Origin of the sequence: Pseudomonas sp. FG1 (assembly GCF_034313875.1) — a bacterium.
Lineage (GTDB): Bacteria > Pseudomonadota > Gammaproteobacteria > Pseudomonadales > Pseudomonadaceae > Aquipseudomonas > Aquipseudomonas veronii.
Window position 1 is genome coordinate 4,854,675 of sequence record NZ_JAVIWP010000001.1, and the last position, 57,671, is coordinate 4,912,345.

52 protein-coding genes and 2 pseudogenes (2 of these 54 cut by a window edge) are annotated in these 57,671 nt (G+C 59.6%); 32 read left to right on the top strand and 22 right to left on the bottom strand.

Features of this window, described 5'->3' with window-relative positions; all coding sequences use genetic code 11:
- The 4 genes in view from RGV59_RS22135 to RGV59_RS22150 are tightly spaced (at most 50 nt apart) and all read left to right on the top strand, a layout consistent with a single transcriptional unit that may run on beyond the window.
- On the top strand, positions 1–783 hold the end of the coding sequence (locus RGV59_RS22135) for an ABC transporter permease subunit (protein WP_126586742.1). Its footprint begins 984 nt before the window's first position; only the last 783 of its 1,767 coding nucleotides appear in the window; its start codon lies beyond the left edge, outside the window; it ends in the stop codon at positions 781–783.
- A gap of 5 nt (positions 784–788) precedes the next feature.
- Positions 789–1,544 (top strand): ABC transporter ATP-binding protein, encoded by a 756-nt coding sequence (locus RGV59_RS22140; RefSeq protein ID WP_232566609.1) that lies wholly within the window; start codon positions 789–791, stop codon positions 1,542–1,544.
- 50 nt (positions 1,545–1,594) lie between these two features.
- The gene (locus tag RGV59_RS22145) at positions 1,595–2,731 is read left to right on the top strand and encodes an ABC transporter substrate-binding protein (RefSeq protein ID WP_102618768.1); all 1,137 of its coding nucleotides are present in this window, start codon (positions 1,595–1,597) and stop codon (positions 2,729–2,731) included.
- A gap of 31 nt (positions 2,732–2,762) precedes the next feature.
- Positions 2,763–4,043 (top strand): OprD family porin, encoded by a 1,281-nt coding sequence (locus tag RGV59_RS22150; protein WP_046486464.1) that lies wholly within the window; start codon positions 2,763–2,765, stop codon positions 4,041–4,043.
- 160 nt (positions 4,044–4,203) lie between these two features.
- Here the strand turns inward: RGV59_RS22150 and RGV59_RS22155 are convergent, their stop codons facing one another.
- The 6 genes from RGV59_RS22155 to RGV59_RS22180 form a co-directional block, all read right to left on the bottom strand.
- Positions 4,204–5,328 (bottom strand): NAD(P)/FAD-dependent oxidoreductase, encoded by a 1,125-nt coding sequence (locus tag RGV59_RS22155; RefSeq protein WP_046486465.1) that lies wholly within the window; start codon positions 5,326–5,328, stop codon positions 4,204–4,206.
- Positions 5,321–6,943: a methionine--tRNA ligase gene (locus RGV59_RS22160; protein ID WP_126586744.1), complete on the bottom strand. Its 1,623-nt coding sequence runs from the start codon at positions 6,941–6,943 to the stop codon at positions 5,321–5,323. The genes RGV59_RS22155 and RGV59_RS22160 overlap by 8 nt, the downstream gene beginning before the upstream one ends.
- A 4-nt stretch (positions 6,944–6,947) precedes the next feature.
- On the bottom strand, positions 6,948–8,072 hold the full coding sequence (locus RGV59_RS22165; RefSeq protein ID WP_260473895.1) for an NAD(P)/FAD-dependent oxidoreductase: 1,125 nt from the start codon (positions 8,070–8,072) through the stop codon (positions 6,948–6,950).
- Entirely contained in the window at positions 8,069–8,422 is a 354-nt protein-coding gene (locus tag RGV59_RS22170; RefSeq protein ID WP_126586749.1) for a cupin domain-containing protein, read from the bottom strand. Before RGV59_RS22170 ends, RGV59_RS22165 begins: the two co-directional genes overlap by 4 nt.
- 16 nt (positions 8,423–8,438) lie before the next feature.
- Positions 8,439–9,779: a lysine N(6)-hydroxylase/L-ornithine N(5)-oxygenase family protein gene (locus RGV59_RS22175; protein WP_126586751.1), complete on the bottom strand. Its 1,341-nt coding sequence runs from the start codon at positions 9,777–9,779 to the stop codon at positions 8,439–8,441.
- A 97-nt stretch (positions 9,780–9,876) separates the two neighbouring features.
- A complete protein-coding gene (locus RGV59_RS22180; RefSeq protein ID WP_126586753.1) occupies positions 9,877–11,250 on the bottom strand; it encodes an MFS transporter in 1,374 nt (457 codons plus the stop codon).
- Between the two features lie 137 nt (positions 11,251–11,387).
- On the opposite strand from RGV59_RS22180, the gene RGV59_RS22185 reads away from it, so the two are divergent.
- Positions 11,388–12,149 carry an ArsR/SmtB family transcription factor gene (locus RGV59_RS22185; RefSeq protein WP_126586755.1) on the top strand — a complete coding sequence of 254 codons (762 nt, stop codon included), beginning with the start codon at positions 11,388–11,390 and terminating at the stop codon, positions 12,147–12,149.
- Here RGV59_RS22185 and RGV59_RS22190 read toward each other — a convergent pair.
- The 4 genes from RGV59_RS22190 to RGV59_RS22205 all read right to left on the bottom strand — a co-directional run bounded on the left by RGV59_RS22190 (position 12,124) and on the right by RGV59_RS22205 (position 15,332).
- Positions 12,124–12,789, bottom strand: a complete 666-nt coding sequence (locus tag RGV59_RS22190; RefSeq protein WP_017847290.1) for a glutathione S-transferase family protein — start codon at positions 12,787–12,789, stop codon at positions 12,124–12,126. The genes RGV59_RS22185 and RGV59_RS22190 overlap by 26 nt on opposite strands.
- A complete protein-coding gene (locus tag RGV59_RS22195) occupies positions 12,786–14,255 on the bottom strand; it encodes an FAD/NAD(P)-binding protein (RefSeq protein WP_126586757.1) in 1,470 nt (489 codons plus the stop codon). The genes RGV59_RS22190 and RGV59_RS22195 overlap by 4 nt, the downstream gene beginning before the upstream one ends.
- The gene (locus RGV59_RS22200) at positions 14,252–14,674 is read right to left on the bottom strand and encodes a nuclear transport factor 2 family protein (protein WP_126586759.1); all 423 of its coding nucleotides are present in this window, start codon (positions 14,672–14,674) and stop codon (positions 14,252–14,254) included. Before RGV59_RS22200 ends, RGV59_RS22195 begins: the two co-directional genes overlap by 4 nt.
- A 115-nt stretch (positions 14,675–14,789) precedes the next feature.
- On the bottom strand, positions 14,790–15,332 hold the full coding sequence (locus RGV59_RS22205; protein ID WP_126586761.1) for an ester cyclase: 543 nt from the start codon (positions 15,330–15,332) through the stop codon (positions 14,790–14,792).
- Between the two features lie 84 nt (positions 15,333–15,416).
- Between RGV59_RS22205 and RGV59_RS22210 the strand changes: the two genes are divergently transcribed.
- The 13 genes from RGV59_RS22210 to RGV59_RS22270 all read left to right on the top strand — a co-directional run bounded on the left by RGV59_RS22210 (position 15,417) and on the right by RGV59_RS22270 (position 30,816).
- Complete coding sequence (locus tag RGV59_RS22210) at positions 15,417–16,100, top strand: substrate binding domain-containing protein (protein WP_238587166.1); 684 nt, start codon at positions 15,417–15,419, stop codon at positions 16,098–16,100.
- Between the two features lie 204 nt (positions 16,101–16,304).
- Complete coding sequence (mexE, locus tag RGV59_RS22215; RefSeq protein ID WP_046383238.1) at positions 16,305–17,546, top strand: multidrug efflux RND transporter periplasmic adaptor subunit MexE; 1,242 nt, start codon at positions 16,305–16,307, stop codon at positions 17,544–17,546.
- 15 nt (positions 17,547–17,561) lie between these two features.
- Positions 17,562–20,741 (top strand): efflux RND transporter permease subunit, encoded by a 3,180-nt coding sequence (locus tag RGV59_RS22220; protein WP_046383237.1) that lies wholly within the window; start codon positions 17,562–17,564, stop codon positions 20,739–20,741.
- Positions 20,738–22,153: an efflux transporter outer membrane subunit gene (locus RGV59_RS22225; RefSeq protein WP_017847282.1), complete on the top strand. Its 1,416-nt coding sequence runs from the start codon at positions 20,738–20,740 to the stop codon at positions 22,151–22,153. Before RGV59_RS22220 ends, RGV59_RS22225 begins: the two co-directional genes overlap by 4 nt.
- A gap of 431 nt (positions 22,154–22,584) precedes the next feature.
- The gene (locus tag RGV59_RS22230; RefSeq protein ID WP_185833604.1) at positions 22,585–22,725 is read left to right on the top strand and encodes a hypothetical protein; all 141 of its coding nucleotides are present in this window, start codon (positions 22,585–22,587) and stop codon (positions 22,723–22,725) included.
- Between the two features lie 88 nt (positions 22,726–22,813).
- Positions 22,814–23,785, top strand: coding sequence for a cupin-like domain-containing protein (locus RGV59_RS22235; protein WP_102618977.1), 972 nt, complete (start codon positions 22,814–22,816; stop codon positions 23,783–23,785).
- Between the two features lie 188 nt (positions 23,786–23,973).
- Positions 23,974–25,203: a hypothetical protein gene (locus RGV59_RS22240; RefSeq protein ID WP_126586763.1), complete on the top strand. Its 1,230-nt coding sequence runs from the start codon at positions 23,974–23,976 to the stop codon at positions 25,201–25,203.
- A gap of 39 nt (positions 25,204–25,242) precedes the next feature.
- Positions 25,243–26,676 carry a hypothetical protein gene (locus RGV59_RS22245; RefSeq protein WP_126586765.1) on the top strand — a complete coding sequence of 478 codons (1,434 nt, stop codon included), beginning with the start codon at positions 25,243–25,245 and terminating at the stop codon, positions 26,674–26,676.
- Positions 26,669–27,649: a HesA/MoeB/ThiF family protein gene (locus RGV59_RS22250; protein WP_126586767.1), complete on the top strand. Its 981-nt coding sequence runs from the start codon at positions 26,669–26,671 to the stop codon at positions 27,647–27,649. Before RGV59_RS22245 ends, RGV59_RS22250 begins: the two co-directional genes overlap by 8 nt.
- A gap of 2 nt (positions 27,650–27,651) precedes the next feature.
- On the top strand, positions 27,652–27,939 hold the full coding sequence (locus RGV59_RS22255; protein ID WP_322247051.1) for an MFS transporter: 288 nt from the start codon (positions 27,652–27,654) through the stop codon (positions 27,937–27,939).
- A 91-nt stretch (positions 27,940–28,030) separates the two neighbouring features.
- On the top strand, positions 28,031–28,993 hold the full coding sequence (locus tag RGV59_RS22260; RefSeq protein ID WP_017846754.1) for an IS30-like element ISPsme1 family transposase: 963 nt from the start codon (positions 28,031–28,033) through the stop codon (positions 28,991–28,993).
- A gap of 60 nt (positions 28,994–29,053) precedes the next feature.
- On the top strand, positions 29,054–30,409 hold the full coding sequence (locus RGV59_RS22265) for an MFS transporter (RefSeq protein ID WP_322247052.1): 1,356 nt from the start codon (positions 29,054–29,056) through the stop codon (positions 30,407–30,409).
- Positions 30,409–30,816, top strand: coding sequence for an NIPSNAP family protein (locus RGV59_RS22270; protein WP_322247053.1), 408 nt, complete (start codon positions 30,409–30,411; stop codon positions 30,814–30,816). The genes RGV59_RS22265 and RGV59_RS22270 overlap by 1 nt, the downstream gene beginning before the upstream one ends.
- Before the next feature lie 26 nt (positions 30,817–30,842).
- Here the strand turns inward: RGV59_RS22270 and RGV59_RS22275 are convergent.
- Positions 30,843–30,989: pseudogene (locus tag RGV59_RS22275) on the bottom strand (nitrate ABC transporter ATP-binding protein); the annotation flags it as partial.
- Between the two features lie 86 nt (positions 30,990–31,075).
- Positions 31,076–32,119, bottom strand: a complete 1,044-nt coding sequence (locus tag RGV59_RS22280) for an AraC family transcriptional regulator (RefSeq protein WP_126586769.1) — start codon at positions 32,117–32,119, stop codon at positions 31,076–31,078.
- A gap of 167 nt (positions 32,120–32,286) precedes the next feature.
- Between RGV59_RS22280 and efeU the strand changes: the two genes are divergently transcribed.
- The 4 genes from efeU to efeO (RGV59_RS22300) are packed head-to-tail and all read left to right on the top strand — an operon-like array spanning position 32,287 to position 36,498.
- Complete coding sequence (gene efeU / locus RGV59_RS22285) at positions 32,287–33,132, top strand: iron uptake transporter permease EfeU (protein WP_017847276.1); 846 nt, start codon at positions 32,287–32,289, stop codon at positions 33,130–33,132.
- Positions 33,133–33,142: 10 nt separating this feature from the next.
- Positions 33,143–34,345, top strand: coding sequence for an iron uptake system protein EfeO (efeO, locus tag RGV59_RS22290; protein ID WP_017847275.1), 1,203 nt, complete (start codon positions 33,143–33,145; stop codon positions 34,343–34,345).
- Positions 34,346–34,359: 14 nt separating this feature from the next.
- Positions 34,360–35,664, top strand: coding sequence for an iron uptake transporter deferrochelatase/peroxidase subunit (efeB, locus tag RGV59_RS22295; protein WP_046385265.1), 1,305 nt, complete (start codon positions 34,360–34,362; stop codon positions 35,662–35,664).
- A 15-nt stretch (positions 35,665–35,679) separates the two neighbouring features.
- Complete coding sequence (efeO, locus tag RGV59_RS22300) at positions 35,680–36,498, top strand: iron uptake system protein EfeO (protein ID WP_126586770.1); 819 nt, start codon at positions 35,680–35,682, stop codon at positions 36,496–36,498.
- 5 nt (positions 36,499–36,503) lie between these two features.
- Here efeO (RGV59_RS22300) and RGV59_RS22305 read toward each other — a convergent pair whose 3' ends face one another.
- The gene (locus RGV59_RS22305) at positions 36,504–39,914 is read right to left on the bottom strand and encodes a hypothetical protein (protein ID WP_126586772.1); all 3,411 of its coding nucleotides are present in this window, start codon (positions 39,912–39,914) and stop codon (positions 36,504–36,506) included.
- Between the two features lie 147 nt (positions 39,915–40,061).
- Positions 40,062–41,405 carry a CDP-diacylglycerol--serine O-phosphatidyltransferase gene (pssA, locus tag RGV59_RS22310; RefSeq protein ID WP_017847271.1) on the bottom strand — a complete coding sequence of 448 codons (1,344 nt, stop codon included), beginning with the start codon at positions 41,403–41,405 and terminating at the stop codon, positions 40,062–40,064.
- Between the two features lie 124 nt (positions 41,406–41,529).
- On the opposite strand from pssA, the gene RGV59_RS22315 reads away from it, so the two are divergent.
- Complete coding sequence (locus RGV59_RS22315) at positions 41,530–42,081, top strand: TetR/AcrR family transcriptional regulator (RefSeq protein ID WP_017847270.1); 552 nt, start codon at positions 41,530–41,532, stop codon at positions 42,079–42,081.
- A 54-nt stretch (positions 42,082–42,135) separates the two neighbouring features.
- Positions 42,136–42,615: a DUF1348 family protein gene (locus RGV59_RS22320; protein WP_046383231.1), complete on the top strand. Its 480-nt coding sequence runs from the start codon at positions 42,136–42,138 to the stop codon at positions 42,613–42,615.
- A 36-nt stretch (positions 42,616–42,651) separates the two neighbouring features.
- Here the strand turns inward: RGV59_RS22320 and RGV59_RS22325 are convergent, their stop codons facing one another.
- Positions 42,652–43,809: a PQQ-dependent sugar dehydrogenase gene (locus RGV59_RS22325; protein ID WP_057005535.1), complete on the bottom strand. Its 1,158-nt coding sequence runs from the start codon at positions 43,807–43,809 to the stop codon at positions 42,652–42,654.
- Positions 43,810–43,831: 22 nt separating this feature from the next.
- Positions 43,832–44,149 (bottom strand): hypothetical protein, encoded by a 318-nt coding sequence (locus RGV59_RS22330; protein ID WP_126586774.1) that lies wholly within the window; start codon positions 44,147–44,149, stop codon positions 43,832–43,834.
- Positions 44,150–44,361: 212 nt separating this feature from the next.
- On the opposite strand from RGV59_RS22330, the gene ligD reads away from it, so the two are divergent.
- Complete coding sequence (gene ligD, locus RGV59_RS22335; RefSeq protein ID WP_126586776.1) at positions 44,362–45,867, top strand: DNA ligase D; 1,506 nt, start codon at positions 44,362–44,364, stop codon at positions 45,865–45,867.
- Positions 45,868–45,885: 18 nt separating this feature from the next.
- On the opposite strand, the gene lpxO is transcribed toward ligD, so the two are convergent.
- Both lpxO and RGV59_RS22345 read right to left on the bottom strand, forming a co-directional pair.
- Positions 45,886–46,785 (bottom strand): lipid A hydroxylase LpxO, encoded by a 900-nt coding sequence (lpxO, locus tag RGV59_RS22340; protein ID WP_126586778.1) that lies wholly within the window; start codon positions 46,783–46,785, stop codon positions 45,886–45,888.
- Positions 46,786–47,044: 259 nt separating this feature from the next.
- A complete protein-coding gene (locus RGV59_RS22345; protein WP_026140065.1) occupies positions 47,045–48,388 on the bottom strand; it encodes an LPS O-antigen chain length determinant protein WzzB in 1,344 nt (447 codons plus the stop codon).
- Positions 48,389–48,774: 386 nt separating this feature from the next.
- On the opposite strand from RGV59_RS22345, the gene RGV59_RS22350 reads away from it, so the two are divergent.
- On the top strand, positions 48,775–49,161 hold the full coding sequence (locus RGV59_RS22350; RefSeq protein WP_126586780.1) for a TIGR03067 domain-containing protein: 387 nt from the start codon (positions 48,775–48,777) through the stop codon (positions 49,159–49,161).
- Between the two features lie 135 nt (positions 49,162–49,296).
- On the opposite strand, the gene RGV59_RS22355 is transcribed toward RGV59_RS22350, so the two are convergent.
- Entirely contained in the window at positions 49,297–50,109 is an 813-nt protein-coding gene (locus tag RGV59_RS22355; protein WP_126586782.1) for a class I SAM-dependent methyltransferase, read from the bottom strand.
- A gap of 192 nt (positions 50,110–50,301) precedes the next feature.
- Here RGV59_RS22355 and RGV59_RS22360 point away from each other — a divergent pair, with 192 nt between their 5' ends.
- The 4 genes and pseudogenes from RGV59_RS22360 to RGV59_RS22375 all read left to right on the top strand — a co-directional run bounded on the left by RGV59_RS22360 (position 50,302) and on the right by RGV59_RS22375 (position 54,200).
- The gene (locus RGV59_RS22360; RefSeq protein WP_221768647.1) at positions 50,302–50,799 is read left to right on the top strand and encodes an FMN-dependent NADH-azoreductase; all 498 of its coding nucleotides are present in this window, start codon (positions 50,302–50,304) and stop codon (positions 50,797–50,799) included.
- Positions 50,800–50,944: 145 nt separating this feature from the next.
- A pseudogene (locus RGV59_RS22365) lies at positions 50,945–51,261 on the top strand (site-specific integrase); the annotation flags it as partial.
- A 20-nt stretch (positions 51,262–51,281) separates the two neighbouring features.
- Positions 51,282–52,868 carry an ABC-F family ATPase gene (locus tag RGV59_RS22370; RefSeq protein WP_026140064.1) on the top strand — a complete coding sequence of 529 codons (1,587 nt, stop codon included), beginning with the start codon at positions 51,282–51,284 and terminating at the stop codon, positions 52,866–52,868.
- Positions 52,869–53,024: 156 nt separating this feature from the next.
- Positions 53,025–54,200, top strand: a complete 1,176-nt coding sequence (locus RGV59_RS22375) for an MFS transporter (RefSeq protein ID WP_057005542.1) — start codon at positions 53,025–53,027, stop codon at positions 54,198–54,200.
- Here the strand turns inward: RGV59_RS22375 and RGV59_RS22380 are convergent.
- A complete protein-coding gene (locus RGV59_RS22380; RefSeq protein ID WP_026140063.1) occupies positions 54,194–55,231 on the bottom strand; it encodes an alpha/beta hydrolase family protein in 1,038 nt (345 codons plus the stop codon). The two genes, RGV59_RS22375 and RGV59_RS22380, sit on opposite strands and share 7 nt — an antisense overlap.
- Before the next feature lie 229 nt (positions 55,232–55,460).
- Positions 55,461–56,072 (bottom strand): FMN-dependent NADH-azoreductase, encoded by a 612-nt coding sequence (locus RGV59_RS22385; RefSeq protein WP_017847257.1) that lies wholly within the window; start codon positions 56,070–56,072, stop codon positions 55,461–55,463.
- A gap of 124 nt (positions 56,073–56,196) precedes the next feature.
- On the opposite strand from RGV59_RS22385, the gene RGV59_RS22390 reads away from it, so the two are divergent.
- Positions 56,197–57,105, top strand: coding sequence for a LysR substrate-binding domain-containing protein (locus RGV59_RS22390; protein WP_017847256.1), 909 nt, complete (start codon positions 56,197–56,199; stop codon positions 57,103–57,105).
- Positions 57,102–57,458, top strand: coding sequence for an MmcQ/YjbR family DNA-binding protein (locus RGV59_RS22395; protein WP_046383220.1), 357 nt, complete (start codon positions 57,102–57,104; stop codon positions 57,456–57,458). The genes RGV59_RS22390 and RGV59_RS22395 overlap by 4 nt, the downstream gene beginning before the upstream one ends.
- Here the strand turns inward: RGV59_RS22395 and RGV59_RS22400 are convergent.
- Positions 57,447–57,671 carry the 3' portion of a DUF1294 domain-containing protein gene (locus RGV59_RS22400; RefSeq protein ID WP_017847254.1) on the bottom strand. The gene runs 159 nt beyond the window's last position, so 225 of the gene's 384 nt are visible here — the last part of the coding sequence; the start codon falls outside the window, past its right edge; its stop codon occupies positions 57,447–57,449. The genes RGV59_RS22395 and RGV59_RS22400 overlap by 12 nt on opposite strands.

A 57,671-nucleotide genomic window follows, 5' to 3' on the forward strand; every position in this document is an offset into this window, starting at 1 on the left:
CCCCGCCGGACGATGCCCGCCAACGGGCAGCCGTTGATGGTCGCAGAAGGTCTGCTCAAGCAGTTTGGCGGACTGGTGGCCAACAAGGACATGGGCTTGACCGTCAATGGCGCCGAAATCACCGCGCTGATCGGTCCCAACGGCGCCGGCAAGTCGACCCTGTTCAATCTGTTGTCCGGGGTACTGGCGCCCAACGCCGGCCAGATCGTTTTTCTCGGCCAGCGCATCGACGGCCTGTCGCCGCGTGCCATCGCCCGACTGGGCGTCAGCCGCACCTTCCAGCACGTGCGTTTGTTGCCGGACATGAGTGTCCTGGAAAACGTCGCCCTCGGCGCCCATGCCCGGGGCAAAGCCGGGCTGCTGCGCTCGATGCTGCATCTGGAGCGCGAAGAGGAAGCCGCCCTGCTGGCCGAAGCCCGGCGCCAGATCGAACGCGTGGGCCTGGGCGCCGCCCTGCACACCCCCGCCGGCAGCCTGCCGTTGGGCCAGCAGCGCATCGTCGAAATTGCCCGAGCGCTGTGCAGCGATCCCCTGTTGCTGTTGCTCGACGAACCCGCCGCCGGACTGCGCCATGCCGAAAAGCAGGCACTCGCCCACCTGCTCGAACAACTGCGCAGCGAAGGCCTCGGCGTGCTGCTGGTGGAGCACGACATGGAGTTCGTCATGGGCCTGGCCGACCAGATCGTGGTGATGGAATTCGGCCAGCGCCTGGCCGGTGGCACGCCGCTGCAGATACAGCAAAACCCTGCGGTGCTTGCCGCCTACCTTGGAGGTGTCGAATGAGTCGCCTGCTGGATGTACGCAACCTGACGATCAGCCACGGCAAGGTCGAAGCGGTACGCCAACTCAACCTGAGCCTGGAGGAAGGCCAGATCGTCAGCCTGATCGGCCCCAACGGCGCCGGCAAGACCACCTTGATGGCGGCGCTGATCGGCCTGCTGCCAGCACAGGGCCAGGTGAGTTACGCCGGCCAGCCGCTGCTGGCGCACCACGACGTCGCCCAGCGCATCGACAAGGGCATGGCGCTGGTGCCGGAAAGCCGCGAACTGTTCGGCCTGATGAGCGTCGAGGACAACCTGCGCCTGGGCGCCTTCAGCCGTCATCGGCGTGGCTTTCGCGACCACCAGAAGACCCTCGACGAAGTCTTCGGCCTGTTCCCGCGCATGTACGAACGGCGCAGTCAGCCGGCCTGCACCCTGTCGGGCGGCGAACGCCAGATGCTTGCCATCGGCCGCGCACTGATGGCCAAGCCGCGCTTGCTGATGCTCGACGAACCCAGCCTGGGCCTGGCCCCGCGGGTGATCGGCGAAATCTTCACGATCTTCGAGACCCTGCGCCAGAGCGGCGTGTCGATCCTGCTGGTCGAGCAAAACGCCCGCGCCGCGCTGAAGATTTCCGACTACGGCTACGTGCTCGAAGTCGGGGAAATCGTGCTTGAAGGCAGCGCCCAAGCCTTGGCCAACAACCCTCAGGTGGCCGAAATCTACCTGGGCCGCCCACCCACCCGAGCCGCCATGGAGGTCACCAGCGCTACCGGCACGTAGCGCCCTGCCACAGCCTTTGCCACACCATAAAAAAAATATCAGGAGCGTGTATGAGATCGATTTTTCCCTTGCTGTTGCTGGCCTCACTGTCTGCCGCCGCACAGGCGGACATGACCGTCGGCGTGATTCTCTCCACCACCGGCCCCGGTGCCTCGCTGGGTATTCCCGAGCGCAATACCGTGGCCCTGTTGCCCAAGGAAATTGCCGGCCAGGCGGTGAAATACGTGGTACTGGACGACGGCAGCGACAGCACGGCCGCCGCCAAGAACGCGCGCAAACTGGTGAGTGAAAACCGTGTCGACCTGTTGATCGGCTCCACCACCGTGCCCACCTCGGCGGCCGTGGCGCAAATCGCCAAGGAGAGCAAGACCGCGCAGATCGCCCTGGCCCCATTCGCCCCGGCAAGTGGCGAACAGACCTGGATCTTCACCGTCGCCCAGACCAACACCTTGATGGCCGAGGCGCTGATCGAGCACATGCAAAAAGCCGGCGTAAAAACCCTGGCGTATATCGGCTACAACGATGTGTGGGGCGAAGACTGGCACAAAGTGCTGAGCAAGATGGCGCCGGCGGCAGGCATCCAATTGGTGCGAGACGAGCGCTTCAACCGCACCGACTCGTCGGTCAGTGGCCAGGCCCTGAAGGTCATGAGCAGCAAGCCCGATGCGGTATTGATCGGCGCCACCGGCACACCCGCGGCCCTGCCCCACACCGAACTGCGGCGCCTGGGTTACAAGGGCACCATTTACCACACCCATGGTGCGGCCAACAGCGCGTTCCTGCGCATCGGCGACAAAGCCTTGAACGGCGCGATCCTGCCCGTGGGCCCCGTGGTGGTATGGGACAAACTGCCCGCCAGCCACCCGTCCAAAGCCATCGCCAGCCAATACGCGCAGGATTACCAGGCCCAGTACGGCGCCAACAGCCTGTCGCCATTCGGCGCCTACCTGTACGACGCCATGCGCCTGGTGGAGGCCGCCGTGCCGGCCGCGCTCAAAGGCAGCACACCGGGCACGCCAGCGTTTCGCGAGCAACTGCGCGACCAGCTTGAGCAGACCCGCAACGTGGTCGGCACCCACGGCGTGTACAACCTGAGCGCCACCGACCACTTCGGCCACGACCAGCGCGCTCGCGCACTGGTGACGGTGCAGGATCAGCAGTGGGTCCTCTTGCATGCCCCTGAATAACCCCGACAACAATAATAAAAAGGCAACGTCCATGAGTACTCTGAAACGGGTTCACACCACCCTCGCCCTCGGTACGCTGTGCAGCATCAGCCCCACGCTGCTGGCCCAGGGTTTTATCGAAGACAGCAAGGCCACGCTGACCTCGCGCAACTACTACTTCGACCGCGACTACAAAGGCGACTCGGCGCAATCGGCCACCCGTGAATGGGCGCAGGGCTTCATCCTGCGCTTCACTTCCGGTTATACCCCTGGCACCGTGGGGTTTGGCCTGGATGCCCAAGGCCTGCTCGGTTTGAAACTCGACTCCAGCCCCGATCGCACCGGCACCGGCCTGCTGTCGTACAACCCGGTCACTCGCCAGCCGAACGACAGCTATTCAGAACTGGGGCTGACCGGCAAGGTCAAGGTATCGAAAACCGAACTGCAGGGCGGCACGCTCGCGCCGAACCTGCCCATCCTGTTTGCCAGCCCGGCGCGCCTGCTGCCACAGACCTTTCGTGGCGCCCAGCTCAAGTCCCAGGACATCGACAACCTGACGCTCAATGCCGGCTGGCTCGACCGCATGAACCAGCGCGATTCGACCAACTACCAGAAGATCACCCTGGCCTCGCCCAACCGGCGCTTCAACGGTGCGGCCGAATCGGACAGCTTCAGCTTTGCCGGCGGCGACTACAAATGGTCCGACGCTCTCACACTCAAGTACTACCATGCGGAACTTGCGGACATTTATCGCCAGGACTTCGTCGGGTTTATCGACAATCGCCCACTGGGCCCGGGGCGGGTGAAAACCGATGTGCGCTACCACATCAGCGGCGAGGACGGCCCCGCCAAAGCGGGCAAGGTCGACAACCGCACCTTCGGCGTGATGAGCACCTACAGCCTGGGCGCCCACAGCCTCGGGCTCGGTTACATGCAACTGAGCGGTGACACGGCAATGCCCTACATCGCCGGTTCAGAACCGATGGTGGTCAGTGAAGGCGCCTTGAGCAGCGAGTTCCTCAACCCCAAGGAACGCACCTGGCAGGTCCGCTACGACTATGACTTCGCCGCCCTGGCGGTTCCCGGGCTCAAGGGCATGCTGCGGTATCTGGACGCCAGCCATATCGAACTACCGAGTGCATTGGGCGGCAGTGATCGCAGCGAGAGCGAAAAAGACATAGAGCTGTCTTATGTGGTGCAGAGCGGCACCTTCAAGAACGTCGCGTTCCGCTTGCGCCATGCCTGGTACCGCAATGACTTCGCCCCCAGCGCTTCGTTTCGCGATGACAACGAACTGCGGGTGAACATCGATTACACCTTGGCGCTCTGGTAAAGCCTCAATAGGTTAACCCGTTGCGAAACACCCCGGCTTTCCGGGGTGTTTTGCGTTGAGGCTTACTCGGCCGCGTTGATCAGGCCGATGGAGGAGTAGACGTTGCCCGGGGCCAGATTGCATCGCGGCCCGCGCAGCCACACAATTTACTGAATTACCGTTACCCGACCAACCGCTGCAGCGCAAACGGCGCCATCGCCGCCGACATCTCCCCCGTCAACACCCACTGCGCAATCGCCTGTCCGAACAGCGGCGCGAACTTGAAACCATGCCCGCTCAACCCTGCCGCGACCATCAACCCCGGCACGCGCGGGTCCGGGCCGAGCAGCGGATTACCGTCCGGCGTGTCATCGAAGAACGACACGCGGCGCCCGATCGGCTGTGCGCCCAGTAAACGTTGCACGCGTTGCGCGGCGCGGTCACGGTAGGCCAACACCTGAGTGTCGCTGAAGGTGCCGTCGAAGGCATCCGGGTCGATGGGCGCCCCTTCGGCGCCGCCCAGCGCGCCGATCACGTAGCTGCCGGGGCGATCCGGGCGCAGGTAGAAGCCGACGTCGCGGTCGCAGTAGCCCGGCATCGGCTTATCCGCGCCGCAGACCTCGAGAATGCCCACGCATTGCCGTGTGGCGTGAATCGGCAGCGGCGCGCCGCACTCGGCGGCCAGTGCGGCGGCCCACGGCCCGGCGGCGTTGATCACATGGCTGCTGGCGATAAACCCGCAGTCGGTCTGCACGCCGATGACGCGGCCGGCCTGGCGCACAATCCGCCGCGCCGCCCGGCCCTCTTCGATCACCGCGCCCAGGGCGCTCGCACCGGCGGCAAAGCTGCGTGCGGTAAGACGCGGGTCGCAATAACCGGCGTCCGGTTCGTAGACCGCGCCCGCCAGGCCATCGGTGTCCAGGTCCGGCACCCGTTCCCGTATCTGCTCGGGGCAGAGCCATTCAAGCGGCGCGCCCGCTGCCCGCAGACGCGCGACATTGGCCTGGGTGGTCGCTTGCGCGTGCCCGGCAATACCGGTCAGGAACCCCGTGCGCTGGTAGCCGCATGCGCCGGGATAGTGCTGCGGCCACTCGCGATAGGCCCGCACACCTTGCGTCGCCAGGTAGCTGAGGGCGGGGTCGGCATAATACGCCCGGACGATCCCCGGCGATGCGCCCGACGAGCCGCTGGCAATCGCGCCTTTATCGAGCAGCCTGACCGACGCCCCGGCCCGCGCCAGGTGCCAGGCTGCGGCGGTGCCGGTGGTGCCGGCGCCGATCACGATAACGTCGGCGTATTCATGCATCGCTGGTGGCCCCGGCAAGCACCACGCTGGCCGGCAGGCACGGCGCCAATGCGGCCGGCGACAGCGGCGCAAAGCGTGGGCGCGCCGAGGTCTGCGGACGTGGCTGCGAGGCAGCGCGCAGCGCCTGGATCAGCGGCAAACCGTCATGCCCCAGGCGCTGCCACAGGTACTCGGCCAGGCGCGGCATGATCGGCGCGGCCAGGTACGCCAGGCCCTTGAGCCACAGGTAGGCGTGGGCGGGCTGCGTGACGTCCAGGTCGGGGCGTTGCATCCATTGATGCAGCACGTCCCAGGCTTCGCGCACCGACACCGCGTCCAACCGGAAGGCCTGCCCCAACCGCGTAACGGCCAGCTCCAGGGCCGGCCACAGTGCCGGGTCGATGGACTGCGGCCGCGTGTGATCGAGGACGGCCAGCGCCAGGTCGATGCGACCGTCGAGCGCACCGGCCAGGTCCACATTGACCACCTCGACAAACTCCTCCACGGCGAAGTTGGTTTCGCCGTGTTCGGGGCTTTCGCGGCTCAGGAAGTAACGCACCGCGTCGCTGGTCGCCGGGGTCTTTTCGACGATATCGGCGGCCCATACCACATGCAGGCGGCTGGTGGAAAACTTCGCGCCTTGCAGGTTGTAGAAGTAATTGGTCAACACGTAATCGAATGAGCGGTGATCCTGCAACGCATCCATCACCGCGACACTTCCGGCCAACAGCAGCACCGCGTTGTCGATGCCAAAACTGACCAGCGTCGTCACCTCGCTGCTGCGCAGCATGGCATGGCCGTGCTCGGGCGCCTGTTCCTGGGATCGGTCGGCGCAGGTCAGCGCATACTCCCAGCCCGATTCGAACAGCACGCGCGGGTTGCCGAAGCGGTCCGGGCTCCAGGCAACGCCCCATTCGCCCGGCGCGGTCAGCCGCACCCGGCCGTTTTCCCGTTCCAGGAAGCGCGCAATCACCTCGACGATCGACGCCGGCGCACCGGAGGTCGCCATGCGCTGCAGCAACTGCTCGGGGTGGGCGACGGTCAGAAACAGGCTTTCGACCTCAACCCAGTGCAGGGGGCTGTCGCCCATGCGCGGTTGCGGGTCAAGCATGGCTTCCGGGCGAAACAGTGCGCCGCAGGCTTCGCAAAAATAGCCGCCCGCCCCCGCCCGGCAATACGGGCATTGCCCCAGCAGCCAGGCCCCCGCCATGTAGCGCCGGGTGTCCGGGCAATACAGCACGCGTTCGACCACGCTTTGCGTCACCCCGAGCGCCACCAGGCGCTCCACCGTGCGCTGGGCATTGCGCGCATGCTGCTGCGCATAGGGGCCTTGCACCAGGTCGAGGAAGTCATCCACCTCGACATCCAGCGCGCGCAGGTCATGGGCGATTTGCCCGTGATAGTCGCGCACCACGGCTTCGGGCGTGCGCTGCTCTTGCAGGGCCTTCCACAGCACATAGGAGTCGAAGCCGTCGACCGCCGAGACCACGTCGACACGATGGCCCTGGCTACGCAGGTAGCGCCCCAGCATGTCCATGCGCAAGTACGGCCCGGCGATATGCCCCAGGTGCAGCCTGCCGTTCGGAGTGGGCGGGATGGGCATCAGGAAGAAGGTTTGCGCGGCGATAGCGGTCATCTTTTCAATCCATCGAAACAGTAGAAAGGGTGGGTTTGGCGGTAGCGGGCGCATCGGGCCACTGGGCGACGAGCAGGTCCACGGCTTCGCGGGCAATGCCCGGTGCCAGGCGGAAACCGGCGCCGCTGCCGGCGCCGGCAAACACCAGGTTCTGCCCGGCGTCGAAGCTCACCTGCGACTCTCCGCCGGGGCTGTAGCTGTCGCAGAACACCCGGCCGCCGCGACAGCGGGCCACCAGCTCGGGCAGGTAGTGCGCCAGCGTGCGGGTGGCCACCTGCACATCGTGGCGGTTGATTTCCAGTGCATGTTTGCGCGGCGCAACGTCCCATTCATCGCACCGGAAGCTGAACAACCACTGGTTACGCGCCGCCAATGGCATCAGGTAAGCGTCGGATTGCGGCAGGAACAGCGCCGCGGCATTGCTCGGCGGTACGCCGTCGATATGCAGGGCCACCACCTTCTTCACCCGCAGCCCATGGCGCGCGGCAAGCGCGTCGAACGGCGGCTCGCTGACCCACGGCCCCGTGGCAACCAGGGTGCGGCGGGCGCGCAGCGTGGCGCCGTCGGCCAGGGTGATGCGCGTGCCGCTGCCCAGCGCATCGATCTGCTGCACGCCTACGCCTTCGATGCAGCGCACATGGGCACTGGCCAGGCTGTGGCCGATCAGCAACCGCGCCACCAGCGGCGGCTCATAACTTTCGGCGGTGCCGCCACGCAACAGGCTTTCGTTCGTGCCAACGTTGAGTGAGGCGCCCAGGCGTGAGCCCAGGTCCGGCGCGCACAGGTCGGCGGGCTGAACCGGCGCATCGACCAGGGCCTGCTCGATGTCTGCGCTAAAGCTGCGTTCGGCCAGCCAGTACACCGGCGCCTGGGTAGTGCGGATGCCCAGGCGATCACGCAGGGCCCGATACAGCTCGGCGCTCTCCCCGGCCAGGCGCCGTTCGCGCGGCGAGCGGCCGGTGGCCAGCAGCACACCCGCCGAATGGGCGGTGGCCCCGTCGCCGATGCGGTAGCGGTCGATCAGCAGAATCTGCCAGTGGGGATAGCGTTGCGTCGCATGATGCAACGCCCAGGCACCGATAATGCCGCCGCCGACAATCACCAGATCGAAGTGCTGCGCCATGCTCATGCCCACCACACCGAAAACACCTGGACCTGGGTCGTGCCGTTGTTGCGCGCGAAATGCGGCCGCCAGGGCGCGAAATACAGGCTTTCGCCATTTCTGACCGCGTGCCAGGTGCCGTCGTAGCAGACGTCCAGCTCGCCGCCGCTGATAAACCAGATTTCGTTCACGGCGTGCTTGTCTTCGTCCGTCGCGCTGTGTGGCTCGAGGGTGAAACGCGATGACTGGATCGGCGCATTGGCCAGTTTGCCGGCAAAGTGGTGCAGGTACAGGCGCACGCCTTCCGGCGCCACGGGCTCCTCGGTTTCTCGAATCACCGGGGCATTGCCGTTGGGGGCAAGTGTGATGGGTTCCATGACCGGGCTCCTGGGTCTAGTTGGCGAGAGCGGTCAGGCGATCGAAACGCGCATCGCCGACCTCGTCGAATACTTCATTGGCGCCCCATTGGACGAACGCCTCGGGCTCATCCAAGTCGTACAGGGCTTGCCCGCTGACGCTGTTGATGATGTTCGCGCAACGCCAGGGGATCAGGCCCAGGTTCGGGTCGGCGATGCCTTTCTGGCTGCGCGCGGCGTTTTGCACATAGATGGCCGAGCCCTGCGGCCCATCCCAGGCGACGGAATAGTCATCGTTGAAGACGTACTCGCCGTTGCATCGGGTAATCCGTGATTCAAGCGCCGCCAGGCACGCCGGCATCTGGTAGGCATAGCCTGTACACAGCACCGCGGTGTCGGCACTCAGTTCCTCCTGCACCTGGCTGTGCCCGTGCGCCATCGACAGGCTCCAGTGATGCGGGCGCTGCTGAATCGCGGTCAACTCGCGCCCGGGCAGCAGGCGAATGTGACAGGGGTGCTGCAAGACGTGCTTGAGCTCGTACAGGCGGCGATAAATCGACTGCAACAACGCTTGGGAAATGCCGTCGCTCGCCAGTTTCTGCTCGACCAGCAATGGCCGGCGCACGGCCTCGGGCTGGGCGAAAAAGTGGTCGCTGTACTGCGGGGTGTAGAGCTCGTTGGTAAACGGCGACTCATCCAGCGGCGAAAAATTCCAGCGCCGCGAGACCCAGGTCACGCTGGCGGGCAAGGCGGCGGTGTCGGACAGCAGGTGCTGGATGATTTCGGCCCCGGTCTGGCCGCCACCGATCACCACCACGCGCTGGTCTTTGAAGCTGCGCTTGCGGGTCATGTACTGCGAGGAGTGAAACAGCGTATCGCCCAGATGCGCCTGCGCGCACGCCGGGATCGACGGTTGCTGCCCGGTGCCCAACACCAGGTGGCGCGCCGGCTGCGCCCAGGTATCGCCCTGGAGCAGGAACAGGCCGTTATCGAACGTCACCGAACGCACTTCGCTGTTGAAATGCAGATTCGGCAGCTGGCTGCACGCCCAGCGGTAGTACTGGTTGAACTCGCGGCGCAGCACCTGCTCGAAATGCGCGTTGATAAAACTGAGCAGCTGTTTTTTCTGCGCCAGGTAAGCGAGGAATGACAGCGGGTTGGACGGGTCCACCAGGCTGACCAGGTCCTTGAGGTAATGCACCTGCAGTTTGGCCTCGGGCACCATCATCCCCGCATGCCATTGAAATTCGCTGCTGCGCTCGAAGAACGCTGCGCTAATGCTCGGTTTGGGCTGGGCCAGCGCCGCCAGGCTAAGGTTGGCCGGACCGATGCCGATCCCTGCCATATCGACAACTGCAGGTGCAGAACGCAGATTCATGATCATTATCCCTATTGATGATGTTTTTCAGGTGCAGCGACGCTTCGCGAATGTCACGAAAACGTGCCGGGCAATCGCCTTTACAGGTGCAGGTCCATCAACTTTCCACGGGTTGCGCCGCCGGCGCTTTCAACACCAGGGCGGCCATCAGCATGGCGAGCAACGACAAGCCGATGGCGACGCTGACGGCGACGTCGATGGCATCGCCCAGGGGCTGAATCGAGGTGAGCAAGGCGCCGAAGATCGCCACGCCGAAGGCGGAGCCGCTTTGGCGGCTGGCATTGAGCGTGCCCGCCGCCACCCCGGCCTTGGCGCGGTCGACCACACTCATCAGCACGGAGGTGGCGGCCGGGGTAATGATCCCGGCACCGAACCCCACGGCCGGGTAGCACACTGCGATACGCCAGTACGGTGCGTCACTGGCCAGGGCGAACAGGCCGATAAACCCCACGGTGTATAGGCCGAACCCCGCACACAGCACGGCGCGCGCGCCATACGCACGGGTCAGCCGGCCGCAGGTGAAGCTGCCCAGGGTGACCATGGCGGTCAATGGCAGGAAAGCCAGCCCGGTGTCCAGCGGCGACCAGCCACGCTCGCTCTGGAAGTACACGCTGAGCAGGAAAAACAGGCCATAGAACACCAGGGCCGATGCCAGCGACAGCAGCGTCGCCCCCGAGAACACCGGGTTGCGGAAATACTGCAGCGGCAGCATCGGGTCCTTGTGGCGGCTTTCGGTCACGAAGAACACGCACCAGGCGATACAGGCCACGAACACACAGGCATACACCCATTCGGAGTTCCACCCCAGCTTCGCCCCTTCAATCAGCACCGCCACCGAGGTCGCCAGCGCGATAATCGCGGCGACTTGCCCAGTGACGTCCAAGTGCCGGTTTGGCGCCAACGGTGCCGAAGACGGGATGCGCGAGGTCAGCCACACGCCCACCAGGGCGATCGGCACGTTGATCAAGAAGATGCTGCGCCAGCCGAACAGCTCGATCAGTATGCCGCCCACCAACGGTCCGGCCGCCATGGCGATGCCGCCGCACCCGGCCCACACGCCAATGGCGCCGGCGCGCTGGTGGGTCTGCGGGTAAGCGCTGTTGATCAACATCAAGGAACACGGCACCAGCAACGCGGCGCCCAGCCCCTGCAGGACCCGCGCACCGACCAACTCCGGCAGGTCGGTGGCCAGGCCGCACAACGCCGAGGCCAGGGCAAACAGGCCGAGGCCGACGGCGTAGATTTTCTTCGCGCCGAAACGATCGCCCAGCAGGCCGCCCGTCAGCAGCAGGCTGGCGAAGGTCAGGGTATATGCGTTGATCACCCACTGCAGCCCGGTGATACCCGAGCCAAAGGTGCGGGAAATCGACTCCACTGCCACGTTGACAATCGAAGTGTCGAGGATAACGACCACATAGCTCAGACTCGTCGCAATCAGTACTTGTCGTTGGTAGCGGGTGTTGGAGGTCATGACCGCGAGCGTCCTTTAAGGGGGCGGCTCGACTATATGCAGCTTTCTGGGATAAACGCTTCGAGCTGTGTCGAAGTGTTTATGTTTATGTCATCCTGAAATCCGATTTCACCTGGCACAGCACGGAGTTCGACGGAATGACCCAGCCAAAAATCTCATCCATCGCCTACCTGATCGCCGAACCCGTGCGCGCAGTGATCCTGATCACCCTGGCAGATGGCAGTTCGATGTCTGCCAGCGCCTTGGCCGATGCCGCTGGCGTGACGCCGCAGACGGCCAGTTCGCACCTGGCGAAGCTGCTCGACGGCGGCTTGCTCACCGTGGAGACCAAGGGCCGCAACCGTTTCTATCAATTGGCCGGCCCCGATGTGTCCCATGTGCTGGAAAGCCTGGCGGCGGTCGCACCGCAAACCAGTTCGTGGCGTAGCCTGCCCAACCGTTCGGCCCATGAATTGCGTTTTGCCCGTTGCTGCTACGACCACCTGGCCGGCCAGGTCGGCGTAGCGGTGACCCAAGGCATGCTGGAGCAGGGTTTTCTCCTTGAAAGCGACGAGCGCGAATACGTGCTCACCCGGCGTGGTACCGAGTGGCTGCAGTCACTCACCCCGCAGGCCGGCGAGCCATGCTTGTACGACCACCTCCAGGCCCGCCGCTGCCTGGATTGGACCGAACGGCAACACCACATCGCCGGGCCGCTCGGCACCCACCTGCTGGAGACTTTTTGCCGGCAGGGTTGGCTGCGCCGAACCGCCGGCTCGCGTGCGGTGTATGTAACCGGCTCGGGCTGGCGTGCATTCAAGCTGCATCTGGGGATTGAGCATCTGCGCCATCTCGAAGCACCGCTGCATGCCGTGACCCCGGCCAGGAAAACCCTTATGCCGGCACCTGTTGCGAGCTGAACAAGCGCTCGATTTCGGCGATGCGGCGCTCCTGGGCCACCCCGCTCTGCTGCCAGGCGAGCAGCGCATTGATCCGCGCGTACCAGGCCGCCACATGGGGATACTCCAGAAACGGCGCCTGGGTCCGCGGGATATGACTCAGCGGGGCGGCCAGGTCGATGTCCGCCAGGCTCAACGCGTCGCCCACCACAAAGCGCCGGGTGCGCAAGTGCCCGTCGAGCACCGCCGTGTAGCGGTGGATCGCCTGCAACGCTTCGGCCACCAGGGTCGGGTTTTCGGCGCGGCCTTTGAGGCGGTCCATGAACCGCTGCTCGATCAGCACCGTGGGCCCGCGACGAAAATGCTCGGCGGCCCAGAACATCCATTTGAGCGTTTCGTACTTGGCATTGCCCGCGGGCAGCAATGACGAGCCGGCCCGTTCCGCCAGGTAAATCATGATCGCCGAGGCTTCGAACAGCACCACGTCGCCGTCGACCAAGGTCGGGATCGTGCCGTTGGGGTTGAGCGCCAGGTACTCCGGCGTGCGGTTTTCGCCACTGAACAGGTCGAGGAAGACGAATTCGACCTCAAGCCCTAGGTAAGCGGCGGTCGTCAGTACACGCCGGGTATTGCTCGAACCTCTGTCGCCATACACTTTCATGCCACTGCCTCGGTTGCGTGTTTGTCCATGAATGAAGGGTGCTCGGCGAGCAGCATCACCACCTCGCGGGCCTGGCGCACCGATTGGTACACCGAATTGACCATCGGCGCCGCCAGGTACGAGGCCACGCCCAGCAGCCAGATGTCTTCCGGCGCTTCGGCGCCGGGCAGGCTGACCTGCAACTGCGCTGACACATAAGGCGGCGTACACGGCGTTGCCGGCGGCACCTGCAGCTCAAGGCCGTTGCGCGAGGCATGGAAAAACTGTTTATGAAAACCGCTGGCGCACACCACCGCATCCACCGCCTCGATGCGCCCCTGGGCATCGTGGACCCGCCATTGGCCTTGCCACTCAAGCTGTGTCGGCAAGTGCGCGGCCAGTTGCAGGCGCCCTTCGTCGATCAGGCGCAGCAGCGTGGTTGCGGTCTGCAAAGGCACCGCGAACAGGTAACGCCCGACCGCTTCCCAGCAGTTTTGCAGCGCTGCCACGCGCACCGACGGCGGCGCCGCGCGCAACTTCACGTCGGCCAGGTCCATGCACTGCACCAACAGGTTCTGCCAGTCCGTCGCGCCCCGTCGGGCCAAGGCGACCTCGCCGCGCAGGCGCTGGGCGGGCTCCGCGCTGCGATCGACTTGTTCGCGCAGCGAGCGGCCATTGATCGCCTTGGTCGCCCGCGCAACGATGCGCAGCAAGTGCCAGTACAGCTTGGGGTTTTCCAGATCCAGCCGGGCGAATCGCGCTTCATCCAGGGCCACCGCGCCACGCCGGGGGGTGGCGGTACGCACGCCCGGCAAACGCCCGGAAGGCGACGCCATCAGCACCTGGTGCCCCGCGCCGCAGAGCAGCAACACACTGTCGACCGCCGACAGGCGACTGCCCAGCACCAAGACCCGTGACGGTTTATCCAGGCTGTCCAGCCAGGCCTTGGCCGGGTATGGCGTGGAGAAAATGCCCGGCGCACCGGCATGCGGGCTGACCAGCGGCGGCACGAACGGCGCGGCACTGCCGGTGCAGACCAGCACGGCACAGGCGCGCAGCTCGCTGCCTTCATCCAGCACCAGGCGATAGTCGCCGCGCGCGACCGGCTGGATATGCCGCACCGTCGCCCGCACGATCCGATGCGCAATGCCCCGGGCCTCGGCCACATCGCGGTACTCGGCATAGCGTTGCTTGAGATAGCCCGCCACCCAGGTCCTTGGCACAAACGCGTCTTCGCCGACGTCGATGCCCTGCGCCTGGAGGTAGCGCTGAAAGTCGTGCGGTTCATCGTCCAGTATCGACAGGGTCTGCACCGAGGTATTGCATAACAGCACGTCCTCGCAGACGCCGAAGGCAATCGAGTCCGCCAGCCCCTCGGGATCGATGATGTCGATACGCTTGGCGTTGCCGACGCGCACCAGTTGGATAAACGCCGCGACACCGGTCACCGACCCACCAATGATCGCAACCGCCGCACGCGGGTTCACAGCGCTTGCGCCTTCGCCAGCAAGCGCACGCCATACCAGCCCCAATACACGCGGTGGCAGGTGATCAAGCCGTCTTCTATCTCCATCATTTCCATCAGGTCGACCTGCTCCCCCGTCGGCGTCTTGCGCGGGTATTCCCACGTCAGGTTGCGGCCGTTGATGAAGGCTTTATCGCTGCGATACCACTCAGCCAGGTCATTGGGAAAGCGGCGCTTGCTGTCCTCCATGAACCGCTGGATCGTCCCCCGGCCGACCAGCACGCCGCTGCCGTGGTCGGGGTAGATCGCCAGCACCAGCGGCGTTTCGAACACCGCCTGCTCGGCATACAACGCCGCCGTCGCGGCCAGGTCGCCGGCACAGACGCTGGCGTGCCAGGCTTCATAGATAGCCAGCAGGCCGGGATCGATCGACGCAGTCATGAGGTTTCCTCGCGTGGCAGCACCGCTGCTAATAGAAGCCGCAATTGTAAAAAATTGCCACCCCAGCATGCTTCGACCTGGCCCGAAGTGTCAGGCACGCGGTGCCTCTCAAGGATTACAGGGCGCCCAACTGTTTCATCAGGGTCAGGTTGTCTTCGATGTGCCAGTTGGCGGTGATCTTGCCGTTGTCGATCTGATAGATATCGGTGGCGATAAAGTCCACGGGCTGCCCAGCGCCCTTGATCTGGCCGAAGGTGCCGGTGAAGTGCCCGCGAAAATGCAGGTGAACCACCACGCGGTCGCCGGCGATGAGCATGTGTTCGACCTCGCAACGCAGGTCCGGCACCGCTTCACGAAACGCCCGGGAGGCGAGCAACGGGCCTTCGGGGCCTTGTTTACGTCCGGCCGGTGGGGTTTTGTCGATGAAATCTGCGGCCAGCGCCTCACGGGCCAGGCTTTCGTCGCCGGTGTCCCAGAAGGTGTCATAACGGCGGGCGGCGGTTTCCATGAGCGCCAGTTGCGCAGGCGGGAGGCTCTTGTCCACCACCAACACACCCGGCTTGACCAGTTCAGTGCTGGCCGCCAGGACTGCGCCGGAAAAGGTCGAGGTCAAGAGTGTGGCGATGAAGCAAACGCGCGCTATAGGTGAGGGTTTCATTGAAAAATCTCCTTGGGTGATGGGCTCAGAGGGTCTCGTGTTCGCGCAGGCTAAGCGGGCTTTTAAGATGGCGCGCATCGCCTGTTGGCAGACGCCGACGAGTTGCACACCAGCATTCGCCTGGGCGCCGACACCCTTTGCGGGCCGATCCGCCTCAGCGCCCCGCAAGACTTCGGCCGCCAATACATCGAGCCGATCCTTGCGCAGTTCATGCAGGAGCACCCGCAGGTCAGCATCGACCTGAACCTCAGCGATGGCTATGTCGACCCCGTCGGCCAGGGGATCGACTTCGCCGTGCGCTTCGGCGCGCTGGCCGACAGCACCCTGCATGCCCGTCTGATTGGCGAAAACCGCCGAGTGGTGTGTGCATCACCGCTGTACCTGGCGCGCCACGGCACCCCGCAACACCCCGAGGACCTGGCCGCGCACGAGTGCCTGGTGATGCGCTTCGGCGTCAATATTTCGCGGGAGTGGGCGTTCATGCAGCACGGGCAGACCCACCGGATCATGGTGCGTGGCCGCCGCGTGGCGAACGACGGCGCGCTGGTCCGCCAATGGTGCCTGGCCGGCCACGGGATTTGCTTGAAATCGGTGTGGGACGTGCGTGCCGATCTCGACGCCGGCCGCTTGGTCGAGGTGCTCGAGGATTACGACCTGGGCCGCACAGCGCTGAACATCGTCTACCCGCCCACGCGCATTCAGCCCAGACGGGTGAGAATGTTGATAGAACGCATCGTTGCGCAGCTGGCGAGCGACAGTGCCAGTTAGGCGTTGCGGCGTTCCTTGCAGCGCGCGCAACATGCCTTTGTCATCAAGCATATTGATAGCTGCCTAATGAAACCCGCAGACTAGAGGGCTCACTCCGCGCTTATATCATTCCGAATGATAGTTATCTTTGCTTCATTCGATTCGTGACCTAGCAGCTCCCCGCGCATGATCCGCCCATCTCAAATACATTGGCGGATACACCTCATGGAACAGACACTCAAACACTTACGCTTGCCCCTGGCGATTCTGGCCGTGGCGGTGATGAGCGCGTGCGGCAAAACCCCGGAACAAGCGGCCGCCATGCCTCCTGCAAAAATCAGCGTGGCCAAGGTGCTTGAGCAACCGGTCAACGAGTGGGACGAATTCACCGGACGCCTGGAAGCACCGGAAACCGTGCAGATCCGTCCACGGGTGTCCGGCCAGATCGATCAGGTGGCCTTCACCGAAGGCGCCCTCGTGAAGAAAGGCGACCTGCTGTTCCAGATCGACCCACGCCCGTTCCAGGCCGAGGTGCGCCGCCTCGAAGCCCAACTGCAACAGACCAAAGCCGCCGCCACCCGCAGCGATAACGAAGCGCAACGGGGCGAACGCCTGCGCCAGAGCAACGCGATCTCCGCCGAACTGGCCGACTCGCGCACCACCGCCGCCCAGGAAGCCCGCGCCGCTGTCGCCGGCATCCAGGCGCAGTTGGACCTGGCCAAGCTGAACCTGAGCTTCACCCGCGTCATCGCGCCGATCAGCGGCCGTGTCAGCCGTGCCGAGATCACCGCTGGCAACCTGGTCACCGCCGACGTCACCGCGCTGACCAGCGTGGTCTCCACCGACAAGGTCTACGCCTACTTCGACGCCGATGAGCGCGTGTACCTCAAGTACACCGAACTCGCCCGCCAGGGTCGCCGTGGCGCGACCACCCCGGTGTACCTGGGCCTGTCGAATGAAACCGGCAACCCGCACCTGGGCCAGATGAACTTCGTCGACAACCAGGTCAACCCGGCCACCGGCACCATCCGTGGCCGCGCGGTATTCGACAACAGCAAAGGCGAATACACCCCTGGCTTGTACGCCCGCCTGAAACTGGTCGGCAGCGGCACTTACTCCGCCGTGCTGATCAACGATGAAGCGGTCGGCACCGACCTGGGCAAGAAGTTCGTGCTGGTGATGGAAGGCGACAAGCCAGCCTACCGCTCGGTGGAACTGGGGCCGAAGATCGAAGGTTTGCGCATCGTGCGCAGCGGCCTGAACAAGGACGACACCATTATCGTCAAGGGCCTGCAGCGTGTGCGCCCGGGCGCGCCGGTCGCCCCGGAAACCATCCCGATGGCCAGCAAGGAAACCCTCGCCGCCTTGGCCCAACAACGACAAGCGCTTGAAGCCAGCAACCTGGAGCAAGTGGCGCCGGAAAAAACCGCGCCCAAGCTCGCAGCCGTCGCGACTCCACGCGGTTAAGGGATACGACTCAAGATGAATTTTTCCAAGTTCTTCATTTCGCGGCCGATCTTCGCAGCGGTGCTCTCGCTGTTGATCCTGATCGCTGGCGCGATCTCGCTGTTCCAACTGCCGATCAGCGAATACCCGGAAGTGGTGCCGCCGACCGTGGTGGTGCGTGCCAACTTCCCTGGCGCCAACCCCAAAGTCATCGGCGAAACCGTCGCCGCGCCGCTGGAACAGGCGATCACCGGCGTCGAGAACATGCTGTACATGTCCTCGCAGTCGACCGCCGACGGCAAACTGACCCTGACCATCACCTTCGCCCTGGGCACCGACCTGGACAACGCGCAGGTGCAGGTGCAAAACCGTGTGACGCGCACGCAACCCAAGCTGCCCGAGGAAGTGACGCGCATCGGTATCACCGTGGACAAGGCCTCCCCCGACCTGACCATGGTGGTGCATTTGACCTCCCCGGATCAGCGTTACGACATGCTTTACCTGTCCAACTACGCCTTGCTCAACATCAAGGACGAGTTGGCGCGCCTGGGCGGCGTGGGTGATGTGCAGCTGTTCGGCATGGGCGACTATTCCCTGCGCGTCTGGCTGGACCCGAACAAGACCGCTTCGCGCAACCTGACCGCCACCGATGTGGTGACCGCGATTCGCGAGCAGAACCGTCAAGTGGCCGCCGGTGCGCTGGGTGCGCCGCCTGCACCGAATGCCACCAGCTTCCAGTTGTCGGTGAACACCCAGGGCCGCCTGGTCACGGAAGAAGAGTTCGAGAACATCATCATTCGCTCCGGCGATAACGGTGAAATCACGCGCCTCAAAGACATCGCGCGGGTCGAGCTGGGTTCGAGCCAATACGCCCTGCGTTCGTTGCTCAACAACCAGCCGGCCGTGGCGATCCCGATCTTCCAGCGCCCAGGCTCGAACGCGATCCAGATCTCCAACGAAGTGCGCGACAAGATGGCGGAGCTGAAGAAGAGCTTCCCCGAAGGCATGGACTTCAGCATCGTCTACGACCCGACCATCTTCGTGCGCGGCTCCATCGAGGCGGTGGTGCATACCCTGTTCGAAGCGCTGATCCTCGTGGTGCTGGTGGTGATCCTGTTCCTGCAGACCTGGCGCGCCTCGATCATTCCGTTGGTGGCGGTGCCGGTCTCGCTGATCGGTACGTTTGCGGTGATGCACCTGTTCGGCTTCTCGCTCAACGCACTGTCCTTGTTCGGCCTGGTACTCGCCATCGGCATCGTGGTGGATGACGCCATCGTGGTGGTGGAGAACGTCGAGCGCAACATCGAGCTGGGCCTGGAACCGTTCCAGGCGACTGAAAAGGCCATGAGCGAAGTGACCGGGCCGATCATCGCCACGGCACTGGTGCTGTGCGCCGTGTTCATTCCCGCGGCCTTCATCAGCGGCTTGACCGGGCAGTTCTACAAGCAGTTCGCCTTGACCATTGCGATTTCGACGGTGATCTCGGCCTTCAACTCGCTGACCTTGTCCCCTGCCCTGGCTGCCGTGTTGCTGCGCAGCCATGACGCGCCGAAGGATCGTTTCTCCAAGGTGCTCGACAAGCTGTTGGGGGGCTGGTTGTTCCGGCCGTTCAACCGCTTCTTCGAAAAAGCCAGCCATGGCTACGTCGGCACCGTGCGCCGGGTGATCCGCGGCAGCGGCATCGCGCTGTTCCTGTACGCTGGCCTGATGGTGCTGACGTGGTTCGGGTTTGCCCACACCCCGACCGGTTTCGTACCGGCCCAGGACAAGCAATACCTGGTGGCTTTCGCCCAATTGCCGGACGCCGCGAGCCTGGATCGCACCGAAGACGTGATCAAGCGCATGTCCGACATCGCCCTGAAACAGCCGGGCGTGGAAAGCGCCGTGGCCTTCCCGGGCCTGTCGATCAACGGGTTCACCAACAGCCCGAACAGCGGCATCGTGTTCGTGACCCTCAAACCGTTCGACGAGCGTAAAGACCCGAGCATGTCCGCCGGTGCGATTGCCGGTGCGCTGAACGGCAAGTACAGCGACATCCAGGAAGCCTACATGGCGATCTTCCCACCGCCGCCGGTACAGGGCCTGGGCACCATCGGCGGGTTCCGCCTGCAGATCGAAGACCGTGGCAACCTGGGTTACGAAGAGCTGTACAAAGAAGTGCAGAACGTCATCACCAAGAGCCGCACCACGCCGGAGCTGTTCGGCCTGTTCACCAGCTACACGGTCAACGTGCCCCAGGTCGATGCCGCCATCGACCGCGAAAAGGCCAAGACCCACGGCGTGGCGATCAGCGACATCTTCGACACCCTGCAGATCTACCTGGGTTCGTTGTATGCCAACGACTTCAACCGCTTCGGCCGCACCTACCAGGTCAACGTGCAGGCTGAACAGCAGTTCCGCCTGGATGAAGACCAGATCGGCCAGCTGAAAGTGCGTAACAACAAAGGCGAGATGATCCCGCTGGCGACCTTCATCAAGGTCAGCGACACCTCCGGCCCGGACCGCGTAATGCACTACAACGGCTTCATCACCGCGGAAATCAACGGCAACGCTGCACCGGGCTACAGCTCCGGCCAGGCCCAGGCCGCGATTGAAAAACTGCTGAAGGATGAACTGCCCAACGGCATGACCTACGAGTGGACCGACCTGACGTATCAGCAAATCCTCTCGGGCAACACCGCGCTGTTCGTGTTCCCGCTCTGTGTGCTGCTGGCGTTCCTGGTACTGGCCGCCCAATACGAAAGCTGGAGCCTGCCACTGGCGGTGATCCTGATCGTACCGATGACGCTGCTGTCGGCCATCACCGGGGTGATCATCTCGGGCGGCGACAACAACATCTTCACCCAGATCGGCCTGATCGTGCTGGTGGGCCTGGCCTGTAAGAACGCGATTCTGATCGTCGAGTTCGCCAAGGATAAACAGCAGGAAGGCCTCGACCCGCTCGCCGCGGTGCTGGAAGCCTGCCGTCTGCGGCTGCGGCCGATCCTGATGACCTCGTTCGCCTTCATCATGGGTGTGGTGCCCCTGGTGCTGTCCAGCGGTGCCGGTGCCGAGATGCGGCATGCCATGGGCGTGGCGGTGTTCTCCGGGATGATCGGCGTGACCTTCTTCGGGCTGTTGCTGACACCAGTGTTCTACGTACTGATCCGTCGCTATGTGGAGCGCCAGGACGCGCGCAAAGCGGCCAAGGCCTTGAAGCTGGAGACACAGCAATGAGTGTGAAAGTCTTTCTGCCGAGCTTGCTGGTCCTGGCGCTGAGCGCCTGTGCCGTGGGCCCGGACTACACAACCCAGACCCCGGAGGCGGCCAATATCACGGCTGCCGCCGATGCCAAAAAATACGACCACGGGAAATTCGAAGGCATCTGGTGGCAGCAATTCGACGACCCGACTCTGAACCAGTTGGTGACTCAGTCGCTGAGCGGTAACCGCGACCTGCGTGTGGCGTTTGCCCGCCTGCGGGCCGCACGGGCGATCCGCGATGACGCCAGCAACGACGCGATGCCGACCATCACCAGCCGCGCCAGCAGTGACCTGGCCAAGGGGCAAATCCCTGGCCAGACCACCAAGCGCGTCAACAGCGAGCGTTATGACCTGGGCCTGGACATGGCCTGGGAGCTGGACCTGTTCGGCCGCATCCAGCGCAACCTGGAAGCCACCGACGCCGACCAGCAAGCGGCCGAAGCCGACCTGTACCAGCTGCAAGTCACGCTGATTGCCGAACTGGTGGACGCCTACGGTCAACTGCGCGGCGCGCAACTGCGTGAACGCATCGCCCTGGACAACCTGAAGAACCAACAGGAGTCGCGCACCATCACCGTCAGCCTGCGCGATGCCGGTGTGGGCGACCAACTCGACGTGGAACGTGCCGACGCGCGCCTCGCGGCGGTGGAAGCCAGCGTGCCGCAACTGCAGGCCGAACAAGTGCGCGAGCGCAACCGCATCGCCACCCTCCTCGGCCAGCGCCCCGACAAGCTGAGCGTGGACCTGAGCCCGAAAGACTTGCCGGCGATTGCCAAGGCGCTGCCGATCGGCGATCCAGGGCAACTGCTGCAACGGCGCCCGGACATTCTGAGTGCCGAACGCAAACTGGCATCCGCCACCGCGCGCATCGGCGTGGCCAAGGCCGACCTGTTCCCACGGGTCAGCCTCAGCGGCTTCCTCGGCTTCACCGCCGGGCGCGGTTCGCAGATCGGTTCATCCGCGGCGAATGCCTGGGCCCTCGGCCCGAGCATCACCTGGGCCGCGTTTGACCTGGGCAGCGTGCGTGCGCGCCTGCGCGGCGCCGATGCCGAGGCCGATGGCGCCCTGGCCAACTACGAGCAGCAAGTGTTGCTGGCGTTGGAAGAATCCGAGAACGCCTTCAGCGACTACGGCAAGCGTCAGCAACGCCTGGTCTCGCTGATCCGCCAAAGCGAATCCAGCCGCGCCGCCGCCGACCTCGCCGCGATCCGCTACCGCGAAGGCACCGTGGACTTCCTCGTGCTGCTCGACGCACAACGCGAACGCCTCGCTGCCGAAGACTCCCAGGCCCAGGCCGAGGTTGATCTGTATCGCGGGATTGTTGCGATCTACAAGGCGCTGGGTGGCGGTTGGCAGCCGGATACGGTGGTCGCTACGGCCAAGTGATGTAAAGAGCTCCTTTGGTTGGTCGCATCCAGCCAATTTTTAGCCCCGTGGTCTGTTTGGTCATGGGGCTTTTTTTGTTTGGAGCGTCCTAAAATATTGAAAGTTATTTCTGTAAGTCAAACAAGAAGTCCTTCGTAAGTACTTTCCTAATACCGCACTGCACCTGGCGGCCAGGCTTGCATGTTTTTTATCGAAGCAGTCATGTCTCCTATTACGGACGCACTGACACATAGAATCACAACGTGTTCATTTGCGTAATACCGGCAACATGGTCTTTACTCTAGGAGTCGCTGATCAGTTCAGAAACTACGCGAGTCCTCACCGACAAATCAGGTTCTCCGGCGTGGTTCTGGAGCGAGACATAAAAACAATCAGTGACTGATCAATCTAAAACCGCTACAACATTACCAATCACCCAATGAGAATATAAAATGAAAAATGAAGAGATGATTGAACACATTTTAGAATCAGACAACACTTTCGCCGCCACTAATGAAAGTGAAGATATCTCTTTCTTTATGGACGTAGCAGATGATGAGTTGATGCTTCAGGCTATTTTTAGCCGCTGTTAATAGTACGCTAGGGCTATGACAAAAAAGGTCATTCATTAGAGTGACCTTTCTAAAAAACCAAAAAAACCCATAAGTAAGGAGTGCTCTCTTGTCAAATAAAAATATAACTCCTCTTGAGAGTATTGATTCTAGCGATGCAATAGCTTTCCAAAAAAACTATCTCATGAATGAAAAGCCAGTCATTCTAAAAGGAATGGGCAAGGATTGGCCTGCAATTAAGCGTTGGTCTGCGGGCTTTTTCAAAAACACCTACGGGCATGTTAAAGTGCCTGTCTGTTACTACAAGACAAAACAGCAAGAGCGCTATAAAAACCAAGTTAAAATACCTCTAAGAGAATATATATATCTAGCAGAAAATAATAATTATTCTGACAGTAACGCCGAACTACCATATTTGGGAGGATGGATCTATCACAAAGAGTTCCCTGAGCTTCTAGACGATATAGATATGACGCTACCTTGTTTCCCTGATAACTGGCTATACAAACTACCACCTTCGATCTCAATACCACCAACAAACTTACTTATCGGATATCAACATGTATCAAGCCCACTCCATACAGACTCTTTTTTCGTTAACTCTGTATTAACCATGATTGTGGGTGAAAAAAAAGCCCGCATGGTGTCACCATCCCACACATTTGCAGTTTCGAATGGACAAGATTTATTTAATTCTGAAATTGCTAATCAAGTGCTCAAGCAAGGTGCAGATATTTTTGAAGGTACGATATCTGCAGGTGATGCATTTTATATCCCCCCTGGGTGGTGGCATAACGTAATCAACTGTGGGTTTACTATCGCTGTTCAAAATTTACATGTGGACACTTATAGATTTCCACTTTTTGAACAGCAAATGCGTGGATTCGTTTTACCTATATTAAGTAAAATCGAAGATTTAGGAAGGGATGCCAGAGAAGAGTTATTTAACGCAGAAAAAACACTACCCCCTCCTTTATCTCATCAGATTGGTGGATTTATTGAGCATGAAAAAAACTATATTATGTTTCTTAGAAAATCAGCAAAAAAGTCCGAAGACTTTCTAAACAATTATCACCAGTAGAACTCTAGCAACTAAAGAGCAACGCATTCACCGACTCTAAATTAATAGAGCATTAATCAGATACTTTTTTGCACGTTTTTCTTGCAACAAATATCAAAAAACACCAATATCAAATAACTCAACCCTCAAAAATATGACAATTAAATACTCCTGGCAAACTGGCGCCCAGGAAGTAAGGAGGTTTTGTGGTGGAGAATAACAAATTAATTAGAATTGCCGTGGATGCACCTCCTGGATCATTAAAATCTCCTCGCAACTATGGAGCTCTACAATTAGCGAGTTTGGGAGCGTTACCTCCACGAGCACCATTGTCTGCACCACTTCCGAACGTGAGCATAGAAGGCGGCTGTGATATAAATATTAAAGATGAGGGGCATACATACACTCTTTCTCCCAGACCCAATAATATCTACAAACTAGACAATATTTCAGGAAAAGATTACTTGAACGGACTTAATTATCTGGCGAGTCATGATGTTATTGTCCGCAATCTAATCATGAGTAAAGCAAAGTTAGGATTAACACAAGATGGCAGTGCCACTATCAGATTTCAGGAAAAAGTTCCAGCTTTTGAAGGATTGCTATCATCCCCCGCCTGGATACCGTTCCATAATGATAAATGGCCGGGGGCACGACAGATCTGTGAAATTGCCCCTAACCGGTGGGAGGCTTTTTGCCCCTACAATAGAATTCCCTCTATTCTTATAGAAGTTGTTCGTAACCCTGAAGAAAATATCACTCTTTACGAAAAAGGAATTATTGATCAAACTGCAGACACCGCCACCCCATTTAACTCAACCCCATCAGTAAATGGACAGCGTATCATTAAGAAAACATCTCTTAGAGGTATTCTTGTTTTTTCAGGCGAGCTTGTTGGAGATGACAAAAAATCACTTCGTATAGAAATTAAAAATATTTTAAAAAAAACAAACTGCGGAGAACACGTAGGTTGGGCGAGGGCATCGACACCATCTGATGATCCAGTGCCGCTAAAAGATTTAATAACTCTAGATTGGTCTCCTATAGCATCGAGAAATGGTCTTATTTTAGCATTTCCCGATTATTATCCTAACGCTACAGTAGCTTGGTCTATCGCGACGACACTTCATAAAAATGGTATACCTTGCACTCCCGTTTCTGACAGCTATTCAAACCCTAAAGTTAAAGCTGCCATGCGGCTAATGATCGTTTCTGGCCCAACCGATGATGCTTGGGGTAGATATGCTTCATTAATATTATGCCCCGCCTGGCGAAGTGAATCAAAAATCCAAAACCTATATATAACCACATTAAAATCTTCTATATTTAGCAGTACGCATAGACAATTGCTTGATGAGTTATTAGACGATTTATGTCCAAGCGTAATAATTGGTGCTATTCCAAGTATTTGTTTGAGCAATGTTAATTTTGAAAATTAATATGACTACTAAGGCTAACAAACCAATGCGAGCCATGCTATGAATATAATACACACCAAAGTAGATCTATATATTCCTCCGCCAAATAATTCGAGCAAAGTTTGCCAAGATATAATTAAAACTTTTGGCCTGTCTGAGGAAGGATGGATGGAGTCGCTATCAAATTTAGACATTCCTGCAGACGGGATTATTCTAATAACAGGGGCAAGCGGAGTAGGTAAAAGCTTGTTATTAACAAGTATTTCCCGGCATTATTCAACCACAAAAAAAATACCAAATCATATTGATAAAGAGAAATCTATTGCGGAAATTATTTCTTATGAAGATGCAGGGAAAGTCATCCGTTATCTTTCAAAATTTGGGTTGGGAGAACCGCGTATCCTGATTGGTCCTTTTTCTCACCTATCTGATGGACAAAAAGAACGTTTCCTTATTGCTTCAGCTTTGCTCCAAGGAATAGGGCCACTTATCCTTGACGAGTTCACTACACGATTGGACAGGCGTACAGCCCAGATTGTCGCTATAAATTTAGGGAAAATTCTTCGTTCCAATAAACAAAGTGCTTTTATTGCAAGTTGCCACGATGACATCGTCGATTTTTTAAAACCTGATATTCACATTGAGCTTCGCTCAAATGGGAAACACCGTGTTCTTAATAAAAAAATAAAAAACACAAACATATTAAAAAGCTTAGAAATAGAAATTAAAAAAGGCACTATAGACGACTATAAAAAACTTTCTCGCTATCATTATGAAAATGACAACCCGAATGATATTGATATGCTAGCACCTCTAGTTGATCATGTTGTAACTGCTCACTCTAAAGGAGAGCTGATTGGTGTTAATTTGTGTATCCGTCCATGGCCAAAAAAATTTGAGATGTTCTCTGAGTTCTCAGAAATCAATAAGCACATATTACAATCATTTCGGGTTATTGTACATCCACAGTATCGTGGAATTGGACTAACTAAGGAGCTAGACATAATCCCCAACTCAAATACAAAAATACTACTATCTTGGTCTGCATTTTCTTCATATTACTCTTTCCCTATTCTTGCAAGCTATCAGCGATTAAATAGCCCATTTGAAACAATGAGTCACGCAGAGAACTTGCTTCAAGCATATGTTGAACCACGACAAAAAAACAAAGGAAAATCGCTTCACCTCATTAGAGAGTGCAGTCAACTCTGGCAAGAACTCACAAATAAAGAAAAAGAAATATTAAAGACGCTAATTGTAAACGCAGCAAGTGAGAAAAGTTTGCGTCTAGCTCTATTTCAAAGAAAAATATCCGGCTTGGACACCTCCGTTGAATCCATAAATTTCATTAAGTCTATTTTTCTAAAACTTTACTCAAAGTCCAGCAGTACTGTTTTACCAATGCTGTTGGCTGAAACAGTTTATAGACCGATGGCTATGTTTGTTAAAAATACAAGTGATACGAATATAACAGAGGACTCCTCTCTTGCTTAAAAAAGAAAGCCCATGGGTATTACGTGGTGATGTTGTCGTTCTGAGTGATGGCGATCAACTTAAGTTGATCGCAGAGAATGGCATAAAAAGTATCAAGCCCCATAATTCTGATATTGCCAAGCTACTTCATCTACTTAGTACAACAGGAGTAGTGCAGGAACTCGATAATGAGTCAGAGGGAAGCCTTATTAGAAAACTAAAAGATGCTAATCTCATTCATGCTGCCCCTCCTTGTGGGATGACTCCGTTACAGACTATACAATGGTCGTGGAATGAAGCTGTTGCACCAAACCAAAAAATAAGTCAGCAGCTAAAAAACTCATTAATCGTAGTTGTTGGATGTGGTGGTACCGGATCTTTAGTTGCACAAAGCCTTGCAGGCTCAGGTATTGGTTCTTTTGTTTTGATTGATTTCGATAAAGTAAGCATAAACAATCTTAATCGTCAATTTGTTTTTGGCGTACAAGATATAGGCCAATATAAGGCAGATATACTTGCTCAGCGACTAATGCTGAATCAAAAAGTAGTAGAAGCTAAATCTATCATATCTGAGATAACCTCTAGTAGACAGTTAGCAAAATTAGCTAAAGGAGCGGACTTAATAATCTGTTGTGCTGATGAACCTAAAGGAGCCATTCAGAGTTACGTTGCTAACGCAGCAGTACAAGCAGGCACGTCAGCGCTGTTCGGCGCCGTTGGTATTAACAACGGTATAATTGGGCCGCTTCTCAAAAATAGATCTTCATTTCAGGCCTACCTACGCTGGATTAGAGAGGTACAGAGCGTTTGTAAAAAAATAATTGTTCCTGCACGGTTCCCATCCAACGGAATAACAAATTCGATTATTGCTAACCTTATGGCTTGGGAAGCTTTTCAGCATTTGGCAAAAATTGGCCCCTCGAAAGTAGATGCATGCATCTTAACCTTAAATTTCAAATCTTTTGAACTTACACAAAAACAGGTATTTAAATAAAAATGAGCGCACTAAAATTTCTAAAAAACAAGAACGACAATCTATATTACTCCTTATCAATATTTATGAATCTGGATGTTCAGAGAAGTCTATTTGTACTTTACTTGCTGCAACTGGGTATCACCCAAGGAGAGATAGGTGTTCTTCAATCTTTTTTATTCTTTTCTTCCGTAGCGTTAGAAATTCCATCTGGTTTACTCGCAGATCGATATGGTCGTAAATTTTCTCTTATAATCGGTTTTTTAGGGCTATTTGTGAGTGGTGTAGGTTTTTTGCTATTTTCCTCCTGAATTCATAGAATAAGTGCAACGTTTGAAACGATAGGCAGAGAGTCAGCCACCGGTAGAATCCAGGCTCTCACACCGAAGGATTCAAGCGCAGATGACTACGCATTACCGGCAGCTGACTCAGGGCCAACGTTACCAGATTGAGGCCGGTCTGAGCGCCGGAAAAAGCCAGGCAAGCATCGCGAAACAGGTTGGCGTACATCCCTCGACGATCAGTCGTGAGGTTCGCCGCAACAGCTCCCAGAAGACCTACAAAGCGGTTGCTGCGACCCATGAAAGTGATGCCCGTCGAGCGCAGGCGCGCAAGCACTGCAAGCCATTAACGTGGTTCAGCCATTATCTGCCGCTCTGGCTAAAACACGGTATGAGCCCGGAGCAGATTGCTCAGCGCCTGAAGCAAGAGCAGCCGGAGCGCGCGGTCAGTCACGAGTGGATTTATCGGTTTATCGCCACCGACAAACACGCAGGTGGCGAGTTATACAAGTATTTGCGGCACCGCAGGAAGCTGTACCGAAAACGCTACGGAAGCCACGACCGGCGCGGACAGTTGCGTAATCGCGTATCGATAACCGAGCGCCCTGCTGAGGTCGAAGCCCGCGAGCGTCTAGGTGATTGGGAGGGTGACACGGTGCATGGCGTAGGCGGCAATCTGGTCACGCTGGTTGATCGTAAAAGCGGCTACCTGAGCGCCTATCCGGTCAAGCGCAGGACGCGCCGGCAGGTAACGCGGGCGATCAATCTGTTGCTCAAGGGGCATGCTGTTCACACGCTGACGCTGGATAACGGGAAGGAGTTTGCCGGGCATGAACGCATTGCGCATCGGAGCCAGTGCCAAGTCTTTTTTGCAGAACCCTATTCATCCTGGCAGCGAGGCACTAATGAAAATACCAACGGCCTGCTCCGGCAGTATTTTCCCAAGGGCGGCGACTTCAGCAAGCTGACCGTCGAGGCGGTCAGTCGCGTGGTAACGAAGATCAATTTACGCCCGCGAAAACGCCTGGGCTGGAAGACGCCGTACGAAGTTTATGCAGGGGTGAGCGTTGCACTTATGTGTTGAATTCAGGCCTCTTTTATTCCTTTCGCAATTATATTTTGCCTATTCGGCGCTAGTATTGCTATGGGCTCCGGTTCAGACAGGGCATTATTGTATGATAACTTACTAGCTGAACATCGAACGGAAGAGTACCCTAAAATATTATCACGCGCCCGTGCTATTGGTGCGGTTTCATTAGGTTTATCTATGCTTCTTGGTGGCGTATTACAAAATACTTGGTCTTGGAACACTGTTTATATTTTTTTTGCAATATCAAAACTCATTGGAGCTCTTGCTGTAACATTCATTCCCGAAATAAAGCTCCCATCTATTTCACTGAACTCTAATAAAGCAAGTAGTATGCACAATAAAAAAACAGAGCGCGTCTCTACTTCTCTAATTAATTTCTTCCGTTCTAAAAAAGGCGCTTACCTTATACCTTTATTTATTGGATATGCTTTATTCGAGCTTTCAACGATCCCTTTATTTATATATGGCCAGCCATTTTTTTCCATGCAGGGTTTAGATATACCTATAATTGCTGGCATTTATGCTGCAGTTGAAGCTATGTCAGCAGCAATGTTCATAGCAGCTGGTTTTATTTGTTCCAGATTCTCTCTCGGCATAATTTCTTTTACTACTACTATCATTGTTACTTTTCTTCTTTTCATTTTATCATTGAATATCGGGTTAATTGCTTCAATTGCAAGCTTCCTTTTGATTATGTCGCTCCCCGCTATATATGAGACATCATATGAAACATACATTCATGACAATATTGAGTCACACATCCGAGCATCTTGCCTCTCTGTTGCAAATCTAGTTAATTCAGTTATTATCGGTATTTCTTATACCATCTTCGGTGGGTTATTAGGTATATATGGTTTCTCGCTGACTTTGATTATAGTTGCAGCCTCCTGTTTTGTTGGTTTATTTGGTGTAAGCACAACGTTGCTGTTAGGTGAAAAAAAACCATTAAAAAACAAGAAGCCCGTATATGACAGCAATAATGTACCAGCCCGTTTGAACGAACACCGCCATGCCAGTCAGTCTGGTCGAGCATTAACAACCCACCATTGTCAAACAAACAAATGCACGCCTATTTATCGATTATCCATTGGCAATTATCCTCATCAGGTATCAACGAATCGGCAAAAATCCAGGGCTGGCAGTCATTATCGTCGTACACACAATGACGCCTGGGCTGGGTCCTTTTTGTTTGAATTGCGAGGTATTCGATGCTTTACGAACTCACGACACTCAGCTGTCCACCGCTCACCGAAGGCGCTGTCGCGAAGGCTGCGTGCAAGTGGATGGCGCAAGGGCCTGGCCAATTACTCGGTGTCTGGCGCTCCGAGATTGGCGATCTGTTCCAAGTCAAACTCCTGCGCGGGTTTGAAACCGCGCAGGCACTTGAAGACGAACGTCGCCGAGTGTTGATGGCCAAAGAGCCCTTCGGGGTCACCGACCCTTCCATCCGAGTGAACACCGAAAGCTATAGGCGCTTCGCGTTCCTGTCGGATATTTCCCCGGCGTCGTTTGGGAATTTCTATGAATTCAGGACCTACTTCCTGAAGCCGGGAGGTCTCACACCTACGCTAGCCAGTTGGCAGAATGCTCTTGCGCCGATCAATGAATATACCTCTCATCTGGTGCTGAACATGTACGCACTTGATGGGCCGCCGCGGATCACCCATATCTGGGGGTTTTCCAGTCTGGAAGAGCGCGGGCGGCTAAGAGCGCGTTATTACGCTGAAGCTCTTTGGCCGCCGAAAGATGCACCTGCGCAAATTGCCACAGCGAAAACCATGATCTGCCTACCAGAGCCTTACTCCCCCCTGCGCTGAACCGCTGCAATAGAGCGAAAGAAGGGCTACAGGCCGACTTCAACATCGTCCAGGCTGAACGTATTGGTGTGGTCGTCGTATGAGAAAAATTCAGCGTATCGCCCCTAAGTGATCACGCTCTCCAATGTTTTCTCCACAAACGCCTCAGTGAGTGAGTCTTCCAGTTCTTGAGGATCGCCGAGCTGTCGTAGGTTCACGGCCGAATGTGCGGACAGGGTTGAATCGTGGAAAACCCCTACGCAGCCAACTCCAACATCTGTCAGACACTTTTCGGTGAGGACGCTTCCTGGTTGTCATCATTGAGAATCAGGCTCCGGTAGTGCCCCGGATTCGACCCTGCCCATTTACGAAACGCCTTGTAGAACGAACTGGCATCGGCAAATCCCAATCGCGTGGCAATTTCGGCAAAGCTGATCTGCGGTTCGGCCAGCCAGACAATCGCCAACTCTTTGCGCACGCTGTCCTTGAGCCCCTGATACGTTTGCCCCTCTTCCGCCAGGCGGCGGCGCAGGGTCGAGGCGGAGATGCACAGGTTGGCAGCCAGGCCGTCGGTTTCCGGCCAGGTCTCGGGCGGCATCTGGCGCAGGTCGTGCTTGATGCGCGTGGCCAGGCTGTCGGGGTCGCGGTATTTGACCAGGATATTGGCCGGTGCGTGGCCAAGGAAACGCTTGAGTTCTTCGGCGCTGCGCTTGATCGGTAGGTCGAGGCAATCGGCGGAGAAGATCATGCGCGTGCGCGGCCGGTCGAAACGCAGGTTGTCGGAGAACATCACCCGGTAATCGTCACAAAAATCCGGTTGTGGGCAGCGCAGTTCAATGGCCAGGATCGGTATACGCCGCCCCGCGAGCCAACAGGCGACGCCGTGGACGATCATCCAATAAGTGAAATAGCTGAACGCCCGGCGCGGCTCGGGCTCGGTTTCGAGCAGCACGATTTCCGCCAGGCTTTGCTGGCGCACCAGTTGGGCAGGCAAATGCTCGAACATCAATGACAGGAACGCCAAGCCGGTTTCCAGACCGGCCGCCACCGTCGGTTGAGCCATGGCCACGCGGCACAGAAACGCCAGGCTGCCGGACTTGAGCGGGCGCGGGTCCATGCCAAAAAACTCATCGTCCAGGCGCCGCGCCAGCAGGCGCCACAACCGAGCGTAGGTCGTGGCCGAGACACGTGCACCAGGCTGCAACAGCAGCTCGGGAGCAATGCCCGCCTTGCTCAAGGCCTCAACGCTCGCTGCCTCCGACGCGCAGCTCTGCAACAGGGCTTCGCGCACAAGATGGATGGAGATGGTGTCTTTTTCCGACATGGGTGTGGGGCAATCCAACGGCACAAAAGGTGGGGTGCATCATAAGGGCGCTTGAGCTTTGCCACCACCGTTCAGCCGCCGTTCAGTAAAGGTCAATGTTTCTTGTTTGGCAATGAGTATCATTATGTTACAACTTAGCTTCCTATCCAGTTTCCCTGCGGTGTCGAATGCTTGTTCCCTTTCTCATCATGTTGCGCGAAGGCATTGAAGCCGCATTGATCGTTGGCATCATCGCCAGTTACCTGCAACAGACCGGCCGTGGCCAGTGGATGCCCGCCGTGTGGGTCGGTGTCTTCCTCGCCGCGGCCCTGGCCTTGCTGGTCGGTGGCGGCCTGGAACTGATGAGTGCCGAATTTCCGCAAAAGCAGCAGGAATTGTTCGAAGGCGTGGTCGGCCTGGTCGCCGTGGGCATTCTCAGTTCCATGGTGTTCTGGATGCGCAAGGTTGCACGCTCGATCAAACATTCGCTGCACCAATCCCTCGACCATGCCCTGGCCGGCTCGCGCCACCAAGTCACCGCACTGATCCTGATGGTGTTTTTCGCCGTGGCCCGTGAAGGCCTGGAAACCGTGTTTTTCCTGTTGGCGGTGTTCCAGCAGAGTGAAGGCCCCGGCGCACCGCTGGGTGCCCTGCTCGGCCTGGTGCTGGCGATCATCGTCGGGTTCCTGATTTACAGCGGCAGCATGCGCCTGAACCTCGGCGCGTTTTTCCGCTGGACTGGCCTGTTCATCCTGGTGGTGGCCGCCGGCATCCTCGCCAACTCCGTGCAGGCCCTGCATGAAGCCGGCGTGTGGAACCACCTGCAAAGCGTGCTGTTCGATGTCAGCGCCACGTTGCCGATGGATGGCCCGGTGGGCTCGGTACTCGCCGGGATGTTCGGCTATCAGGATGCGCCGACCGTCAGCACGCTGGGGGCCTACCTGATCTACCTGGTGGTGGCCCTGGCGATGTTCTTCCTGCCCGCGGCACCCGCCAAGCCGGTCGCCGCGCCCTCTTCCGTTTCTCACCCGTAAGGACCGTCCCTTGTCCAACCCAACTCCTCAACCGGCCTCGCCGCCACGCGCCTTGCGCTGGGCGGTGGCCGGCTCGGCGGTCGTGATGATCGCCGCCGGCGGCCTGTTCTACTATGCCTCGCAGCTGGCAGCGACCAAGCGTCAGACCCACCAAGATGAAACCGTCGTGACCATTCACGGCCACGCCTGCGAACCCAACGCACTGACCGTTGCGGCCGGGCGCGCGAGTTTTCGCATCATCAACCGCTCCGACCGCGCGGTGGAATGGGAGATCCTCGACGGCGTGCTGGTGGTCGAAGAACGCGAAAACATCGCGCCGGGCCTGAGCCAGGTGATCAATGCCAATCTGTTGCCCGGCGACTATGCAATTACCTGCGGCCTGTTAAGCAACCCGCGCGGCACCTTGCACGTAACGCCGACGGCGGCATCCGACGCCCAAGCCAAGGCCAAGCCGTCGATGGTGGCGTTTATCGGACCGTTGTCGGAATTCCGTGTGTACCTGAGCAGCCAGGCCAGCGCTCTGATCAAGGCCACGACCGCCTTGCAACAAGCGATCGACGCCGGTGACCTGGCCCAGGCTCAGGCGCTGTATGTGCCGGCCCGCGAGGCTTATCAGCGTCTCGCCGCGGCGTCGCAACGCCTGGCGCAACTGGACAACGCGATCAACGCCCGCGCCGATTATTTCGAAAAACGCGAGCAGGACCCAGCCTTCAGCGGCTTCCACCGCCTCGAATACGGCCTGTTCCAGCAACGCAGCCTCGATGGCCTGGCCCCGCTGGCGCAGCGCCTGGTGAGCGACGTCGGCACCCTCAAGCAACAGTTGCTGGCGCAGTCGCTGCCACCGGAACAACTGGTGAGCATCGTGGTGCGCAACCTCAATAGCCTGGCCGACGTGCGCGCCGTCAGTGGCGAAGAGGAGCGCTACAGCCATATCGACCTGAACGGTTTCGCCGCCAACCTGGATGCCGCGCGCAAGGTGGTGGACCTGATGCGTCCGCTGCTGAGCAAGTCCGCCGCCGACCTGTTGCCGAACATCGACACGGCCCTCGCCGCGTTCGAGACGGCGCTCGATGGTTTGAAAGTCGACGGCCAATTCAGCCGCTACGACCGTGTTACCGCCGATCAGCGCAAGCAGATCGCCGACAAGGCCAAGGTACTGGCCGCCGCACTCGATGGAATCGACCCCGCCCTTGGCCTCTCCGGCCTACAGTGAAGACGACCGCATACATGAGTGATTTACCACCGTTAGACCTTCAACGCCGTCGCGTCCTGCTGGGCATGGCCGCCACCGGTGCCGCGCTTGCCGGCAGCACCTTGAGCTGCCCGGCCATGGCTGCTGCCGCCGAGCAAGTGACCACCGCTCCGCGCAGCGACAAGACCCAGGACCATCACGATTTTTTCGGCAAGCACCAAAGCGGCATCGTCACCCCGCGCCCGGCCTGCGGCATGCTGGTGGCCTTCGATGTCCTGGCTGCTGATCGCGACGACTTGGAGCGGCTGTTCCGCACCCTCAATGAGCGCATCAGCTTCCTGATGACCGGCGGCAGCGTGCCGCAGGTCGACCCGAAACTGCCGCCCACCGATTCGGGCATCCTCGGCCCGGTGGTTACGCCGGATAACCTGACCATCACCGTATCGGTCGGCGAATCGCTGTTCGATGAGCGTTTCGGCCTCAGCGCAGCCAAACCCAAGCGCCTGATCCGCATGGTCGGTTTCCCCAACGATGCGTTGGAAGCGGCGCAGTGCCACGGCGACCTGAGCCTGCAATTTTGCTCCAACACCCCGGACACCAATATCCACGCCCTGCGCGACATCGTGAAAAACCTGCCCGACCTGCTGCTGGTGCGCTGGAAGCAGGAAGGCAGCGTGCCGCCACAGGCGCCCGCCCGCCCCGGCGAGCCTGCGCAGAGTGCGCGCAACTTCCTGGGCTTTCGTGACGGTTCGGCCAACCCGAATTCCAACGATGCCAAGACCATGGACCAAGTGGTCTGGGTGCAGCCCGGCAGTGACGAACCGGCCTGGGCGGCCAATGGCAGCTACCAGGCGGTGCGGATCATTCGCAATTTTGTCGAGCGTTGGGACCGCACGCCGCTGCAGGAACAGGAAAGCATCATCGGCCGCATCAAGCCCACCGGCGCGCCCATGGGTGGCCAGCACGAAGCCCAAGTGCCCGATTACAGCAAAGACCCGCAAGGCAAGCTGACCAAGCTCGATGCCCATATCCGCCTGGCCAACCCGCGCACCCCGCAGACCCAGGCCAACCTGATCCTGCGCCGGCCGTTCAACTACTCCAACGGCGTCAACAAAAACGGTCAGCTGGACATGGGGCTGCTGTTCATCTGCTACCAGGCCGACCTGGAAAAAGGTTTTATCAGCGTACAAACCCGGCTCAACGGCGAGCCCCTGGAGGAGTACCTCAAGCCAGTCGGCGGCGGGTATTTCTTCACCTTGCCGGGGGCAACGGGACCGAAGGATTTCATCGGGCGCACGCTACTTGCTGCAACGCACGTTCAACCTCCTGCCAACACTTAAAGCGGAAACCGTCCCATGAACAAGTCGACTCTCGCGCTGTCGCTGTTAATCACCCTCTCACCCCTGGCGGCCTTCGCCGCCACGGCGCCGCTGGACCTGGTAGGCCCGGTGTCGGACTACAAGATCTACGTCACCGAACAAATCGCTGAGCTGGCGACCCAGACCCAGGCGTTCACCGACGCGGTGAAAAAAGGCGACCTGGCCACCGCCAAGCAGCTGTATGCGCCGACCCGCGTGCATTATGAGGCCATCGAACCGATTGCCGAGCTGTTCAGCGACCTCGACGCGGCCATCGACTCGCGGGTCGACGACCACGAAAAAGGCGTGAAGGCCGACGACTTCACCGGCTTTCACCGTATCGAGTACAGCCTGTTCGCCGAAAACACCACCCACGGCCTCGACGCCTTGGCCGACGGCCTGAACAACAACGTCAAGGACCTGCAGACGCGCGTGGCCGGCCTGACCTTCCCGCCGGAAAAAGTCGTGGGCGGCGCCGCAGCCCTGCTCGAAGAAGTCGCCGCCACCAAGATCTCCGGCGAGGAAGACCGCTACAGCCACACCGACCTGTATGACTTCCAGGGCAACATCGACGGCGCGAAGAAAATCGTCGACCTGTGCCGCGGCCAGATCGAGAAACAGGACACGGCCTTCCTGGCCAAGGTCGACAAGAACTTCGCCAGCGTGGACACGATCCTGGCCAAGTACAAGACGGCGGACGGCGGTTTCCAGACCTACGACAAGGTCAAGGAAAACGACCGCAAAGCCTTGGTCGGCCCGGTCAATACCCTGGCTGAAGACCTGTCGACCCTGCGCGGCAAACTGGGTTTGAACTGAGCCCTCTAGGCCTCGCTCAACGGTCGGTACCCTTCCAACGGCGTACCGACCGGCAAGCCGCTTTCAGGATTGGCCGCATACCAATGCGCGCCCATTTGCACCGCTCGAACGGGCACGCCTTGATGGTGCCCATTGTGCGTTGCCACCGCGCGATCTATTGCCGCGTGTACGCCGAAGAATGTGCGCAACTTTTCCTGCGCCGCGAGCATGTTCGCGAACGCCGACACGTTGGGCGCGCTGTTCAACGCGCGAGGCAAGGCGAGCACGCCTTTGGCACTGTTGACCAACAGATCGGCAGCGCCATCTACCGGATTCAAAAACGCGCTGACCACGCTCACGCCCTTTTCCAGCACGCGGAATGCCTTGGCGCCAAAAGGCGCGACGACCTTGGTGGATTTGACCAACGAGCGCACCGCCGTTCCCGCGCCACCTAGAAACGCACCGGCCGTATCGATCAACAAGCCCCGCGTACCTTCGATGATATTGCCCTTGGCCAGGTCCACGATGGCCCCGACAAACGGAATCATGCTCAGCAAAATACTGTCGTTGCGTTGCGACACTTCTCGTTGTTGCTCAAGGGGTAATTGACCCTGGGCATACTTGAGCACACTGTCGCGGTGATGAATGAAATTGCCCTGCATGATCCGGTCGACAATCGCTTGGCTGCGGGGCGATGCAAAGCTGTTGGGCACCGCCGCGCTCACGCGGCCATCCGCAGCCGCGGGAGCGGCCGGCAAGGTATCACCGAGCTTATCGATAATGATGCCGGCGGACGAAACGTCCGATCGCGGCAAGGCATCGGAGGTGTAGGCGGTGAAGTCGAACGGCTCCACTGCGCCGTTCTGCAACAGGACCGTCGAGGGCGCCCAACGTCCGTAGGTGCGCTGCGTCTCTTCGAGGGTGCCGCCCAGCACCAGTTGCTCGGGTAAGTCCGTGCGCTTAACGATCATCATCTTGGCCGGGAACACTTCAAAGTAGCTGATCTCCCCGTTGTAGTCACAGCGGATCAGCGTGCCTTTGCGCCCTCGTCGCGCTTCGACTTGCGCGGATGTCTGGTCCAGCGTGGGCACCCCGTCGATCTGTTCGCGCAGGGTAAACAGCTCGACGGCGCCATACTCCAGGGCCTGGCGATCAGCCAGGGGCAAGTTGGCGATCATGCGCTTGGTGGTAATGCCCAAGCCTTGCTTGAGGCTCGCCAGGTAGCCGTCGACTTCGCTCACCACTTGCCCCGGCAGGCTGGGCAAACGCTTGATCCTGGCATTCAGGGCGCGCACGTTTTTGACGATGGCAGCTTGTTCGGTGCGACTTGGGCGTGCGTTTGAAAAGGGCGTTCTTGCAGCGCCAGTGGCGCCGGGAGTGTCAGCCTCCAGCAGCATCCAGCGGTCCCTGACCAGGTCGCCGGTCATATAGGTCTCGATCAGCGAACGGATCTTGGGTTCCGAGACCTTCATGTTGCGGCGCTCGTCCGGGTCCGCAACGTAGACCTGCAACGCTTGCAACTGGGGCCCGCTGAGTTCCGGGAACACCTTCTGCAGGTTCGCGACCGCCTGGTCCCGGCGTGTCGGCAGCGGCGTCTTGAACGCCATCAGGGCCTGCAGGAGTTGCTCGCGCTGGGCCTGAAAGGCTTCACTGGCCTGCTGGTAGTGCTGCGGTGTATAGCGACCGTCTGCGGTCTTGGCGTAAACCCCTTGCATCAAGCCCCAGTCAAGCAGCACGTCGACGCCGTGGTTATCCAGCACTGCCGCCTCGTCCGCAGTGCGTGCATCCAGTCGGGCAAGCGCCATGATTTCCGGGTAACTCATCGCCCGCGAGCTGCCCGCGCCGCCTTGACGTTCGGCAAAGGTCACGCCCAGGCGCAGATCCGCCCATTCCGCAGACCCCATGCGCAACGTGGAAGGAACATCCCGAATCAGAAACTCAGGGGCGGCAGCGGCCAGAAACAGGTGGGCCAACAGGGGCGCGACCTTGGGGTCCAGTGAGGTTTTTTTCCACAGGTGCGTTTCGATATCCGTGCGTACCGAGGCCAGCGTCCGCCCATTTTTGGCAGGTTGGTAGATGTCATAGCCGGCAATGGTCCCGGGGCGTCCCGGGGCGTCGGGGTCGATTTGCAACATGATGGCCGCCAGCACCCACTGCTTGGCTTCGAGCGTCGAGAGTTGATCGCTGCCGGACGCGCCCTGGAACTGGCGATTACGCGCCACGGCCCTGCCCCAGTTCAACGCCACGGGGCTGTTCAGGAACTGCTCAAGGAAGCGATCAGCTTCGGCGCGCAAGGTGCCTGCGCTGTTGAGAGCAAGCACCCCGCGGATATCCAGGACGCGCAGCAGGTTCACCGCAGGCTTGTTGCCAGGAGTATCGTCATCGCTCAACTCCGCCACGAAGCGTTTGTCGGCGTCGGACAAGACTCCAGGGGCCCACTGACGCGCGATCAACTGTGCATAGTCCCCCAGCGCCGGCGCTGGCGGCAGCGCAGCGTCGAGCCAGCGCAGGATATTGCGCACCTCCCGCGCCGTCTTCGGCACCGACAACCCATGGGACGCCAGCACCTCGCTGACCGCTGCCTGCTCGGCGCCGTCAATCGCCAGCGACGAGGTGCGGCTGATCGGCGTTTGCACGTCGGCCAGCAACACCTCGTCTTCATCGGAGAGGTGCCGCACGCGCTCACTCAAGGTGCCCGCCAGATGCACGCGCTCGTCCATCACGTCGATGACTTTTCTAGCCCTCAGGTTGCGCTGCTCCAGGCGCCCCTTGACCTCCGGCGACAAGGCAGACCAATCCGCCGTCGAGAGTGCCTGGCGCACGGTCTGCAGTTCGTCGGCGGTGTGCGGCGGGGGAATACCATACCCCTGCAACACCGCGTTGCGAGACAAGCCTTCGCTCTCAGGATGCACATACGCAAGCCCGTTGCCGGCCACATCCAGGGCGGCAGCGGCGGCGCGCAGCCTGGCGCTGATCTGCCACCATCCCGAGGTGTCGTTCAAGGTGAAGGTCTTTTGTGTCGCTACCCCACTGTCGACGACCCAACCGCTGACCGAGTCGGGTTTGACCACGACGGTATCCAGGGCCATCCCTTTGCTGGCGACCCAGGCCCGCATCTCGGCGGTATTGAAGGCACTGCGCAGCGCCTCGAAGCCTGGACGAATCGTGGCGCCATGGGGAATCTGGACGCTCGAGTCCGCTAACTGACGCAGGGCCGAGGTGCTCAACGCCGTGTGTAACTGATGATCGGCCTCCGCCGACGTGGCCGGCGCTGGCTGCAAGGTCCATGGCGGCGCCGCGCTGGCAGGTTCGGGCACCGCCGCGCGCCGGTTGCGCACCCGCGTGTCGGGGATCGGGCCGCCAATTGGCGCGGACGTGACTGTCAGCGCCAGCGGAATTGGCGAACGGGCATGAAGGATTAGGGAGATGGGCGACATTTCTAGTTCCTCTCTACCAGTGAATGGCAAGAGTTCTTGTCCTTAAGAACTGTCGAGAGAAAACATACCCGCCTGGGCCAGCGCTGCGTGTAGGCGAACTCTCAAGGCTTTGAGGGCAGCAAGAGAGTTCGTTGCGCGATGCCCGTGTTACAGAATGCGATACAGCAACCGCTCGATCCGCACGCGGCTGACGCGGCGCAGGAACTTGCCGACTGCCTGCGGGTAATCCACCAGGGTCTGCAGCTGCTGATAACCTTCGATGCGCGTGGTGTGCTGGAAAATCTGCGCCAGCTCGGTGCGCCGGGGTTCCAGCCACTCGCTCTTGGGGTCATCGATCAGCAAGGCGTTTTCCAGGTCAAGGCGGAACGCGCGTGGGTTGAGGTTGTTGCCGGTCAGCAACGTATAACGCTGGTCGACCCACATGCCTTTGAGGTGGTAGGTGTTGTCGCCGTCGCGCCACAGGTGCAGGTTCAATTGGCCGCTGTCGATCATCGGCTGATGGCGCTTGGCAAAGCGGCGCAGGCTGATTTCATAGAGGTACGGCAAGGCCGCGATCACCTTGAACGGCTCGCTGGGCGAAATGTAGAAGTCGTTGGCGGTCTTGTCGCCGACGATGATGTCGATCTTCACCCCGCGCGCCAGGGCGCGGTTGATTTCCCGGGTCACCGGCAGCGGCAGGTTGAAGTATGGCGTGCAAATGGTCAGTTGATGCTGGGCGCTGGCGATCAGTTCGAGGATCACCCGGCTCAGGGGGTTGTTCTTACCGACACCGAGCAAGGGGCTGACAGACAGGTGGCCGTTGGGCAACTGGCCGCTGGTGGTGTCGTAGGCCGCGTGCTTGAGGCGGCTGCGCAGGTCGCCGATATCGTTGCGCAGGCTGCGGGTCGTCGGCGGGTTGGGCAAGTCGAGGCGATGCACGGCCTTGGATGCCATCAGCCCGTGTTCCACCAGGTGTTGCATCGAATCCGCCAGCGGTGCGCTGTGGATCAGGTGGTAACGGTCGAAACGGTACTTGTCGAATTTGTGCAAATACACGTTGTTCAGGCTGGCGCCGCTGTACAGCACGCTGTCGTCGATCACAAAGCCCTTGAGGTGCAACACGCCGAACAGTTCGCGGGTCTGCACCGGCACGCCGTAGACCGGCACCTCGGTGGCATGGCTTTGGGTCATGGCCTGGTACCAGGCGCTGTTGCCCGGCTGTTTACCGGCGCCGATCAACCCGCGCTGGGCGCGCAGCCAATCGACCAGCACCACGATGTCCAGCTCCGGGCGTGCGGCTTTGGCGGCGTGCAAGGCGTCGTAGATCTCCTGCCCCGCCTCGTCCTGCTGCAAGTACAGCGCGACGATATAGATGCGTTGGGTAGCCTGGGAAATTTTCTCCAGCAGGCAACGACGAAACGCCGCGGCGCCGGACAGCACCTCAATCGCCTCGGTGGAGAGTGGGAAAGCGCGCAGTTTGGGCAACAGGGAACGTTTGAAGAACGACGGCATAAGGCTCGCAATGGGTCGAATCCGAAGAGGCCCAGAGCTTACACCATGGGGGTGCTCAGGTCTCGTGGCCAGTCAGTGAAAAACCTTGTTGCGAAAGAAGAACGATCGTTCTACTGTATGACACATGAACGATATTACCCGCGACATTATCCTCGACGTCACCGAGAAGCTGATCTATCGCCACGGCATCGCCGCCACTGGCATGGACTTCCTGGTGAAAACCGCCGGCGTCTCCCGAAAGAGCATCTACCGCTATTTCGCCAATAAGGACGAACTGGTGATCGCGGCCCTGCAACGTCGCGACGCGCGCTGGATGCACTGGCTGCGGGCCGAGGTGGAACGCCGTGAAGACAGCGGCGAGCGCCTGCTCGCAGTGTTCGACGCGCTCAAGGCCTGGTTCGGTTCGGCGGACTTTCGCGGCTGCGCATTCATCAACACCAGCGGCGAAACCGGCGACCCGCAAGCCCCGGTACGCCTGCTGGCGAAGGCGCATAAACACAAACTCTTCGAGTACCTGCTCGAACTGTGTCAAGCCCATGGCACGCCCGAGCCGCAACGGCAGGCCGCGCAACTGCTGATCCTGATCGATGGCGCCATTACCGTGGCCCTGGTGACGGGCGATGCCACCGCGGCGGATACGGCGCAATCCATGGCACGAACGTTATTGGGACTTTAAACCCACAGGCATCGCAACTTTCGATCAACCCTTATTGTTTTAAGGAGCCGCCCAATGTCATCCCCTGCAGAAACCCGCCCACCCCTGCCGCCGTTTACCCGCGAGTCGGCCATCGAAAAAGTCCGCCTGGCCGAAGACGGCTGGAACTCCCGCGACCCGCATCGGGTGTCCCTGGCCTACACCCTGGACACCAAATGGCGTAACCGCGCTGAATTCGCCTACAACCGCGAACAAGCCAAAGACTTCCTCAGCCGCAAATGGGCCAAGGAGTTGGATTACCGGTTGATCAAGGAATTGTGGGCGTTCAGCGATAACCGTATCGCGGTGCGCTATGCCTATGAGTGGCACGACGACTCGGGTAACTGGTTCCGTTCCTACGGCAACGAAAACTGGGAATTTGACCAGCACGGCCTGATGGCCAACCGTTTTGCCTGCATCAACGACATGCCGATCAAGGACAGCGAGCGCAAGTTCCATTGGCCGTTGGGACGGCGTCCGGACGATCATCCGGGGCTGTCGGAGTTGGGACTCTAGCCTGTAGCCGCAAGCGTGAAGCTTGCGGCTTATTGCTCAATCCTGGTTCAGACCCACTCGGTACAACACCCCATCATCCTCATCGGTCAATACATACAAAAAGCCATCCGGCCCTTGCCGCACGTCGCGAATCCGCGCATTCAAGCCGCCGAGCAAGCGCTCTTCATGGATCGCCTTGTCGCCGTCGAACTGCAGGCGAATCAGCTCCCGGCTGGCCAGTGCGCCAATGAACAGATTGTGCTGCCATGCCTGGAAGCGGTCGGCATCGTAGAATGCCATGCCACTGATCGCCGGGGATTTCTCCCACACATGGTGCGGCGCCACAGTACCGTCCACCACCTTGCCCTTGGCCTCGGGGATCGGTGTCAGCGAATAGTTGATGCCATGAGTCGCCATGGGCCAGCCGTAGTTCTTGCCGCGTTCGATGATGTTGATTTCATCTCCGCCACGCGGCCCGTGCTCGTTTTCCCAGAGCGTGCCGTTCCACGGGTTCAACGCCAGGCCCTGCGGATTGCGCTGGCCGTAGGACCAGATTTCGGGGCGCACGCCCGGCTGCCCGACAAAGGGGTTGTCATCCGGCACGCGGCCGTCCGGGTAGATCCGCACCACCTTGCCTTGCAGCTTGTCCAGGTCCTGGGCGGTGGGCCGGTCGTTGTTTTCACCCAGGGTGACAAACAGGTAGCCGTCGCGGTCAAAGGCCAGGCGCGAGCCGAAATGATTGCCGGTGGAGAGCTTGGGCTCCTGGCGCAGGATCACCTTGAAGTCGCGCAAACCGCTCAGGTCATCCGCCAACCGCCCGCGACCGACCGCAGTGCCGGCTGTGCCGCCCTTGCCGCCGCCTTCGGCATATGACAGGTACACCAGGCGGTCCTGTTTGAAGTCCGGCGACAGCACCACATCGAGCAAACCACCCTGGCCCTTGGCCCAGACCTCAGGCACGCCGGTCAGCGGCGCCGACAATTTGCCATCCGGGCTGACGACCCGCAGGTGGCCGGGACGCTCGGTGACGAGGTAGCCCTGTTTGTCCGGTAAAAACGCCACGGCCCACGGATGATCCAGGCCTTTGGCGATCGGCGTGGCGCTGATGCTGCCTTGTTCGCTGGGAAACTGCTGGGCTTCGGCGGCATACAGCGTTGTCAGCGGCAATAAGGCGCTTGCGCAACATGCGGCAAGCAGGGTTTTGCGTAGAGACATAAGACGGGGTCCTTACCGGCGCTCAAGGCCGGCGATTGCCGTTGGCGTCAACCGTGGGGGCTTTGATTTCCGTCGCCGGGCGGCTGGGCGCAGCCTGGCGTTGCGGATAGCGATTGCCGATGCCGCCGTTTTCCAGGGTCGGCGTGCGCGTGGTCGGCCCGGTCTGGATGCCGCGAATCGCCGGCGCATTGGGCAGGGTGCCCTGCATACTGTTGGGATTGGCCCGGTGGATCGGGCTATTGTTGGCGTCATTGCTGCCGGGCAGGTTTTGCGCCTGGGCACTGGCGCAAAGCGCCAGGCCTAGCGCCAATGCTGCAAGATGTCGCACACAGGTGATCATGACAAAGCCTCTTGGGGCGAGGAGTACATGCTTTCGATACCACGCTACGCTTTGGGTTCGCCTTTGGTAACTAAATAGTTTCTCATTAGATGTAACACGTTCTGTCCGAGCATCCGCGCACCGCAACTTCCACGCCAGCGATCGCACGGATGCCAGGTGTGTAAAAAGCCAGCGAAAAGGCCTCTTGAGCCGACCAAGGTAGGGAGCACGATATGGCAAAGCCCCTGAGCGAATACAACCGCAAACGCGACTTCAAGATCACCGCCGAACCTTCCGGCGCCGCGTCGGGCGCGCAGCGCAATACATCGACGCTGACGTTCGTGATCCAGAAGCACGACGCACGCAATCTGCACTACGATTTGCGCCTTGAGCTCGATGGCGTGCTCAAGAGCTGGGCGGTGCCCAAGGGTCCCAGCCTCGACCCCAGCCAGAAACGCCTGGCGGTGCAAGTCGAAGACCACCCTTTGAGCTACGGCAGTTTCGAAGGCAGCATTCCGGCCGGCCAATACGGCGCCGGCGATGTGATCGTCTGGGACCGTGGCATTTGGCACCCCCACGACGATCCACAAACCGCCTACGCCGCCGGCAAACTGGAATTCACCCTGGCCGGCGAAAAACTCTCAGGCGATTGGGTCTTGGTACGCACCCACCTCAAAGGCAGCGGCGACAAGGAACGGTGGCTGCTGATCAAGGAAAACGACCGGCACGCCCGCCCGGCCAGCGACTACGACATCACCGAAGCCCAGCCGCAAAGCGTGCTCAGCGGTGCCTGCGTGGGGAACGCCAGGCCCACGCCCGCGTCGCAAAAAACCGCCGCGTCGGTCACCCTCGCCGGTGTGCAGATCACCCATGCCGAGCGCGTCATCGATCTCGCCAGCGGCACCCGCAAGCTGCAACTGGCGCAGTTTTACCAGAGCATCAGCGAATGGCTGCTGCCCTTCCTGCGTCACCGCCCCGTTTCCTTGCTGAGGGCGCCGGAGGGCATCGACGGCGAGCAATTTTTCCAGAAGCACTCGGAGCACCTGGCGATTCCCCATATCAAGCAACTGGACCAGCGCCTGGACCCTGACCATGCGCGCCTGATGCAGATCGACAGCCTCGCCGCCCTGATCGGTGCGGTGCAGATGGGTACCGTCGAACTGCACACCTGGGGTGCCACCTCGGACAAGATCGAAACCCCGGACCTGTTCGTCCTCGACCTCGACCCCGATCCGGCCCTGCCGTGGAAAGCCATGCTGGAGGCGGCGCAGTTGACCTTGTCGGTGCTCGACGAGTTGGGCCTGCAAGCCTTCGTCAAGACCAGCGGCGGCAAAGGCCTGCACCTGATGATCCCGCTGGCGCGCCGCGATGATTGGGCCACTGTGAAAGCCTTCGCCAAAGCGATCGCCCAGTTCATGACCCAACGCCTGCCGGAACGCTTCACCGCCACCTCCGGGCTGAAGAATCGACAGGGCAAGATCTTCATCGATTACCTGCGTAACGCGCGCGGTGCCAGTACGGTGGCGGCCTATTCAGTGCGCGCACGCCCCGGCCTGCCAGTGTCGGTGCCGGTCAGTCGCGAGGAGTTGAAGGGGTTGCGCGGTGCCCAGCAGTGGACGGTCGCCAACCTGCAACAGCGGTTGCAGGGTTTGAAGGGCGACCCGTGGGCCGGTTATGCCAACAGGCAGAGGCTCAGCAAACAGATGTGGGACACGTTGGGCGCGACGCCACCGCAGTGAGTCGCGCCACGTCGAGGTTCAGATCAGGATGAAGATCAGCGCAAGCACCGCGAAGATCGCCCACTTTTCCAGGTAGTAGCGCGTGCGGTTACGCTTCTTGAGTTCCTTGCCGCGCAGGCGGATTTTGTACAAGCGGCTAAACGCACGGTTCAGGCCGCCGGTCTGGTCGCCGGCGTCGTTCGGCGCGCCGGCGGCGGCCATCACCGTGCGGCTGAACCAGCGGTTGAACGCGGCCGCCCAGCGGTACTTCATCGGCCGCTCGACGTCACAGAACAGAATGATGCGGTTCTTCTGGGTGGCGTTTTCTGCGTAGTGGATATAGGTCTCGTCGAACATCACCGGTTCGCCGTCGCGCCAGGAGTAGTTCTCGCCGTCCACATTGATGTAGCACCCCGGATCGTTGGGGGTATCCAGGCCCAAGTGGTAGCGATAGGAACCGGCGTAAGGGTCGCGGTGGCGCACCAGCTTGGAGCCCGGCGGCAACTCGGCGAACATCGCGGCCTTGACCGAGCCGATGCTCTGCAGCAACTCGGTGGTGCGCGGGCACAGCTTCATCGCCGAGGGGTGGCTGTCGCCATACCATTTCAGGTAGAAGCGCTTCCAACCCGACTTGAAGAACGAGTTGAAACCAACGTCGTCGTATTGGTCCGAACGCTTGATCGCGCCCGCCTGCATCAGGGTATGGGCTTCCTGGCGGATTTCTTCCCAATGCTCCTGCAGTGGGCTCAGGTCCGGGAAGTCGCTGGGTGAGAGATACGGTCGGCTGGGTAGCTTGGAGAACAGGTAGAGAAAGCAGTTGATCGGCGCCAGGAACGTAGAGTGATCGCTGAGCTGGCGTCTCAGTTTATGCCGAACCCGGCCACGCAGGTGGACATACGCAATAGAGGCAACGTAGAGGAAAACAATAATGAGTTTCAATGGATTTCGTCACAAGTCAGGAGAAAACAGGCTGCTCCTGCGGGCCCACGACGGCCGAGGTTGGATAGCAGCACATGAAATCACAATTCACATACAGGCGGCACGACCGGCGGATAACCCTTCGGTTCATAACCATCGCCCGATATTTAGCCACAATTTGTAACTAAAGGTTAACTAAGAATTGTGAAAAGCTGTCCACTGATTGTAATTGGAGGGGGCACGGGGGCTTGTCATGGGACAAGCCCTTTCGCATTAAACGTTACGGCAGCGGCTGATCATCCTTGCGCTCACGCCGGGAAAAGCGGCCGTCTTCCAAGCTCGAATAAGGCACGGTTTCGCGCCGGGTCAGCACAAAATGGCGGACCAGTGCGATGAACAAGCCGAGGATCAACCCCGCGACCAGGCTCAAGGCGATCACCAGGGCTTTTTTCGGTTTGATCGGCGCCAGAGGCTCCTGGGCGCGGCGGTCGACGGTGACCAGCTTGAGGTTGCTCATGTCGATGTTGAGGTTACGCAAGCGCGCAACTTCAGCACGAAGCGGTTCAACATCCTGCAGGAAGATGTCTTCATTCCCACGCTTGCGCAGCACTTCAACCTCACGGTTGACCTCCAGCAGTTGCAACTCCTTGCCGATCTCGGCGACGCGAGGGTTGGTAAAGTCGTCGCTGGTCCGCTGTTGTAGCGCAACGCGCTCGGCCTCCAGGGCCTCGGTGCCGAGGAAGAAAAGCGGGATCTTCTGGTTGTTGACCTCGGTACGCATCACCTGGCTCGAACCGCCTCGTGCGGCATCCGCCATGGACGATGGCGTGGTCGGCGTTTTGATACCCATCGACTTGGCGATGGCAATGGCTTCCGACAGCTCTGCCAGGCGGTTGGTACGCTCCATTTTCATCTGCAGGCGCAGGGCACTGAGTTCATCTTGCAACTGGGCGCGCTTGAGTCGGTCATCTTCCAACAGCTTGGCGATCTTCGATTCCTTATCGGTATCGTAGTTGGCGCGCGCAGCGTCGATCTTGCCTTTGAGTTCATTCAGGCGGTTGTTGACGATCACCTTGAGGTCCGCACCGACTTGTTCGCGCTCCGCCGCAATGGCGTAGTCGACAAAGCCGTTCAGAATCGCCACACCGTCCACATCGCTCGGGTACTGCAACTCCAGGCGGATATAACTGCTCAACGAGTCTGACTTTTTCGGGTCCGGCAGAATCAAGTTGACCGAGTTGCGGTTGAAGTCTTCAAAACTCTGCTCCAGGCTTTGCCCAGGCTTCTGGAACGCAGTGAACAATTGCTCATGGGATCTGAAAAAGCCCAGCCTCGCCTCATAAGAGTCCAACTGCGCGCCCACCTTCGACAACGCATCGGCCGGCGGCAACTTGTAGACTTCGGAACGGTTCAATGCATCCAGTTCATTGATCGCCGCCGGGCGCAAGACACTGCTGACCTCATATGTCCGCGGCGCCAGGAAGGCATAACCGACGCCGAGCACGCCCGCCAGAATCGTACACCCCACTACCAGTTTTTTTTGCTGCCAAATCGAGTGAAACAGTTCAAGCAGGTCAATTTCATCTGAAGAGCTAGAAACAGTATGCGGGGAAGTTCGATTCAAAATGAAAGCACCTTAAAAATGATACTAAACGGCCATCACCGTCAAAAACCTGAATACCCCAGTAAAGAATCAGGGACAACGCCCTGAAGCCCACAGAGCAGGCTAACCAATCGCTATCTGACCACTCAGTCAGACGAAAAATCCCACGCTATTAAAGTTTGTTTCCCTTCATTCAAGCGATCATTGCCACTGGCGTTCATCAAGTAGGAATATTCTTGTCACAAGAATAGTCAAAAGTTTGTTAAATAGCTGCTCGCACTCGAAAAAATCGCGATAAAAGCCTGATAACACGAAGCTTCCTACGGATAAACCTGTATATACCCGGCTTTTTCTGACCGTTCGGTCGCGCTATTCAGCGCTATGCGCCTCAACAAAAAGGAATTTGTATGACATCCATTCTCGACTCGGACTACCAAGCCCTGCAGGGCACATGGCAGCAGGTCTCGCTCGAAGACAGCGGCGTGCTCAACCCGCCCGACGCCCACAGCGCCCCCGGTGCAATCACCACCCTTACCGACGACCGCTTTGAAGTGCTCACCGTTGATGGCAAACGACTACTGGCCGGCCGATTCTTCCTGGACAGCACCACCCATCCCAAAAGCATCACCTGGATCGATGCCATGGGGGATGACGCGGGCAAGCTGCTGCCGGCCAGCTACCGCCTGGAAGGAGACGAGTTCGTATTCATCGCGGCGGATGAAGGCATGCCGCGACCGTGTGTATTCAGCACCGGCCCCGGGCAGACAATGCGTACATTCGTGCGTCGATCCTGAGCCCCGCGCCCATCTGAACTTGCGACGGGATTTTCACAAAGCATTCACCTTCCGGTCTATAGGGTGAAGCCTACCTACTCCAGTGAATCCCTTAGCCCGCCTCCCCCGGCGGGCTTTTTTTACGCGCAAAACAGCTCAGGGCAGGCGCTTGGTCGCCGTCAGGGTAAAACACAGCGGCAACTGGGCCGCCTGATCCTCGTACTGGTCGTAGAGTTCTTCGCGATTTGAATGCGGGTATTCTTGCAGATGAGCGATCTGCAACCGCGCCGCAATCGCTGCGCTGACCACACTGCCCAGCGTGTGTACAAACCAGTAGGACGTCGGCCCCGCGACCGCGCTCTGCCCTTCATAGACGATCGACTCTTGCAGCACAAAAGGCTCACGCTGGAAGTACGAACTGGCAGGCAGCAGCGGATTGGCTGCCAGCGGGTCGAACACTTCCAGGAACGGGTGGGTTTCGTACATCACCAGGGTGCCGCCGGGCTTCAGCGTTGTGGCGACCTGGCGCATGAACCGCGCCACATCCGGCATCCAGCCCAATACGCCGATGGTCACCAGGGCGATATCGAAGCGTGCGTGCAAGCGCTCGGGCAAATGGTGGATATCGGTTTCGATGAATTCCGGGCTGTAGGGTGAGAGCACCGCCAGTTCCCGAGCCTGATCGAGAAAGGCACGGGACTGGTCCACGCCGACGACCGTGCGTGCGCCCAGGCCGAATAACGACAAGCTTTCGCGGCCGTTGTTGCAACACAGTTGCACCACGTCTTTGCCGGCAACACCGACATCTTGCAACAAGGCGGTGAGAGTCGGGTCCAGGCACGAAAAATCCAGTTCGGCGACCGAGGCCAGCAGCGCCCTCCAGGTGTCCGTGTCTTTGTGCAGCCGGGCGGATTCGTCCCAGGCGTCCTTGTTGCTGGCAATCGCCTGCTGGGCTGAGGGCATGTCCATTGCGTCTCCAGAAAGTCGGTTACAGTGAGCTACGGAAAATAAGCCAATTGCCCGTCAGATGAAACCCTCGCCTGCGGCCGAACTTATCTCCCGGCCCAGGTCACCAAACCGCCGACCTCGGTCATCGTCGTACCCTCACAGGCACAGACGACGGGTCAGGTCATTCAGCAACCATCGGCCTGCGTTGCCTAAATACGGGATCTAACGGACACCCCGCTGACCTTCGTGACAGCTCCCTGGTTACAGGCTTACTTCACCCCCGCCCCCCAACATTCGCCTGAAATGAAAGCGGTGTTGCAACTATCCGATGAACTTGCGGCCGAGTTGCTGGAAACCGATCACTTGGTTATTTCAACACCCGTCTACAACTATAACGTCCCTGCGGCACTCAAGGCCTGGGTCGATCATGTGGTGCGTAAAGGCCTGACCCTGGGCGTTGATGGCAAAGGACTGGTGACTGGTAAAAAAGCAACAGTGCTGCTCGCCTCGGGAGGTGTATATACCGACGACTCGCCGATTAAAGACCGTGACATTGCGACCCACTATTTGAAACTGATCCTGAACGTCCTGGGTATCACTGACGTAACCTTTATCGCGGCCGGCGGCGCTAAAACCGTAGATCTCGGAGAACTCAGCATGCAGGACTTTCTAGAGACATTTGATCATCAAATTCAAAAGTCGCTGGTTTAGACGGCTGTTTTCCTTAGCCATACGACTCTGCTCGATCGACTACGTGTGGTTAAACGGGGATTCACTTATGCGGCAGCAACTGAGCGGTACGCGTTTCGCTCTGCCCAAAAAGTTGCGACTCCGACTGGACCTTTTATCCGACTTGAAAATGCCGTTGATTTTCTCGCCACCGACGCACTCGGAGTGCGTGAAGCAGACGACCGACCTGCACTACAGGGGACTCCAACACCGAAAGTGTTGAACATCCGTCGTCGACCGCCATACAACTGTCGTCACACCTATGCGACAATATGCAGTATGTCTGGCATGAACCCCGCCTTCATTTCCCAGCAGCTCGGCCATCGTGCGCAGATGCTGCTCTCGACTTATGCGCGTTGGATCAACCCAAGCTCGGACTGGAGCGAATCGGAAGAGCTCCAGATTGGTCCCAAATTGGTCCCAGCTCAAATAAGCGCACCCTAAGCTATTGATAGGTAAAGTAATTGATCTCCACAGCTAACATCACCATGCAGTTCGGCGCCAAGCCGCTCTTCGAGAATGTCTCGGTCAAATTCGGCGCCGGTAACCGTTATGGTTTGATCGGTGCCAACGGTTGCGGCAAGTCGACCTTCATGAAAATCCTCGGTGGCGACCTGGACCCGTCCGGCGGCCAGGTCATGCTGGAACCGAATGTGCGCCTGGGTAAACTGCGCCAGGACCAGTTCGCCTACGAAGAATTCACCGTGCTCGACACCGTGATCATGGGTCACGAAGAACTGTGGAAGGTCAAGGCCGAGCGCGATCGTATCTACTCGCTACCGGAAATGAGCGAAGACGACGGCATGGCCGTGGCCGAGCTGGAAACCGAGTTCGCCGAGATGGACGGCTACACCGCCGAATCCCGCGCCGGTGAACTGCTGCTGGGCCTGGGTATTCCCCTGGAACAGCACTTCGGCCCGATGAGCGAAGTGTCCCCCGGCTGGAAACTACGCGTATTGCTGGCCCAGGCGCTGTTCTCCGACCCTGAAGTGCTGTTGCTCGACGAACCGACCAACCACTTGGACATCAACACCATCCGCTGGCTGGAAAACATCCTGACCCAGCGCTCCAGCCTGATGATCATCATCTCTCACGACCGTCACTTCCTGAACAGCGTATGTACCCACATGGCTGACCTGGACTACGGCGAGTTGCGCCTGTTCCCGGGCAACTACGACGAGTACATGACCGTGGCGACCCAGTCCCGCGAGCAACTGCTGTCGGACAACGCCAAGAAAAAAGCGCAGATCTCCGAACTGCAATCCTTCGTCAGCCGCTTCTCGGCCAACGCCTCGAAAGCCAAGCAGGCCACTTCCCGTGCCAAGGCGATCGACAAGATCCAGCTGGCCGAGGTCAAGCCTTCGAGCCGTGTGAGCCCGTTCATCCGTTTCGAACAAACCAAAAAGCTGCACCGCCAGGCGGTCATCGTCGATCGCATGGCCAAAGGCTTCGACGGCAAGCCGCTGTTCAAGGACTTCAGCTTTCAGGTTGAAGCCGGCGAGCGCGTGGCGATCATCGGCCCGAACGGTATCGGCAAGACCACCCTGCTGCGCACCCTGGTCAACGAACTGACGCCGGATGCCGGCAGCATCAAGTGGACCGACGCCGCCGAACTGGGCTACTACGCCCAGGACCACGCCCACGACTTCGAAGACGACATGAGCCTGTTCGACTGGATGGGCCAGTGGACACAGGGCGAGCAAGTGATCCGCGGCACCCTGGGGCGCATGCTGTTTTCCAACGACGAGATCCTCAAGTCGGTCAAGGTCATCTCCGGTGGCGAACAAGGCCGCATGCTGTTCGGCAAGCTGATCCTGCAAAAGCCGAACGTGCTGATCATGGACGAACCGACCAACCACTTGGACATGGAATCCATCGAAGCGCTGAACCTGGCACTGGAAAACTACCCAGGCACGCTGATCTTCGTCAGCCACGACCGTGAGTTCGTATCGTCCCTGGCCACCCGCATCATCGAGTTGAGCGCCAACGGCGTGATCGACTTCAGCGGCACTTATGACGACTACCTGCGCAGCCAAGGCGTGGTCTTCTAAGCACCGCGAGCAGCTGTTAGCGACAAGAAAAAGCCCCGTCCACTGCGACGGGGCTTTTTTGTATCTGTCGGCCAGCCGGGTTGATAGTTAGGGTGCTTTCTTTTCCCCCGAGCCCTTGCGATGATGCCCTCACCGCCCGCCCGCGAACGAGTGCTCATGTCTGCCGCCGCCCCGAGTTCACTGTCGATCACCCTGCAGATCGTCTCCATCGTCTTCTACACCTTTATTGCCTTTATCTGCATCGGCCTGCCGATCGCGGTGATCCCAGGCTACGTACACGAGCAATTGGGTTTCAGTGCGGTGGTGGCCGGGCTGACCATCGGTTCGCAATACCTTGCCACCCTGCTCAGCCGCCCCATGGCCGGGCGCATGTCCGATAACGTGGGCACCAAACGCGCAATCGTGCTCGGCCTGGGCGGCATCCTGGCCAGCGGCGGGCTGACGCTGCTGGCAACACTGCTGCAAAGCCTGCCGCTGTTGAGCCTGGGCATCCTGATCGTCGCTCGTTTGTTGCTCGGCGTGGCCCAGGGCCTGATTGGCGTGGGCACCATCAGTTGGTGCATGGGCCAGGTCGGCGCCGAGCATACGGGGCGCTCGATTTCCTGGAACGGCATTGCGTCCTACGGAGCCATCGCGATTGGCGCGCCGCTGGGCGTGGTAATGGTCGCCGAATACGGCTACAACAGCCTTGGCATCGCCCTGTCGGTGCTGGCGGCGCTGGGCTTGGTGCTGATCCGCAATAAACCGTCCGTGCCGGTGGTCCGCGGCGAGCGCCTGCCGTTCTGGGCGGTGTTCGGGCGTATCGCCCCGTTTGGCGCCAGCCTGTGCCTGGCGTCCATCGGCTACGGTACCCTGACCACCTTTATCACCCTGTATTACCTCAATCGCGGCTGGGCTGGCGCGGCCTATTGCTTGACGGTATTTGGCGTGTGTTTCATCGTTTCGCGCCTGGTGTTTATCTCGGCCATCAGCCGCTTTGGCGGCTTCCGCGCGGCGATTGGGTGCATGATCATCGAGACCCTGGGCCTGACGCTGTTGTGGCTCGCGCCGTCTACCGGCGTGGCATTGATCGGTGCAGGGCTGACCGGCTTCGGTTTGTCGCTGGTGTACCCGGCGCTGGGCGTGGAAGCGATCAAGCAGGTGCCCAACAGCAGCCGTGGCGCGGGGCTGAGTGCCTACGCCGTGTTTTTCGACCTGGCCCTGGCGATTGCCGGGCCCTTGATGGGGGCGGTGGCGTTGAACCTCGGCTACGGCTGGATCTTCTTCTGCGCCGCACTGCTGTCGCTCAGCGCCTTGGGCGTGACTTTGTTGCTCAAACGTCGCGCTTACTGATCCGCCGTCTGCAGGCCGGCACGGGTGGATCGCCCGAGGGTGTGAGCGAAAAAGCGCCCGGCTTCGGAGGTCAGATCGCGGTGAATGCCTTCGCGGTCGACGCCATCGGCATCGGTGCAGATCGCCGGCATCAGCGCCAGTTGATCGCTGTCGCAGGGCGCCATGAACACGAAATGCCCGGCCCCGGCCAGCAATTTGAAGTCCGGCGGTTCGGGCAGCTTGCGCGCCAGGGCGGCGGCGTTCTTGTCCACCGCCACCAGCTTGTCGCCATCACCGCTATAGAGCAGCACCGGCACGTGGACGTCGGCCAGGGTGTGGCGCCCGAACATCAAGCTCAGCGGCGCCATCAACATCAACGCGTGAATGCGTGGGTCGGCTTGTGGCTGCAAGTCATCACGGTCCACCACCAGCTCGCCTTTGGTGGTGCAGGCGTCGCGGTCTTCCGGACGCTCCTGGCAATAGCGGCGCAAGCGGTCGAAATCGGGCTTGGCGCCCGCCAGGATCAACGCGGTTTCGCCACCGGCCGAGTAGCCGATGACACCCACTTGGTCGACGTTGACGAACGGTGACAGCATCGGGTCGCCCAGGGTTGCGGTGATCGCTTCGGAGATCTGGATCGGCCGCCCATACAGGTTGCTCAACGTGCCCAGGCGGCTGTGATCCTTGTAGTTGTCGCCAGGGTGCAGCACCGCCACGACTACAAAGCCCTTGCGCGCCAGAGAGGTCGCCAGGTCATGCAGGGCCAGCGGCGTTCCTGTGTTGCCGTGGGACAGCATCAGCATCGGGAAACGGCCGATAGCGATCTTCGAATCTTCCGTGGCGGCCACGTGATACCCACCCACCCGGGTGGTGTGCTCAACGTCGGTGGACGGATAGAACGCGATGGCATTCATCGGCTGCAGATCCAGCGGGTCGAGAAAACTCATGCGGTGGAAGCCCACACTCCAATGCGGGTGCGGCGCAGGCGCGGCGTGCACTGAAACCAGGCCACCAAGCAGGGAAAGAACCAAAACAGCACAAAGACGCATCATGAGGATGTCCACCTTTGCTGCGCGATAACCGGCATGTCTATTCAAGATGTCCATGGTTCAAGGTACTCGCACCGAGTGATAAACCCATGCGTGCATAACCTGGGCCAAAGTAAAGACAGCGGGCCAACGAAAAAACTCCGTACTCCGGTCGCGTTCAGGCGAGCAGAATACAGAGTTTAGGCGCCCGGCTTCAGATTGAAACCGAGCAACAGCGAAATTTACACAAGCCTTACGCGGCGGCGAACAATTGTTCGTTGATGACAACGTTGGCGTCGCTCAGGGACTTGCTGCGGAACTCATCGCCATACGCCAGGCCCTGGGCGCGGACGAATTCGATGTCGGTGATGCCGAGGAAGCCCAGCATGACTTTCAAGTATTCCTCGTGGGCCACGCCGGTTGCCTGGCCAACATGCAGGCCGCCGGACGTGGAGACGATGATGACTTTCTTGTTGCCGCACAGGCCTTCCGGGCCGGCTTCGGTGTAGCGGAAGGTCTGGCCGGCCACTGCAATGCGGTCGATCCAGGCCTTGAGCTGGGACGGGATGGTGAAGTTGTACATCGGCGCGCCCAGCACCACGGCATCGGCGGCGAGGAATTCAGCCAGGGTCGACGCGCTGAGGTCGGCTTCGTGCTGCTGCGCGGCATCGCGCAGTTCGGCCGGCGTGCCCAGCGCAGCCAGGGTGGCGCCGGAGAAGTGGTTGATAGCTTCGCTGGCCAGGTCACGGTAAGTCACTTCCACACCCGGCTCGGCCGCTTGCCAGGCCTTGACCACGCCGGCACTGAGCTGGCGCGAAGCCGAGTTGTCGCCGAGGATGCTGGAATCGATGTGCAACAGTTTCATGGGTAAGCTCCAAATAAGATCAGCGGTGCGAATCAGATGGTGTTAAGCCTACGCATGAAACCAATAGCCGATAAGGTAGTTGAAATGCGATAGTTCGTCCTACTGACAGGACAATAGGCTGAGCATGCAAGACCTCAATGACCTCTACTATTTCGCCAAAGTCGTGGAAGCCGGCGGCTTCGCGGCGGCCGGGCGCCTGCTGGGGATTCCCAAGTCACGCCTGTCGCGGCGGATCGCCGAGCTGGAAGAACGCCTTGGCGCGCGCCTGCTGCAGCGCACCACCCGGCAACTGACCCTGACCGCCGTCGGCGAGCGTTACCTGCGCCATTGCCAGGCGATGCTGCTGGAAGCGGAAATGGCCGATGAAGCCGTGGCCAGCATGTCCAGCGAACCCCGCGGGCGGCTGCGGGTCAGTTGCCCGGTGGGCATGGCCCAGCACATCCTGCCGGAGCTGGTCGCCGGGTTTCTCGCCGCCCACCCCCAGGTGCAGCTGGAAATGACCCTGGTCAACCGCCGCGTCGACCTGGTGGCCGAAGGCATTGACGTGGCGTTGCGGGTGCGCGAGCTCGGCGATGAAGACCCGCTGCTGGTCACCAAGCGCCTGCGCCAGGCCCAAACGCTGCTGGTCGCCAGCCCGGACTTCATGCGCGGCCGACAGGTCGACAACCTCGACGACCTCAAACAATTGCCGGTGCTCGGCGCCCTGGAAGCCGACCGCATGGTCCACCTGCGCCTGCTCGACCCCCAAGGCAACGCCGAAGACCTGGTGATGGAAGCCCGCCTGGGCATCGATGATTTCATCGTGCGCAAAGCCAGCGCACTCAAGGGCCTGGGCTTCACCGTGCTGCCGATGATGTATTGCGAAGAAGAACTGGCCAGCGGCCAACTGGTGCAACTGCTGCCGCAATGGTCGCTGCCGGGCGGCTGGTTGCAGGCCGTGTACCCGCATCGCCGTGGCGTGCTGCCGGCGATTCGTGCGTGGATCGATTACCTGGAAGAAGGTTTTAAAAGCTGTGGAGACCGCCTGTTATGAGCATGACCGAAGAACAAGTCGCGCACTTCTGCCTGAGCCTGCCCGGCGCGCGGGAAGACTATAAATGGGGTGGCGTGCGAGTGTTTTCGATTGCCGGCAACAAGATGTTCGCCTTGCAGAACCTGCGGGGTGACTCGTTGGCGTTCAAGGTCGACAAGGAACTGTTCCTCGGCCATGTGGACCGCCCGGGCATCCACCCGGCGCCGTACCTGGCGCGCGCGCAGTGGATCATCATGAACACGCCCTACCCGCTGGGCACCGAGGAGTTGCGTGGCCTGTTGCAGCGCTCTCACCAGTTGGTGGTGAGCAAGTTGCCCAAGCGCACGCAGGTCGGGTTGTTGCTAGAGGACTGACCCCAGCGTGCCGCTGAGGAACAACTGGTCAAGCCAGAACACCTGATGCAACAGCACGATTGCCCAGAACAGCACCTGATACGAGACCTTGCGCGTCTTGTGCCGGAACACCTGCTGGGCAATCAGCGCACCCGGCCATCCGCCCGCCAACTCGACGGCGTGCAGGATGTTTTCGGGAATGCGCCGAGCGTCGGTGCGCGCCTTGTGCTTGTC

What these genes read in the sequence shown, in the direction of transcription:
- RGV59_RS22145 (WP_102618768.1), top strand. Translation starts at nt 1,595, where the DNA reads ATGAGATCGATTTTTCCCTTGCTGTTGCTGGCCTCACTGTCTGCCGCC.
- RGV59_RS22150 (WP_046486464.1), top strand. Translation starts at nt 2,763, where the DNA reads ATGAGTACTCTGAAACGGGTTCACACCACCCTCGCCCTCGGTACGCTG.
- RGV59_RS22155 (WP_046486465.1), bottom strand. Translation starts at nt 5,328, where the DNA reads ATGCATGAATACGCCGACGTTATCGTGATCGGCGCCGGCACCACCGGC.
- RGV59_RS22160 (WP_126586744.1), bottom strand. Translation starts at nt 6,943, where the DNA reads ATGACCGCTATCGCCGCGCAAACCTTCTTCCTGATGCCCATCCCGCCC.
- RGV59_RS22165 (WP_260473895.1), bottom strand. Translation starts at nt 8,072, where the DNA reads ATGAGCATGGCGCAGCACTTCGATCTGGTGATTGTCGGCGGCGGCATT.
- RGV59_RS22170 (WP_126586749.1), bottom strand. Translation starts at nt 8,422, where the DNA reads ATGGAACCCATCACACTTGCCCCCAACGGCAATGCCCCGGTGATTCGA.
- RGV59_RS22175 (WP_126586751.1), bottom strand. Translation starts at nt 9,779, where the DNA reads ATGAATCTGCGTTCTGCACCTGCAGTTGTCGATATGGCAGGGATCGGC.
- RGV59_RS22180 (WP_126586753.1), bottom strand. Translation starts at nt 11,250, where the DNA reads ATGACCTCCAACACCCGCTACCAACGACAAGTACTGATTGCGACGAGT.
- RGV59_RS22185 (WP_126586755.1), top strand. Translation starts at nt 11,388, where the DNA reads ATGACCCAGCCAAAAATCTCATCCATCGCCTACCTGATCGCCGAACCC.
- RGV59_RS22190 (WP_017847290.1), bottom strand. Translation starts at nt 12,789, where the DNA reads ATGAAAGTGTATGGCGACAGAGGTTCGAGCAATACCCGGCGTGTACTG.
- RGV59_RS22200 (WP_126586759.1), bottom strand. Translation starts at nt 14,674, where the DNA reads ATGACTGCGTCGATCGATCCCGGCCTGCTGGCTATCTATGAAGCCTGG.
- RGV59_RS22205 (WP_126586761.1), bottom strand. Translation starts at nt 15,332, where the DNA reads ATGAAACCCTCACCTATAGCGCGCGTTTGCTTCATCGCCACACTCTTG.
- mexE (WP_046383238.1), top strand. Translation starts at nt 16,305, where the DNA reads ATGGAACAGACACTCAAACACTTACGCTTGCCCCTGGCGATTCTGGCC.
- RGV59_RS22220 (WP_046383237.1), top strand. Translation starts at nt 17,562, where the DNA reads ATGAATTTTTCCAAGTTCTTCATTTCGCGGCCGATCTTCGCAGCGGTG.
- RGV59_RS22225 (WP_017847282.1), top strand. Translation starts at nt 20,738, where the DNA reads ATGAGTGTGAAAGTCTTTCTGCCGAGCTTGCTGGTCCTGGCGCTGAGC.
- RGV59_RS22230 (WP_185833604.1), top strand. Translation starts at nt 22,585, where the DNA reads ATGAAAAATGAAGAGATGATTGAACACATTTTAGAATCAGACAACACT.
- RGV59_RS22245 (WP_126586765.1), top strand. Translation starts at nt 25,243, where the DNA reads ATGAATATAATACACACCAAAGTAGATCTATATATTCCTCCGCCAAAT.
- RGV59_RS22255 (WP_322247051.1), top strand. Translation starts at nt 27,652, where the DNA reads ATGAGCGCACTAAAATTTCTAAAAAACAAGAACGACAATCTATATTAC.
- RGV59_RS22260 (WP_017846754.1), top strand. Translation starts at nt 28,031, where the DNA reads ATGACTACGCATTACCGGCAGCTGACTCAGGGCCAACGTTACCAGATT.
- RGV59_RS22265 (WP_322247052.1), top strand. Translation starts at nt 29,054, where the DNA reads ATGGGCTCCGGTTCAGACAGGGCATTATTGTATGATAACTTACTAGCT.
- RGV59_RS22270 (WP_322247053.1), top strand. Translation starts at nt 30,409, where the DNA reads ATGGCCAAAGAGCCCTTCGGGGTCACCGACCCTTCCATCCGAGTGAAC.
- RGV59_RS22280 (WP_126586769.1), bottom strand. Translation starts at nt 32,119, where the DNA reads ATGTCGGAAAAAGACACCATCTCCATCCATCTTGTGCGCGAAGCCCTG.
- efeU (WP_017847276.1), top strand. Translation starts at nt 32,287, where the DNA reads ATGCTTGTTCCCTTTCTCATCATGTTGCGCGAAGGCATTGAAGCCGCA.
- efeB (WP_046385265.1), top strand. Translation starts at nt 34,360, where the DNA reads ATGAGTGATTTACCACCGTTAGACCTTCAACGCCGTCGCGTCCTGCTG.
- efeO (WP_126586770.1), top strand. Translation starts at nt 35,680, where the DNA reads ATGAACAAGTCGACTCTCGCGCTGTCGCTGTTAATCACCCTCTCACCC.
- RGV59_RS22305 (WP_126586772.1), bottom strand. Translation starts at nt 39,914, where the DNA reads ATGTCGCCCATCTCCCTAATCCTTCATGCCCGTTCGCCAATTCCGCTG.
- pssA (WP_017847271.1), bottom strand. Translation starts at nt 41,405, where the DNA reads ATGCCGTCGTTCTTCAAACGTTCCCTGTTGCCCAAACTGCGCGCTTTC.
- RGV59_RS22315 (WP_017847270.1), top strand. Translation starts at nt 41,530, where the DNA reads ATGAACGATATTACCCGCGACATTATCCTCGACGTCACCGAGAAGCTG.
- RGV59_RS22320 (WP_046383231.1), top strand. Translation starts at nt 42,136, where the DNA reads ATGTCATCCCCTGCAGAAACCCGCCCACCCCTGCCGCCGTTTACCCGC.
- RGV59_RS22325 (WP_057005535.1), bottom strand. Translation starts at nt 43,809, where the DNA reads ATGTCTCTACGCAAAACCCTGCTTGCCGCATGTTGCGCAAGCGCCTTA.
- RGV59_RS22330 (WP_126586774.1), bottom strand. Translation starts at nt 44,149, where the DNA reads ATGATCACCTGTGTGCGACATCTTGCAGCATTGGCGCTAGGCCTGGCG.
- ligD (WP_126586776.1), top strand. Translation starts at nt 44,362, where the DNA reads ATGGCAAAGCCCCTGAGCGAATACAACCGCAAACGCGACTTCAAGATC.
- RGV59_RS22350 (WP_126586780.1), top strand. Translation starts at nt 48,775, where the DNA reads ATGACATCCATTCTCGACTCGGACTACCAAGCCCTGCAGGGCACATGG.
- RGV59_RS22355 (WP_126586782.1), bottom strand. Translation starts at nt 50,109, where the DNA reads ATGGACATGCCCTCAGCCCAGCAGGCGATTGCCAGCAACAAGGACGCC.
- RGV59_RS22375 (WP_057005542.1), top strand. Translation starts at nt 53,025, where the DNA reads ATGTCTGCCGCCGCCCCGAGTTCACTGTCGATCACCCTGCAGATCGTC.
- RGV59_RS22380 (WP_026140063.1), bottom strand. Translation starts at nt 55,231, where the DNA reads ATGATGCGTCTTTGTGCTGTTTTGGTTCTTTCCCTGCTTGGTGGCCTG.
- RGV59_RS22385 (WP_017847257.1), bottom strand. Translation starts at nt 56,072, where the DNA reads ATGAAACTGTTGCACATCGATTCCAGCATCCTCGGCGACAACTCGGCT.
- RGV59_RS22390 (WP_017847256.1), top strand. Translation starts at nt 56,197, where the DNA reads ATGCAAGACCTCAATGACCTCTACTATTTCGCCAAAGTCGTGGAAGCC.
- RGV59_RS22395 (WP_046383220.1), top strand. Translation starts at nt 57,102, where the DNA reads ATGAGCATGACCGAAGAACAAGTCGCGCACTTCTGCCTGAGCCTGCCC.